Source organism: Brevibacillus reuszeri (assembly GCF_002897295.1).
Lineage (GTDB): Bacteria > Bacillota > Bacilli > Brevibacillales > Brevibacillaceae > Brevibacillus > Brevibacillus reuszeri_A.
On the sequence record NZ_BEXF01000021.1, the window covers coordinates 1 to 57,671 of the forward strand.

50 protein-coding genes, 10 tRNA genes, 1 rRNA gene and 3 pseudogenes (1 of these 64 running past the window's edge) are annotated in these 57,671 nt (G+C 46.9%); 59 read left to right on the plus strand and 5 right to left on the minus strand.

The annotated features are described in order from the left end of the window. The 12 genes from C3B52_RS25765 to rocF all read left to right on the plus strand — a co-directional run. Positions 1-103 (plus strand): 23S ribosomal RNA (locus C3B52_RS25765); the annotation flags it as partial. Between the two features lie 51 nt (positions 104-154). Continuing rightward, positions 155-230 (plus strand) — tRNA-Asn (locus tag C3B52_RS25770). A 5-nt stretch (positions 231-235) separates the two neighbouring features. Beyond that, a tRNA-Thr gene (locus C3B52_RS25775) sits at positions 236-311 on the plus strand. Between the two features lie 77 nt (positions 312-388). Beyond that, positions 389-465: transfer RNA gene (locus C3B52_RS25780), tRNA-Glu, on the plus strand. A gap of 82 nt (positions 466-547) precedes the next feature. After that, positions 548-623: transfer RNA gene (locus C3B52_RS25785), tRNA-Val, on the plus strand. 16 nt (positions 624-639) lie between these two features. Next, positions 640-724 (plus strand) — tRNA-Tyr (locus C3B52_RS25790). Positions 725-743: 19 nt separating this feature from the next. Next, positions 744-818: transfer RNA gene (locus tag C3B52_RS25795), tRNA-Gln, on the plus strand. Positions 819-825: 7 nt separating this feature from the next. Next, a tRNA-Lys gene (locus C3B52_RS25800) sits at positions 826-901 on the plus strand. A gap of 18 nt (positions 902-919) precedes the next feature. Beyond that, positions 920-996: transfer RNA gene (locus tag C3B52_RS25805), tRNA-Arg, on the plus strand. A 77-nt stretch (positions 997-1,073) separates the two neighbouring features. After that, positions 1,074-1,150, plus strand: a tRNA-Pro gene (locus tag C3B52_RS25810). A 40-nt stretch (positions 1,151-1,190) separates the two neighbouring features. Beyond that, positions 1,191-1,264, plus strand: a tRNA-Gly gene (locus C3B52_RS25815). 195 nt (positions 1,265-1,459) lie between these two features. Continuing rightward, on the plus strand, positions 1,460-2,356 hold the full coding sequence (gene rocF, locus C3B52_RS25820) for an arginase (RefSeq protein ID WP_103109253.1): 897 nt from the start codon (positions 1,460-1,462) through the stop codon (positions 2,354-2,356). A 97-nt stretch (positions 2,357-2,453) separates the two neighbouring features. Here rocF and C3B52_RS25825 read toward each other — a convergent pair whose 3' ends face one another. Continuing rightward, positions 2,454-2,603, minus strand: coding sequence for an aspartyl-phosphate phosphatase Spo0E family protein (locus C3B52_RS25825; RefSeq protein WP_103109254.1), 150 nt, complete (start codon positions 2,601-2,603; stop codon positions 2,454-2,456). A 176-nt stretch (positions 2,604-2,779) separates the two neighbouring features. Between C3B52_RS25825 and sigW the strand changes: the two genes are divergently transcribed. The 8 genes from sigW (at position 2,780) to C3B52_RS25860 (ending at position 11,817) form a co-directional block, all read left to right on the plus strand. Continuing rightward, positions 2,780-3,343 carry an RNA polymerase sigma factor SigW gene (gene sigW / locus C3B52_RS25830; RefSeq protein WP_103109255.1) on the plus strand — a complete coding sequence of 188 codons (564 nt, stop codon included), beginning with the start codon at positions 2,780-2,782 and terminating at the stop codon, positions 3,341-3,343. 16 nt (positions 3,344-3,359) lie between these two features. Then, entirely contained in the window at positions 3,360-3,983 is a 624-nt protein-coding gene (locus C3B52_RS25835) for a zf-HC2 domain-containing protein (RefSeq protein WP_103109256.1), read from the plus strand. Positions 3,984-4,089: 106 nt separating this feature from the next. Beyond that, complete coding sequence (cdaA, locus tag C3B52_RS25840) at positions 4,090-4,908, plus strand: diadenylate cyclase CdaA (RefSeq protein ID WP_103109257.1); 819 nt, start codon at positions 4,090-4,092, stop codon at positions 4,906-4,908. Next, positions 4,901-6,151, plus strand: coding sequence for a CdaR family protein (locus C3B52_RS25845; RefSeq protein ID WP_103109258.1), 1,251 nt, complete (start codon positions 4,901-4,903; stop codon positions 6,149-6,151). Before cdaA ends, C3B52_RS25845 begins: the two co-directional genes overlap by 8 nt. 43 nt (positions 6,152-6,194) lie before the next feature. Further along, positions 6,195-7,541: a phosphoglucosamine mutase gene (gene glmM / locus C3B52_RS25850; RefSeq protein ID WP_103109259.1), complete on the plus strand. Its 1,347-nt coding sequence runs from the start codon at positions 6,195-6,197 to the stop codon at positions 7,539-7,541. 189 nt (positions 7,542-7,730) lie between these two features. Next, positions 7,731-7,913 (plus strand): hypothetical protein, encoded by a 183-nt coding sequence (locus C3B52_RS36790; protein ID WP_164684928.1) that lies wholly within the window; start codon positions 7,731-7,733, stop codon positions 7,911-7,913. Positions 7,914-8,023: 110 nt separating this feature from the next. Continuing rightward, on the plus strand, positions 8,024-9,856 hold the full coding sequence (gene glmS, locus C3B52_RS25855) for a glutamine--fructose-6-phosphate transaminase (isomerizing) (protein ID WP_103109260.1): 1,833 nt from the start codon (positions 8,024-8,026) through the stop codon (positions 9,854-9,856). Between the two features lie 503 nt (positions 9,857-10,359). Continuing rightward, positions 10,360-11,817 (plus strand): alpha/beta hydrolase family protein, encoded by a 1,458-nt coding sequence (locus tag C3B52_RS25860; protein ID WP_164684929.1) that lies wholly within the window; start codon positions 10,360-10,362, stop codon positions 11,815-11,817. 246 nt (positions 11,818-12,063) lie between these two features. On the opposite strand, the gene C3B52_RS25865 is transcribed toward C3B52_RS25860, so the two are convergent. Then, on the minus strand, positions 12,064-13,263 hold the full coding sequence (locus C3B52_RS25865; protein ID WP_103109262.1) for an MFS transporter: 1,200 nt from the start codon (positions 13,261-13,263) through the stop codon (positions 12,064-12,066). Between the two features lie 211 nt (positions 13,264-13,474). Here C3B52_RS25865 and C3B52_RS25870 point away from each other — a divergent pair, with 211 nt between their 5' ends. The 11 genes and pseudogenes from C3B52_RS25870 (at position 13,475) to C3B52_RS25920 (ending at position 24,002) form a co-directional block, all read left to right on the plus strand. Next, positions 13,475-14,062, plus strand: a complete 588-nt coding sequence (locus C3B52_RS25870) for a TetR/AcrR family transcriptional regulator (RefSeq protein ID WP_103109263.1) — start codon at positions 13,475-13,477, stop codon at positions 14,060-14,062. Between the two features lie 491 nt (positions 14,063-14,553). After that, positions 14,554-16,422, plus strand: coding sequence for a leucine-rich repeat domain-containing protein (locus tag C3B52_RS25875; RefSeq protein WP_103109264.1), 1,869 nt, complete (start codon positions 14,554-14,556; stop codon positions 16,420-16,422). Between the two features lie 194 nt (positions 16,423-16,616). Next, positions 16,617-17,453 carry a hypothetical protein gene (locus tag C3B52_RS25880; protein WP_103109265.1) on the plus strand — a complete coding sequence of 279 codons (837 nt, stop codon included), beginning with the start codon at positions 16,617-16,619 and terminating at the stop codon, positions 17,451-17,453. 128 nt (positions 17,454-17,581) lie between these two features. Continuing rightward, the gene (locus C3B52_RS25885) at positions 17,582-18,073 is read left to right on the plus strand and encodes an RrF2 family transcriptional regulator (RefSeq protein ID WP_103109266.1); all 492 of its coding nucleotides are present in this window, start codon (positions 17,582-17,584) and stop codon (positions 18,071-18,073) included. A gap of 57 nt (positions 18,074-18,130) precedes the next feature. After that, positions 18,131-19,048 carry an NAD(P)/FAD-dependent oxidoreductase gene (locus C3B52_RS25890; RefSeq protein WP_103109267.1) on the plus strand — a complete coding sequence of 306 codons (918 nt, stop codon included), beginning with the start codon at positions 18,131-18,133 and terminating at the stop codon, positions 19,046-19,048. Positions 19,049-19,077: 29 nt separating this feature from the next. After that, complete coding sequence (locus tag C3B52_RS25895) at positions 19,078-19,680, plus strand: class I SAM-dependent methyltransferase (protein WP_103109268.1); 603 nt, start codon at positions 19,078-19,080, stop codon at positions 19,678-19,680. Positions 19,681-19,691: 11 nt separating this feature from the next. Beyond that, a pseudogene (locus C3B52_RS37485) lies at positions 19,692-19,835 on the plus strand (polyketide cyclase); the annotation flags it as partial. A gap of 280 nt (positions 19,836-20,115) precedes the next feature. Beyond that, positions 20,116-21,348: a peptidase T gene (gene pepT, locus C3B52_RS25905; protein ID WP_103109269.1), complete on the plus strand. Its 1,233-nt coding sequence runs from the start codon at positions 20,116-20,118 to the stop codon at positions 21,346-21,348. A gap of 192 nt (positions 21,349-21,540) precedes the next feature. Beyond that, a complete protein-coding gene (locus C3B52_RS25910; RefSeq protein WP_103109270.1) occupies positions 21,541-22,077 on the plus strand; it encodes a pyridoxamine 5'-phosphate oxidase family protein in 537 nt (178 codons plus the stop codon). A gap of 14 nt (positions 22,078-22,091) precedes the next feature. Further along, positions 22,092-22,755 (plus strand): annotated as a pseudogene (locus C3B52_RS25915) (YggS family pyridoxal phosphate-dependent enzyme). Between the two features lie 21 nt (positions 22,756-22,776). Next, a pseudogene (locus C3B52_RS25920) lies at positions 22,777-24,002 on the plus strand (benzoate/H(+) symporter BenE family transporter). Positions 24,003-24,033: 31 nt separating this feature from the next. Here C3B52_RS25920 and pdxR read toward each other — a convergent pair. Further along, the gene (gene pdxR / locus C3B52_RS25925; RefSeq protein ID WP_103109272.1) at positions 24,034-25,464 is read right to left on the minus strand and encodes a MocR-like pyridoxine biosynthesis transcription factor PdxR; all 1,431 of its coding nucleotides are present in this window, start codon (positions 25,462-25,464) and stop codon (positions 24,034-24,036) included. 294 nt (positions 25,465-25,758) lie between these two features. On the opposite strand from pdxR, the gene C3B52_RS25930 reads away from it, so the two are divergent. The 11 genes from C3B52_RS25930 (at position 25,759) to C3B52_RS25980 (ending at position 38,112) form a co-directional block, all read left to right on the plus strand. Continuing rightward, complete coding sequence (locus C3B52_RS25930) at positions 25,759-26,901, plus strand: serine hydrolase (RefSeq protein WP_103109273.1); 1,143 nt, start codon at positions 25,759-25,761, stop codon at positions 26,899-26,901. 49 nt (positions 26,902-26,950) lie between these two features. Further along, positions 26,951-28,030: a M42 family metallopeptidase gene (locus tag C3B52_RS25935; protein WP_103109274.1), complete on the plus strand. Its 1,080-nt coding sequence runs from the start codon at positions 26,951-26,953 to the stop codon at positions 28,028-28,030. A 114-nt stretch (positions 28,031-28,144) separates the two neighbouring features. Then, complete coding sequence (locus tag C3B52_RS25940; protein ID WP_103109275.1) at positions 28,145-29,629, plus strand: aminotransferase-like domain-containing protein; 1,485 nt, start codon at positions 28,145-28,147, stop codon at positions 29,627-29,629. A 26-nt stretch (positions 29,630-29,655) separates the two neighbouring features. Next, the gene (locus C3B52_RS25945) at positions 29,656-30,597 is read left to right on the plus strand and encodes a D-alanine--D-alanine ligase (protein WP_103109276.1); all 942 of its coding nucleotides are present in this window, start codon (positions 29,656-29,658) and stop codon (positions 30,595-30,597) included. 153 nt (positions 30,598-30,750) lie between these two features. Continuing rightward, a complete protein-coding gene (locus C3B52_RS25950) occupies positions 30,751-31,662 on the plus strand; it encodes an SDR family oxidoreductase (protein WP_103109277.1) in 912 nt (303 codons plus the stop codon). A gap of 220 nt (positions 31,663-31,882) precedes the next feature. After that, positions 31,883-32,860, plus strand: a complete 978-nt coding sequence (locus C3B52_RS25955) for a LacI family DNA-binding transcriptional regulator (RefSeq protein ID WP_103109278.1) — start codon at positions 31,883-31,885, stop codon at positions 32,858-32,860. Between the two features lie 245 nt (positions 32,861-33,105). Beyond that, complete coding sequence (locus tag C3B52_RS25960; RefSeq protein ID WP_103109279.1) at positions 33,106-34,833, plus strand: amidohydrolase family protein; 1,728 nt, start codon at positions 33,106-33,108, stop codon at positions 34,831-34,833. Positions 34,834-35,030: 197 nt separating this feature from the next. Continuing rightward, complete coding sequence (locus C3B52_RS25965; RefSeq protein ID WP_103109280.1) at positions 35,031-35,732, plus strand: YczE/YyaS/YitT family protein; 702 nt, start codon at positions 35,031-35,033, stop codon at positions 35,730-35,732. Between the two features lie 233 nt (positions 35,733-35,965). Beyond that, positions 35,966-36,448 carry a PTS sugar transporter subunit IIA gene (locus C3B52_RS25970; RefSeq protein ID WP_164684930.1) on the plus strand — a complete coding sequence of 161 codons (483 nt, stop codon included), beginning with the start codon at positions 35,966-35,968 and terminating at the stop codon, positions 36,446-36,448. Next, positions 36,445-36,729, plus strand: a complete 285-nt coding sequence (locus tag C3B52_RS25975) for a PTS sugar transporter subunit IIB (RefSeq protein WP_103109282.1) — start codon at positions 36,445-36,447, stop codon at positions 36,727-36,729. Before C3B52_RS25970 ends, C3B52_RS25975 begins: the two co-directional genes overlap by 4 nt. Positions 36,730-36,762: 33 nt before the next feature. After that, positions 36,763-38,112: a PTS galactitol transporter subunit IIC gene (locus C3B52_RS25980; protein ID WP_103109283.1), complete on the plus strand. Its 1,350-nt coding sequence runs from the start codon at positions 36,763-36,765 to the stop codon at positions 38,110-38,112. Between the two features lie 138 nt (positions 38,113-38,250). Here C3B52_RS25980 and ptsP read toward each other — a convergent pair whose 3' ends face one another. Then, positions 38,251-39,888: a phosphoenolpyruvate--protein phosphotransferase gene (ptsP, locus tag C3B52_RS25985; RefSeq protein WP_103109284.1), complete on the minus strand. Its 1,638-nt coding sequence runs from the start codon at positions 39,886-39,888 to the stop codon at positions 38,251-38,253. Between the two features lie 288 nt (positions 39,889-40,176). Between ptsP and C3B52_RS25990 the strand changes: the two genes are divergently transcribed. The 14 genes from C3B52_RS25990 to C3B52_RS26050 all read left to right on the plus strand — a co-directional run bounded on the left by C3B52_RS25990 (position 40,177) and on the right by C3B52_RS26050 (position 53,620). After that, on the plus strand, positions 40,177-43,056 hold the full coding sequence (locus C3B52_RS25990; protein WP_164684931.1) for a sigma 54-interacting transcriptional regulator: 2,880 nt from the start codon (positions 40,177-40,179) through the stop codon (positions 43,054-43,056). 15 nt (positions 43,057-43,071) lie between these two features. Beyond that, positions 43,072-43,335 (plus strand): HPr family phosphocarrier protein, encoded by a 264-nt coding sequence (locus C3B52_RS25995; RefSeq protein WP_103109286.1) that lies wholly within the window; start codon positions 43,072-43,074, stop codon positions 43,333-43,335. Positions 43,336-43,429: 94 nt separating this feature from the next. After that, positions 43,430-43,594, plus strand: a complete 165-nt coding sequence (locus C3B52_RS36795) for a hypothetical protein (protein WP_164684932.1) — start codon at positions 43,430-43,432, stop codon at positions 43,592-43,594. Positions 43,595-43,714: 120 nt separating this feature from the next. Beyond that, entirely contained in the window at positions 43,715-44,701 is a 987-nt protein-coding gene (locus C3B52_RS26000) for a thiamine pyrophosphate-dependent dehydrogenase E1 component subunit alpha (protein ID WP_373419746.1), read from the plus strand. A 27-nt stretch (positions 44,702-44,728) separates the two neighbouring features. Then, on the plus strand, positions 44,729-45,712 hold the full coding sequence (locus C3B52_RS26005; protein WP_103109341.1) for an alpha-ketoacid dehydrogenase subunit beta: 984 nt from the start codon (positions 44,729-44,731) through the stop codon (positions 45,710-45,712). Positions 45,713-45,732: 20 nt separating this feature from the next. After that, positions 45,733-46,953 carry a dihydrolipoamide acetyltransferase family protein gene (locus C3B52_RS26010; RefSeq protein WP_103109287.1) on the plus strand — a complete coding sequence of 407 codons (1,221 nt, stop codon included), beginning with the start codon at positions 45,733-45,735 and terminating at the stop codon, positions 46,951-46,953. Between the two features lie 18 nt (positions 46,954-46,971). Then, the gene (gene lpdA, locus C3B52_RS26015) at positions 46,972-48,354 is read left to right on the plus strand and encodes a dihydrolipoyl dehydrogenase (RefSeq protein WP_103109288.1); all 1,383 of its coding nucleotides are present in this window, start codon (positions 46,972-46,974) and stop codon (positions 48,352-48,354) included. A 79-nt stretch (positions 48,355-48,433) separates the two neighbouring features. Beyond that, on the plus strand, positions 48,434-48,847 hold the full coding sequence (locus tag C3B52_RS26020) for a transcriptional regulator GutM (RefSeq protein ID WP_103109289.1): 414 nt from the start codon (positions 48,434-48,436) through the stop codon (positions 48,845-48,847). Positions 48,848-48,920: 73 nt separating this feature from the next. Then, entirely contained in the window at positions 48,921-49,454 is a 534-nt protein-coding gene (gene srlA, locus C3B52_RS26025; RefSeq protein WP_103109290.1) for a PTS glucitol/sorbitol transporter subunit IIC, read from the plus strand. A 22-nt stretch (positions 49,455-49,476) separates the two neighbouring features. Further along, positions 49,477-50,499 (plus strand): PTS glucitol/sorbitol transporter subunit IIB, encoded by a 1,023-nt coding sequence (gene srlE, locus C3B52_RS26030; protein ID WP_103109291.1) that lies wholly within the window; start codon positions 49,477-49,479, stop codon positions 50,497-50,499. A 21-nt stretch (positions 50,500-50,520) separates the two neighbouring features. Beyond that, positions 50,521-50,886, plus strand: a complete 366-nt coding sequence (locus tag C3B52_RS26035) for a PTS glucitol/sorbitol transporter subunit IIA (RefSeq protein ID WP_103109292.1) — start codon at positions 50,521-50,523, stop codon at positions 50,884-50,886. Positions 50,887-50,925: 39 nt separating this feature from the next. Then, complete coding sequence (locus C3B52_RS26040) at positions 50,926-52,215, plus strand: NAD(P)H-dependent oxidoreductase (RefSeq protein ID WP_103109293.1); 1,290 nt, start codon at positions 50,926-50,928, stop codon at positions 52,213-52,215. 120 nt (positions 52,216-52,335) lie between these two features. After that, a complete protein-coding gene (locus C3B52_RS26045; protein WP_103109294.1) occupies positions 52,336-53,310 on the plus strand; it encodes a sugar-binding transcriptional regulator in 975 nt (324 codons plus the stop codon). Beyond that, complete coding sequence (locus tag C3B52_RS26050; RefSeq protein ID WP_103109295.1) at positions 53,297-53,620, plus strand: hypothetical protein; 324 nt, start codon at positions 53,297-53,299, stop codon at positions 53,618-53,620. The genes C3B52_RS26045 and C3B52_RS26050 overlap by 14 nt, the downstream gene beginning before the upstream one ends. 203 nt (positions 53,621-53,823) lie before the next feature. Here C3B52_RS26050 and C3B52_RS26055 read toward each other — a convergent pair whose 3' ends face one another. After that, on the minus strand, positions 53,824-54,405 hold the full coding sequence (locus C3B52_RS26055) for a TetR/AcrR family transcriptional regulator (RefSeq protein ID WP_103109296.1): 582 nt from the start codon (positions 54,403-54,405) through the stop codon (positions 53,824-53,826). Between the two features lie 271 nt (positions 54,406-54,676). On the opposite strand from C3B52_RS26055, the gene C3B52_RS26060 reads away from it, so the two are divergent. The 3 genes from C3B52_RS26060 to C3B52_RS26070 all read left to right on the plus strand — a co-directional run. Then, a complete protein-coding gene (locus C3B52_RS26060) occupies positions 54,677-55,969 on the plus strand; it encodes an MFS transporter (protein WP_103109297.1) in 1,293 nt (430 codons plus the stop codon). 131 nt (positions 55,970-56,100) lie between these two features. After that, entirely contained in the window at positions 56,101-57,159 is a 1,059-nt protein-coding gene (locus C3B52_RS26065) for an LLM class flavin-dependent oxidoreductase (protein ID WP_103109298.1), read from the plus strand. A gap of 21 nt (positions 57,160-57,180) precedes the next feature. Continuing rightward, on the plus strand, positions 57,181-57,671 hold the 5' portion of the coding sequence (locus C3B52_RS26070) for an alpha/beta hydrolase (RefSeq protein ID WP_103109299.1). 448 nt of this gene lie beyond the right edge of the window; only the first 491 of its 939 coding nucleotides appear in the window; the start codon lies at positions 57,181-57,183; its stop codon lies off the right edge, out of view.

Below are 57,671 nucleotides of genomic sequence, written 5' to 3' on the forward strand. Positions count from 1 at the left end.
AAGCTGGTAAGACCCCTCATAGACGATGAGGTTGATAGGTTCGGTGTGGAAGCGTGGTAACACGTGGAGCTGACGAATACTAATCGGTCGAGGACTTATCCACACACTCTTAGCAAGCATGCGTATTCAGTTTTGAAGGAATGACCTTCAACGTTCCTCGGTAGCTCAGTTGGTAGAGCAATCGGCTGTTAACCGATCGGTCGGCGGTTCGAGTCCGTCCCGAGGAGCCATTGATGCTCCTGTAGCTCAGTCGGTAGAGCGTTTCCATGGTAAGGAAGAGGTCGCAGGTTCGATTCCTGTCGGGAGCACCAGAAAAATCCCCAAGAAGTGAAGTGAATCTTCGCAGATTAGTCCTAGTACTTTTCGGGGGACCCGTATTAATTAAAATGGCCCGTTGGTGAAGCGGTTTAACACAGCAGCCTTTCACGCTGTCATACAGGGGTTCGAATCCCCTACGGGTCACCATACTTTACCCCAAAAAGTGAAGTGAAGCTTCGTAGCAACACCGAGTACTTTTCGGGGGCCCCAACAACTGTTTGGGGATCGTGGAGGCTTAGCTCAGCTGGGAGAGCATCTGCCTTACAAGCAGAGGGTCGGCGGTTCGATCCCGTCAGCCTCCACCACTTTTAAGTGAAAAATGGGGAGATAGTGAAGTGGCTAAACACGGCAGACTGTAAATCTGCTCCCTCCGGGTTCGGCGGTTCGAATCCGTCTCTCCCCACCATTTTTTATTTTTGGCACATTGGGGTATAGCCAAGCGGTAAGGCAACGGACTTTGACTCCGTCATTCCTAGGTTCAAATCCTAGTACCCCAGCCATTTATGAGAGCCATTAGCTCAGTTGGTAGAGCATCTGACTTTTAATCAGAGGGTCGAAGGTTCGAGTCCTTCATGGCTCACCAGTTTTTACCCCAAAACATGTGCCCTTAGCTCAGCTGGATAGAGCGTTTGACTACGAATCAAAAGGTCGGGAGTTCGAATCTCTCAGGGCACGCCACTTTACCCCAAAAAGTGAAGTGAAGCGTGGTAGTGTACTCCGAGTACTTTTCGGGGGCCCCACAACAAAAATAATGTCGGGAAGTAGCTCAGCTTGGTAGAGTACTTGGCTTGGGACCAAGGGGTCGCAGGTTCGAATCCTGTCTTCCCGACCAGTTTTAATCCTACACTTGTTGCCTTTTTTTGAGTTTCTTTGCGGGTGTAGTTCAATGGTAGAACTCCAGCCTTCCAAGCTGGTCGCGTGGGTTCGATTCCCATCACCCGCTCCATAATTAAACGATAAGCGAGTGACCACTATGGTCGCTCGTTTTTTTATGCTCACGAAAATAACCTCCAGGAAGGGCTCCGCATCCCTTTTTGGAGGTTATTTATGCAAATTCCTGTCGAGTTGAGTCATATCCCTTTTCGAGGCTACAATAAAAGCGTAGAAGCAAGAATGAGCGAAGGGAAGTGCGGCACTTATTATGAACAAAAACATTAGTATTGTGGGCGTACCAATGGATCTTGGGGCAGATCGTCGCGGCGTAGATATGGGGCCAAGCGCGATTCGCTATGCTGGCGTAGTAGCTCGTTTAGAAAAAATGGGATTGAATATTGAAGATCGTGGAGACATTTTTGTAACACGTCCTCACCATTTTACAGAAACCGATAATCATAAATATCTGGATGAAGTAGTCGAAGCCAATGAGAAGCTGGCTGAAGTTGTAAGCGACATCATGCAAGGGGGACGTTTTCCTCTCGTATTGGGCGGGGACCACAGTATCGCTCTCGGTACAGTTGCTGGCGTAGCGAAGCACGTGAAAAATCTGGGGCTCATCTGGTTTGACGCTCATGGAGATTTGAATACAGGTGCCACCTCTCCGTCTGGCAATATCCACGGAATGCCACTCGCTGCGAGCCTGGGATATGGTAATGAGCGTCTAACAAACATCGGTGGTTACACAGGGAAAGTAAAGCCTGAAAACGTAGTAGTGATCGGTGCACGCGATTTGGATGCAGGCGAGCGTGAATTGATCAAACGTATCGGCATGAAAGTATTTACAATGCACGAAATCGACAAGCTCGGCATGGCACGTGTCATGGATGAAGCGATTGCTCATGTATCCAAAAATACCGATGGCGTGCATTTGAGTCTTGACCTCGATGGTCTTGATCCACATGATGCACCAGGCGTGGGTACACCGGTAATCGGGGGCATTTCGTACCGTGAAGGTCATGTATCCCTGGAAATGCTCGCTGATGCAGACATTCTCTGTTCAGCTGAGTTTGTAGAAGTAAATCCGATCCTCGATCGCGAAAACATGACAGCTCGTGTGGCGGTTGCACTCATGAGCTCCGTATTTGGAGATAAACTCCTGTAAGGAACAAAATACTTTTGCGAAACAAAAGAGAGGCATAAAATGGCCTCTCTTTTTTACGTTTCCGCATCTTTACATTGGTGGGAGAAAGCAGTACATTCTAAGGATGGAGATGCAGTTTGTTCAATAGATGGTCAAGCTGTACACTTAGTTCCACTAGTTCTGGGGTAATGGACCGCTGTTCCTTGTACTGATCGTTCAGTTTTTTTCGTAACTGTTCAATCTGGAGGAGAACATCCTTTTTTGACATTGCGCTCTCTCCTTTACAGCGTCATGATAAAAAGAGCAGCCATCACTAATATATTGAGGAAACAAGTGTTCATATTCCTCTATTTCCCAACAAATTATCTTCACAAACACATTTTGATACGAAACCATTTGCAGTATCATCCGTATATAGGATTACGGTATTGTGGGGAGGATCGCATGGATTTTGTAGAGAAACGGTTAACTCAGCGTGCAAAGCGTGGAGACCGCGAAGCTTTTGCCGAGTTAATCGAGATTTATAAAGACAAGATATTCCAGCTAGCGTATCGTATGGTCGGAAATCGCCAGGATGCAGAAGATATCGCGCAAGAGACTTTTCTGCGTGTCTATGCGAATTTGCATTCATACGATGACAGCTACAAGTTCTCCACATGGATATACCGGATTGCGACCAATTTATGTATCGACCGTGGCCGAAAGAAACGACCCGACTTTTCATTGGATGAAGAAACCGAACCAGGTCAAGGCATGGACTGGTATTCGCGTTTATCCTCTAGCGAACGAACGCCAGAGGAAAAAGTCGTGACCCAGGAACTGCAGGAGACAGTACAGGATGCTCTGTCCCATCTGCAGCCCAAGTATCGCTCGATTATGATCTTACGCTATATTGAAGATCTATCGTTACAAGAAATCAGCGATATCGTAAAGCTTCCCATTACTACAATCAAGACGAGGATACATCGCGGGCGTGAGGCTTTACGTAGCAAGTTGCGATTGATGTGAGAAAGGAGAAATCACGATGGAATGCCGGGATATGATTAGCCTTATCCATGAATATCTGGATGGGGACACTGATGAACTTGCCAATCAGCATTTGCAAACACATATGAAGACTTGTGTGAGCTGCCGCCAACATATGCATGAGTTGCAGCGGGCCATCGCTTTTGTACAAAGTGCTTCACATATTCATGTTTCTTCTGATTTTACGGCACGTGTTCTTGCGCAATTGCCTGCTCCGACAAAGAAAAACCTGTTTTCGAGCTGGTTGCGGAACCATCCGTTCCTAACGGCTGCAGCGGTCTTTTTCTTTTTAATGACCGGCAGTTTATGCGCTAATTGGTTTGACCGAGATAACATTTTGCAGGTATCCTCATCGAATATGGATAAGCTAAAAATAGATCGTGAGCGTAATGTCGTTGTAGTCCCAGCTGGAATCAGCATTGATGGGGATTTGGTCGTACGAAACGGCAACGTTGAAGTCCAAGGTGAGGTACATGGTAATGTAGTCGCTATAGAGGGGAAAGTATTTGTGGCATCTACGGCGCAGGTCGTTGGAAATACCGAATCCATTGAAGCCATCTTCGATTGGATCTGGTATGAGGTGAAAAATATTGGAAATGACTTGCTTCCAGCTTTGCCATAGGAGAAAATAGAGAGTACAGCTATCGACAGCACGGCAGTGGAGCCGTGCTTTTTCCACAGGAGATAGACTGATTTATTGCGATGGAGCGAGATATGGGGGCTTCGTTATGATATCCATGGACTATGGCGACCTATTACGGTATGGAACGGATATTTTACTCGTTACATACGTGATTTATAAAATTATCATGCTCATTCGTGGTACGCGCGCAGTACAATTGCTAAAGGGAATTATGGTGATCGTAATCACCTGGCTTCTCAGCAAATACTTCCAGCTGAAAACCTTGCACTGGTTGATGTCACAAGCTTTTACCTTCGGGGTATTGGCGGTCGTCATCATTTTTCAGCCTGAATTGCGTCGTGCCTTGGAGCAATTGGGACGCGGCAAGCTTTTTTCCCGTTCCAGCAGTATTCAGGATGACGATGTAGTTAACCGTCTCGTCCAGGAGGTATGTAAATCCGTTACATACATGGCCAAGCGCCGCATCGGGGCTCTGATCGTTATCGAACGAGAAACAGGCCTAAATGACTACGTTGAGACGGGTATCGCCATCAATGGACGCGTGAGCTCGGAGCTATTGATCAATATTTTCATTCCGAACACGCCACTACATGATGGTGCGGTCATCATGCGCAAGGATGTGATCCTGGCAGCCGCCTGTTATTTGCCATTGTCCGAAAACAACTCTATCTCCAAGGAACTGGGGACTCGCCACCGTGCTGCGATTGGTGTGAGTGAGGTTTCTGATGGCATTTCGATTATCGTTTCGGAGGAGACGGGACAGGTGTCTTTTGCCACGCATGGCTCGATGAATCGCAATCTGACGGAGGCGCAATTGGCAGAGATGCTGACGGAACAGCTCCAGCCTTTGTCGAAGAGCAAATCCATGGGAAGTCGTTGGCAATGGAGGCGAAAACATGGATAAGTGGTTGAACAGTCATTGGTTTGCACGTGCAGTAGCGCTGCTTCTGGCTGTCATGATGTGGATGGTTGTCAATCTGGAAACGGAACAGACAACCCTCCCGGAAGCAGCTAGTCAACCTGTTTTGATCGATAGTGTCAATTTGCATGTCAAATACGATACGGATCGCTTCCAGGTTGTGAAGCAGCAGCGAACGGTGAAGGTAGCATTGGAGAGCAATAACCCTTTTTACAAGCATAATTTATTCCCGGCCGATTCCTATGAAGTGTATGTCGATGCTACCAATTTAGGCAAAGGAACACACCGGGTACCCGTGCAGTATAAAGGATTTCCGGATGAGGTAAAGGTCGGAATTATCCCGAACATCGTGGAAATTACGCTGGAAGAGAAAAAGACTGTGGAGCGGGAAGTCGCTGTAGAAATGCTGGGACAGGTGGCACCTGGCTATACAGCAGGTGAGCCGATTGTAAAGCCATTCCGTGCTCTGGTACGGGTTCCTGAAAGTCAGGTAGACAAGGTCGCCGCAGTAAAGGCTTCAGTCGATCTGGAAGGGGCTACATCAGCAATTAAGACTACAGTACCACTCAAAGTAGTGGACAAGTCGGGGAATGTGATACAAGGAGCCGATGTGGTGCCACTCACCGTGGAAGTGAACATCCCAGTAACAAGTCCGTTCGTCAAGGTGCCGATCAAATTAAACTTGACGAATGAAATGCCAAATGGCTATAGTTTGGCTAGTGTGGATATGAATGTGGATGAAGTGACTGTGTTCGGGCCAAAGGAAGTGATTGACGCTTTGAAAGCGACCACTTACCCCGGACCAGAGATTGATCTTAGTAACATTACATCAGATCGTCTATTAGAGCTAAAGATACCGATAATGGATAACATCGTAAAGGTGGAACCGGAGTATTTAAAGGTATCGCTCAAGGTTGTTCCATCTACAGTCAAGCGCTTGGAAAAAATCCCGATCCGCATTAGCGGACTCTCAGAGGACATGCAGGCCAAAGTGCTATCCACAGATGGTCAAGAAATGTCTACAATCGATTTTGACGTCATAGGCGCCGAGCAGGTACTCGGCAATTTGAGACAGGAAGACTTGCAGGTAGTTGCAGATGTGAGCAATATGCCAGCGGGTGTTTATGAAGTAGCTTTAAACTACATTTTTAATCAGTCTGATTACATCATGACCTCAGCAAGCGCACCGAAGAAGGTCACAATTGAAATCACGAACAAGCAAAGGTAGACATAAGCTGTTGTGTGCACAAGGAAGGAAATGAGGGACAAACATGGGGAAGTATTTCGGAACAGACGGTGTACGTGGAGTGGCAAATACGCAGCTGACACCCGAGATGGCATTTAAAATTGGACGCGTTGGCGGCTACGTTCTCACCAGACACAAGCAAGAAGGGAAACCAAAAGTAGTCATCGGCCGCGACACGCGTATTTCTGGTCAAATGCTGGAAAGTGCTCTTTTGGCCGGCTTGCTATCGGTTGGAGCAGAAGTGGTCAGATTGGGTGTTATCTCCACCTCAGGTGTTGCGTATCTTACACGCGCACTCGGTGCAGATGCGGGTGTCATGATCTCAGCCTCGCACAATCCGTTTCCGGATAACGGAATCAAGTTCTTCGGCAGCAACGGTTTTAAACTGTCCGACGAAGTGGAAGCAGAAGTGGAACAATACTTAGACGCGGCAGAAGACACATTGCCTAGACCGACAGGCGAGCTCATTGGTACGGTTCTGGAATTTTTGGAGGGAGGACAAAAGTATCTCTCTCACTTGAAAAGTACAGTTTCCGAACGATTTGACGGCTTGAAGGTCGTGCTTGATTGCGCGAATGGGGCAGTTTCTTCGCTAGCAGCTCGTCTGTTTGCTGATGTGGATGCAGAAGTGATTACGATTGGGGCTAACCCAAATGGCGTCAACATCAATGAACAGTGTGGCTCTACCCATCCTGAGCGTTTGCAGGAAGAGGTACTGAAGCATAAAGCAGACCTGGGTCTTTCCTTTGACGGGGATGCGGATCGCTGTATCGCGGTAGATGAGAATGGGGAAATCATCGACGGCGACTACATTATGGCGATTTGTGCACGTGCGCTCAAGGCAAAAGGGAAGCTGAACAACAACACCATCGTAACGACTGTAATGGCCAATATGGGCTTTTTCAAAGGGATGGAGGAATGCTCCATCAATACAACGAAAACGGCTGTAGGGGATCGCTATGTGGTCGAGGAGATGCTGCGTGGTGGCTACAACCTCGGCGGCGAGCAATCCGGACACATCGTTTTCCTCGATTACAACACGACAGGAGACGGCCTGTTGACTGGCCTGCAGCTCTTGAACATCATCAAGGAGTCGGGCAAGCCTTTGTCTGAGCTGAAACAAGTGATGGTCAAGTATCCGCAGCTGCTGATCAACGTACGCGTTGAGGACAAGTCCAAGCTCAATGGAAACGTGGCGATCGAGCAAGCGATCCGCGAAGTAGAAGAAGAGCTGGCTGGAAATGGACGTGTACTGGTACGCCCATCCGGAACAGAGCCTATCGTTCGCGTCATGGCAGAAGGTCCAGACGCTTCTCAATTGGAAGGTCTGGTTCACCGGATCGTGGATGTAGTGAAACAAGAACTCGTGTAAAAAAATAATGGAGAGGGAGTGGTGCGATGCCACTCCCTTTTGCATACATGTAAATGACGAAGAATATTGTCGCTTACAGAGATCTGTGGTACAGTGTTCATGTGCATATGCATATGCACAATTCGTTTCTAAGAAGACAAAGGGGGAGGAGCGGGGAAGAGGACGATTGCCAGTAAGCTTTAAGGACTGTTGACAAGCGCCAGCACTGTGGCTGCCCGACATGGAGCCCAGTGGACGAGGTGGAGGTTTATCGAAGAATTCGGCGGATACCTCCCGGCAGCAGTATCACTGCCGCAGAGTGCACGGACAAAACATCTGGGTGACCGGATGGACAAAATCGTGCGTGTGATACGTAAGAATAGCCACGGATGAAATAACAAGAACGAATCATAAATAGATAAAACGTGGAATGGCGGGGGCACACCCCCGTACCATTGGCATTGGGTTGTGTCCCCCGTCATATGGAAGGGGACCATTCAATTATGTGCGGAATCGTTGGATATATTGGAACTAAACAAGCGCAAGATATCGTTATCGGAGGACTTCGCAAGCTGGAGTATCGCGGGTATGATTCGGCTGGGCTCGCTGTTGTGAACGAGAGAGGATTGGAGCTGGATAAAGCACAGGGACGTCTAGCTGTGCTGGAAGAGCGTCTGGAGTCGCATCCATTGACCGGAAATATGGGGATTGGGCATACCCGTTGGGCAACGCACGGAAAACCGTCTGATGAGAACTCCCACCCTCACACGGATGCAAAATCGTCCTTTGCTGTTGTTCACAACGGAATCATCGAAAACTTCCTGCCACTCAAAGAGGAGCTTTTGGCAAAAGGCTATACGTTTACCTCTGAGACGGATACAGAAGTCATCGCTCACTTGCTTGCTGACATGTACGATGGAGATATCGTCTCGACAGCACGCAGAGCTGTACAGCGCATGCGTGGTGCTTATGCACTCGGAATCATGACCGAGCATGAGCCAGATAAGCTCGTAGCCATCCGTTTGGCTAGCCCGCTGGTTGTTGGGGTAGGTAATGGTGAAAGCTTTATCGGTTCTGACATTCCGGCCATTTTGGAGCATACGCGTGACGTGTACATTTTGAACGAAGGCGAAATGGCTGTGCTGACTCGCGACGGTGTGGAACTGATGCACGCAGAGACCGGGGAAAAAATTGAGCGTGAGCTGTTCCATGTCGAGTGGGATCTGGTACAAGCGGAGAAGGGCGGATACGATTCCTTCATGCTCAAGGAAATTCACGAACAGCCGCAAGCCGTTCGTGATACGATGGGTGCTCGCATTGATCCAGAACAGAAGCGCGTGATTTTGCCTGAGCTGAAAATGAGCGATGCCGAGCTGGCGATGTACGATCGCATCTACATCGTGGCATGCGGTACTTCTATGCACGCAGGTCTCGTAGGTAAGGATGTCATCGAAAAATGGACCCGTGTACCGGTTGAAGTCGCAGTCGCTTCCGAGTTCCGCTATCGCGACCCGATCTACACGGACAAGACGCTGATGATCGTAATCAGCCAATCTGGTGAAACAGCCGATACGCTGGCTGCGCTGCGCGAGGCGAAAAAGAGCAACGTGAAAGTCATGGCTATCACCAACGTGGTAGGCAGCTCCGTAGCTCGTGAGTCCGACGAAGTGATCTTCACTTGGGCAGGTCCAGAGGTAGCAGTAGCCTCTACCAAAGCATACACCTCGCAAGTTGTAGCCCTCTATCTGTTCAGCCTGTACTTGGCGCAGGTAAAAGGCACAATGACAGCGGCTGAGGTTGCTGAGGTTGTAGATCATCTCGAGGAGATCCCGGCAAAAATCGCTTCTATGCTAGAGGATGCAGATCAGGTTCGTCATTTTGCAGAGAGCACAAAAGGGGTAAGCAGCCTGTTCTTCATCGGCCGCAGCCTCGACTATGCTGTATCGCTGGAAGGCTCTCTGAAGCTGAAGGAAATCTCCTACATCCACTCCGAGGCGTATCCGGCTGGTGAACTGAAGCACGGTACTCTTGCGCTGATTGAAGATAATGTACCTGTAGTCGCTCTGGCAACACAACCAGACATCTACGAAAAAATGGTGAGCAACATCGTAGAAGTCAAAGCGCGTGGCGCACACGTGCTGGGCTTTGCTACAGAAGGCAACTACGATTTGATCAAGAGTGTGGATGAGGTTATTTACATGCCGACTACACTCCCGATGCTCACACCGATTCTGACCGTCATTCCATTGCAATTGCTTGCTTACTACGCGTCTGTCGCTCGTGGCCTGGATGTGGATAAACCACGGAATTTGGCTAAGAGTGTTACGGTGGAGTAAGGGTAAGAGAGTAGTTTAATGTTGTTGACCGTTTACAATAAAGTATTGGTCTGAACAATATAGCCTTGTTCTACGTCCAATAATGCAATAAAGTGTTGTTTTATGACTATAGAGGTTACAAGTATGAAGCGCCCTGAGGAATTAATCAGGGCTTTTCTTTATGGAGAGAATTGTATTTGCAAAATAAAGTCGGTAGAGTGATTAAAAATGTCTAAAGAAAAAAAGTATTAGACTGCCGCCACTTCATTATGCAAACGGATAGAATAGTTCAATTAAAACTGGGGTTCGCCGGGTTCCCACAAACGCTTATTCAATTTGTAGCCTCCCGGAGTTGTTATGTTTTATGTAAAGGACGGATGTCCTATGCAAACTTTTAACTTATGTGGTATTTAATTTAAGGATACTACATGACGGGTGTCTATTTACATCACAGTAGTCAGGTTGCTTGCAGGCCAGTACATTCCAAAAGACTGTTTAATAGCAAAATACATAGGGGGAAAGACATGGTCTTTTTAAAAAAACTAGGACATCAGGTGTTTTTAGTACTTCTAGCTCTAATGCTTATTTTTACCGCAGACTCATCAATGGTGAATGCAAATTCTAACGAACAGAAAGTTGATTTTCATGAAGAGACCATTACTTTTGTAAGCGGGACCGGGGAATACAGGGAAACATTACATGGAACGGTACTCATTCCTAATCAAGTTGGACGAAAGGCTGGAATTGTTCTTGCGCATGGTTCTGGAGTTGGCGATCCTGGGAAGGGTGGAAATCAAACAGATATTCGTAAAGAAGCAGAGGTTTTTGCCCGAGCTGGCATCATAACATTGATTTATAACAAGAGGAGTAAAGGATATTCTAAGACAAATCGTTCCTATGAATTGTTAGCCCAAGATCTTATTGCAGGGGTGAAATTTCTCCAAACCCGATCAGATATTGATAATAAGAAAGTAGGAGTTTGGGGCTTAAGTGAAGGCGGTTGGGTTGCACCACTAGCAGCTTCACAAACAGATGATATTGCATTTGTTATCACAAGTGGTGCGCCGGGCATTTCTCCAGCCCAACAACAAACTTGGAATATGGAAAATCGGTTGCGTCATCAAGGCGTCCAATCGACATCTGCTATTCATTCTCTTGTATACAATGGAGCAGGCGTCGTGTTTTCACTATCTGGGTCAGAAGCGACCTATAATCCTGTTCCCCCATTACAAAAAATTCATCAACCATTCTTAGCTATCTGGGGTAGCAAAGACCGACAAGTGCCACCTGCAGAGAGTGCAGAGATTTTCAAAAATGCTTTAGACAAAGCCGGTAATCGAAACTATGTGTTACAGTTTATTGAGGGTGCAGATCATTCCATTTACAACAACACAGATGACGGCTTTGTCTCCCTGAAGACACTTTATCCAGGTTATGCGGAAGCGATGACCTCATGGTTATTTCATGTAATTAATGACCAACCGCCGGTAGCCCAAACGGTTGGACAAACACCTTTACAAATGAGTAATAGTCTGACAGATCTTACAACCGTCCATTGGTATGATTACTATTGGTTTCAACTAGGTATATCAGTACTTTTTCTGTTGATTTTTATAGGATGTTATTTCGTTTCCATAAAGGATCGATTAAAAAAGATAACAAAGGCTCCTTCTTCCATTCAAAGATTGGCTGGCTGGACTGCTTTAACTGGGATGATCTCCATTCTTAGTTTCTGGATGTATCTTATTTCCCTGTGGATGAATGGAGGGAGAGATATAGGATGGGTTATTGCCGGCATTCCATTTTTATGGATTGTTATTCAGCTATTGGCTACTATTACGGCAGTATTAATCATCCTGCTCATCATTTCTTGTTTGAAAAATCAAAGGAAGCAACAAACGAGTGCGCGTGTAAAATGGATACTTTATGTAGGGATTCCTTTTATTCCTTGGTCAATTTACTGGCACTTATTATTTTTTTGAATAGCATTATGGTCAAAATAGCGTCGCCTTTGCGCAATTAGATCGGACATAAAATAAAAAAGTTAAGCTATCGGGAACGCTAGCTTAATAAAACAGCAGCGAGTCAAAGACTTTTTTTCAGGTCTTAGGTCGCTGCTGTTTCAATTAGCTGTGTTTACAAGCACGGAGAAGCCGGCTACATAAATACAAAAATATTAGTAGGACTGATCGATTTAATGGCCACAGACGTTGACTGTATTCGATTTCTTAAGACCGTTTCTTTTCTGATGCAAAATATAGCAGGGCAAGGACAGGAAAAACAACTCCAATCCATAAAGCTGCATTCCATCCCCCTACGGCGTAAGACCAACCACCAATAGCAGATCCAATAGCACCCCCGAAAAAGAATATCGCCATAAAGAGTCCGTTCAATCGACTGCGAATCTCTGGTCCCAACGAGAATATCTCACGTTGTCCAAGCACAAGGTTCGCGGAAACACCGGCATCCAAAATAATGGCTGATACGACTAGCGCAGTGATCCCAACTATAGAACTGGACTGAAATAGGAGAGGCAACAAAACAGAAACGATAACGGCAATGATAGCAACCCCAGTTGCGGGTTTTGTCCAGCCACGATCCGCAATCCGTCCAGCTACTGGTGCAGCAAGGGATCCAGCTACTCCTACAAGCGCGAACAGCGCGATGGCTTTCTGCGAAAAATGAAAGGCAGGACTAGACAAGAGCAAAGGAATTGTTGTCCAAAAAAGGCTGAAGGTAGCAAATAAACAGGCATGGTAAGCGGCTCGACGTCGTAGGATCGGTGTAGTGACCAGGAGCTGCCACATGGAACCAAGCAAGGCTGTATAGGTTATGTCTGAATTCGGATTTCGAGTAGGTAGCACCTTCCACAGAACGATCGCTAAGATAAACACTGCTGTTGCAGACAAGGCAAAAATGGCATGCCAGCCAAAAGCGTCCGCTACAAGGCTCGATAATGGGCGCGAGAGCATAATGCCCAACAACAGACCGCTCATGACATTACCAACTACGCGGCCACGTGTAGCATCTGTTGAGAGATAGGAGGCAAAAGGTACCAGAACTTGGGCAGCGACTGAGCCCAACCCGATAAAAAGGGAAACGATAAGAAATAGTGTAGCTTCTTTTGTCACAGCCGCAGCACCGAGAGATCCAGCTGTAAAAAGCAACGCTGTGAAAACCAGCTTTCGGTTTTCAAGTATATCCCCCAAGGGAACGATAAACAGCAATCCGACAACGTATCCGATTTGCGTTAGTGTCACTATGAAACCAGCGCTGCCAGCAGACAGCCCAATAGAAGAACGAATCAATCCAACTAAAGGCTGAGCATAATAAAGATTGGCTACAATAATGCCACATGCTGTTGCTAGAAGTAAGGTCAGCCAAGTAGGGATACCCTTTTCAATAGCATTATTTCTCGTAGGATTCATACTCTCACTCTTTTCTTTAAATAGTGGTGGGATTGTAGGGGATATCAAGCCTCCAATCCCATGAGAAGATACCACCAAAATAGAAACTAAACGTTTAGTTTTGTTATTACAAACAAATAATATACTGAACGTTTAGTTTTGTAAATAACAAATAACGATTCCTTTTTCAACCGCAGTAAGTATACTAGACGTATAGTATATTTTTAGAGGAATGATGAATGTGCAAGGAAAAAGAGGGCGTCCGCGCAATGTAGAAACGCATAAGTCAATCCTTTCCGCATCCTACGAGCTCTTGCTGGAAGATGGCTTTAAAGCGGTCACCGTAGATAAAATTGCGGAGCGAGCGAAAGTTAGCAAGGCAACGATATACAAATGGTGGCCAAACAAAGCTGCTGTCATCATGGAAGGGTTTCTTTATGCTGCAACTGTGAGATTACCTGTTCCTGATACGGGCTCAACATTTCAAGATATTCTCATTCACGCGACCAGTTTAACGAGGTTTTTGACAAGTAGAGAGGGAAACATAATCAAAGAGTTAATAGGAGAAGGGCAGCTGGATTCCAATTTGGCGCTGGAATATCGAGAACGGTTTTTCCAGCCGAGACGCATGCAGGCAAAAGAGCTTTTTGAGAAAGGAATACAGCGAGGAGATTTGAAAGAGAATCTGGATGTTGAATTATGTATCGATCTTGTTTATGGTCCGATTTTTTATCGTCTGCTTATAACCGGGGATGAGTTGAATGATTCCTATATGCATGATCTGGTAACAAACGCATTTGAAGGAATCCGATCGAAATGAGCGATACAAAGACTAAATGACGTGTTTTTGTTTCAAAGGACAGTGGTATCTAGGACTTAATTATTGAATCCTAGATTGCCACTGTTTATTTATTAGATGGAGAGGGGGTGAACAGCTTTAGCGTCGGGATGACACCTCCCCTAAGTTTCGGTCGTTCTACCCCGACTATCGTAATGGTAAGCACCATTAAATGAAAGAGGTCACCAGGATAGTGTCCCTACAATGTTGAATAACGGAGAAAACAATACCCCACTGGAGAGACAATGGATAGTTGGTTTCTTCGTTGCAAGCAAGAAAGCTAGCGGAACACAATTTAGCAGTACATTCCGGGCATTGGCTTGAGGTTTCGCATAGCGGCCCAGTTCTGCTGGATCTTAATGATTCTCATAGCTAACACCTTCCGCAGTTCACCCAATATTACCCAATCCGTGATATGATTTTAAAGACAAGCGAATAAGCTTTAATAGAAAGGGATATTAGGAGGGCGGCCAGTGGAATTCATTAAATTAAATTGTCCCAATTGTCAGGGGGACATTGAATATAAAGAAGGGAAGAAGTTCAAATGCCTGTATTGTGGAACTGAATTATTGTTGAAGGAGAATAACGTCTATTACGTTGACCAGACGATTAATAATTATTATGGAACCGCCCCTGCACCGGCACGACCAAAATCGAACGCAAAGATCCTTCTTTTGCCGCTCATCATCATTTGTGTGGTAGTTGGATATTTCTTTTTGACCAACAATCAAACAGAGTACAGCATCCAAAAAGAGGTACCTGTTCGAACGATGCCTGAAAGCGAAGTTCTCCTATTTTTCCTAAAGGACATTTTTGATAAAGGGGCAGCGATGCCAACAGAAGAGGAAATCGCAACGATCCGCTATTTGTCTGCTTATCGTGATAACGATCAGTGGCACATCGGCTACAGCTTTGATGATCCGTTTACGAATGAGCAAACGGAAATCTCCAACTATGTCATTACGGATAAGCTATTGAATACACAAAGGATCGAACAAAAAGACTTTGAGGCATTTAGCGGGCTAACAGTGTTAAAACTGATGAATGAATACGAAATTTCAAAAAGTGACCGAGTTAGCTTTCGACATTTAAAAGGGTTGAAAAGCTATACAGGCGGCTTTAACGAATCATTTAGTTCGTTTGCACATTATTTTGGCGATAAAGCAAAAATCGTAGAACTTTCCACACAAATTCGAAGTAATGAGGAAATGGCTTTATTATTACAGTTCCCGAATCTGCACTCACTTGAAATTTCGTATGTCGATGAGTCTGTTACCGACTTCCATATCCTGAATCAGCTGTCATCATTAAAATCATTGTCTTTAACAGGCATTAAAGATTTGAAGTGGCTGTCATCATTAACTGGTTTAACGTCATTAACACTCGATAATAGTGATGCGACAGATTTCAGTTCGTTTTATGCGCTAAGTCAATTGCAAAAATTAAAGCTTACGCTGGTGAGAAATTTAAAAACACTTGATTTTGTACAAAATATGCCAAACCTGCAGTCGCTTGATCTTGAAAATCTTGACATTACGAACTTAGAACTCCTGAGAAATAAGCCATCATTGACGAAGCTGCGGTTAGCTTCTCTCTATCAAGTGGATTCCTTTGAGGTTGTGAATAGTCTGCCTTCACTGACCGAATTGTCAATAACGGGTTACAGTGGTACTGCATCACCGATCACAACGCCAAATTTAAAGAAAGCGGAACTAAAAGACTCATTCTTGCCAAAGTTAGAGGCGCCCGCTTTAAAATCTTTAACGGTTTACATAAGCGGGGCGAGTGATAATCTGAATGGGACAGATTTAGTGAAGTTTCCCCAGCTGGAACAGCTTTCAGTGATGGAGCGTGGAGAATTTGTAGGCATTCGTTCTTTAAACCGTCTGCCGAATTTGCAAACATTAAATTTGGATGAGACGGCCTTCTACAGTGAAACGAGTGCATTATTCAATTTGCAGCATGTAAAAACGTTAAATTGCAATAAATGTTCGTTTCAATTAAATAGTGACAAGCCTTTTACGAATCATACGCTGGAACATTTAACGTTGAATAACCCATCTTTTCGCATAGGCAATGGAGATTGGCTGCATGAAACAGATAAGATGATGCCTTACTTTGCTGATTTTACGGCTCTGCGTTCATTTACGATGCAAGACACCTCGCTTGGATATTTAAGTTTTATGAAAAATTGGCAGCAAATTGAGGAGCTTCATTTGGAAAATAACGCGATTTCCAATATAGAGCCTTTATTGAAGCTGCCTAATTTAAAGAAGCTATATATCTTGGGGAATCAAGTGCAAAACAAATCTGTACTTGGCAAGGGAGTTTTGATTTATTGAGGTAACGGTCTTAATAAAAACAAGACGCTAATGATTGCGCCATAGTTGCCCTGGCAAAAAGCGCAAGTTCAATATGGAGGCAGGGGAACTCAATCAGGTGGAGAATACCCTAATCACTAGATTCGGAACGTTGTCTGCCCGTGACCAGAGGTAAGAGGCCTCGGCCTTATTATGAACGGAGGTAGATTTGCTTAATGCTTAAATGGGATAGCGATATATGGGGAAAGCTTACAGGACCGTACAGTTCTGCAGAAAATGTGCCTGTGTTATTGCAGCAACTAATGCGGCAATATAGCCAGGAAATTTTTGACGACCTTTTTCAGGAGCACTTGTTCCATCAAAACACGATATATACGGCTACATATGCCGCTATGCCTTTTTTGGCACAAATAGCGTGTTCTACATCTGATGCAGAAGTGCGCAAAGAGCTGTTTATAAATTGCGGGGTAATCGAGGCAAGCCGTGACGAGCGCGATGGGGACCCATTTCCAGAATCTTGGGCTGAGCTGGTTGAAGAGGCAGGCAGCTCTGTCTGTACTGAATTGTATCGTGAATATTTAGAGGCGATCGGGAAGCTCAAGACGCTTACAAAGGAAGTATTCTCCTATGCAGCTGATGCTTCTATCGATGAGATGGAGAAACGTTATATTCTTGTCGCGGATGCCGCTTATCGAGGCTCGCATAGTGTTGCCAATATGCTGATGACTTTCATGAACGGTGATGAGTATGTGGCCGTCTGTCCGGCTTGCGCAGAAGATGTATTCATCTGGCCTCATGAAGATAATTCTGCAGAAATTCTTCAAGCCTTTGAAGATGATCCCGTCTTTCACACTGACCAGGAAGCCCATGTAATCGTTCCGGTCACGTCATTTGAAGATGAAGAAGTACGAGCATTAGCGGAGCGGGCGGAAGCGATCGGGGAGCAAACATTGGTTAGGCATCTGCATTATTTAGCGGGGGAAACAGTATGTCCATCCTGCCGCGAGAAAATTTCTGTTTGGCCGTCTTTGCTTAGCTCATTTACAATGTAGAGCGCAAGTTAAGGGGGAACGGCGAAAAAGCTCGGATTAAGAATGCCATTGCAACTTGGAGTTGAATCATTTATTATGGACACTACAGGTCTATAATAATGATGATGTTGAGAAGGGAGGAGGGGAGCTTGCAGTTCTCCAAAAGTACAGATTATGCCCTACACGCCTTACTTCATCTGGGAAATTCGGAGCGTTGCAACAATGTAGGGATCAAGGAATTAGCTTCCACACTTGGTGTTTCCGAAAGCTATTTATCCAAAATCATGTCCAAGCTGAGGCAGGATGGAATCGTACGTGCTGTGCCAGGGGTGAACGGCGGTTACGAGCTGGCCAGACCGGCTGAACAGATTACGTTTCTTGATGTGATTCAAGTGATTGAGGGAAGACAGAAGCTGTTCGAATGCTCCAATACAAATTCTCAGCAGCATCGGTTGTTAGCAGAAGAGGAGACTGTCGGGCGAGATCAGGAACAGGAGCGTTCAGGAAAGTGCGAATGCTTGGTCCAGAAAGTGATGGAGGGTGCGGAACAGCATCTGCACCAATACTTGCGGGAACACACGATCCAGTCGGTACTGGATGAGGCTTTCAAGCATGGGAACCATGAGACAAACAAGAAGTAATACACTTCTTGCACTTTAATTATGGATATCATAGATCTATGGAAGGGTGTGCTGTTGATGGAAAAACAACTTTTCGATGTAGCGATTATTGGAGGCGGACCGGCTGGGTTGAACGCCGCCCTGGTGCTTGGGAGGGCAAGGAAAAAGGTGGCGGTGATCGACGAGGGCCATCCCCGCAACGCTGTGACTCGCGAGGTCCACGGGTTTCTTACCCGCGACGGGATTAGTCCGAGCGAGTTTCGGCGAATTGCAAAGGAAGAGATCAGCGCTTATCCCTCTGTATCATTCGTGGGGGATACGGCGGTGTCGATTGTGGGAACTGACGGCCAATTTCAAATTGAGACTGAGCAAGGACAAACCTTTGCAAGCAAAAAAGTATTGTTTACTGTTGGCATGAAGGATCGGCCGTTGGACATTCCGGGATTGGCTGAGGTATACGGAAAAAGCGCTTTCGTCTGCCCTTATTGCGATGGCTGGGAGTTGAGGGATCAGCCGCTTGTCATTATTACGAAGGGGGCTGAGCTTATGCATTTCGCTCCGATCATATCTGGATGGACGAACCGTTTTACCGTCTGCACGAATGGCCCAGATGACCTGACGGATGCAGATCGCGAGGAGCTTCAACGGAAACATGTGCTTCTGTTTGACTCGCCGATCCGACACATCGACTCCAGCCATGGAATCGTTCAGCAAGTCGTTCTTGAAGACGGGACGATTGTTCCATGCAGGGGGATCTTTTTCAAACCGGAGCTGGTTACGGGATCGGATTTGCCGCGAACTATCGGATGCCAGATCACGGAAGCGGGGGAGATCGTCGTCGATGACTTCGGAAAAACGAACATTCCGGGCGTCTATAGCGCAGGGGATGCAACATCACGAATGCATCAGGCCATAGCTGCGGCTTCGAGGGGCGCATTTGTCGCGGCGATGATCAACAATGAATTAAATACAGAGGCTTGGCGGAGAAACGGATAGATTTTATTAAGGCAGAATGGGAGGTACTAGTGGGAAATACGGATAAGTTTGAAATGATAGCAAATATATACGACACTCCTGAAAGAATTCATATTGCAAAGGAATCAGCGGATGCCATTCGTGAATATATAGGTGACGCTACGAGTAAGAACGCGATTGATTTTGGGTGTGGAACGGGGCTTGTCGGAATGAACTTGCTAAAAGATTTTCATTCTGTGCTTTTTCTAGATACTTCAGAAAACATGATTAATCAAGTAAGGGAAAAAATTTCCGATTTTGATATTCAGAATGTAGATACATTATGCTTTGATTTTGAAAAGGAAGCTCTACCAGATTTACATGTAGACTATATTTTTATGGCTCAGGTTCTACTCCACATTCATGATGTTGAATTCGTTTTATCAAGATTATTTGATGTGCTAAATGAAGGTGGACGTTTACTAATCGTAGATTTTGATAAGAATGACAAAGTAGTTTCAGATATCGTTCATAACGGGTTTGATCAAGTAGAGCTAACGGACATAATGACGAAAATAGGGTACAGGAATATTCAATCTAAAACTTTTTATAACGGAAGTAAAATATTCATGGGACAGGATGCATCTATGTTTATACTCGATTCTCACAAATAAACGCAGCATAGGATTTGGATGGTAAGACCAAACTCACTTATAGCACCGTTTTTGAAGAAAATGAGGCTACATTCGATAAGGTGAAAGCATATGCCGTCCCAGGTGCCGAACAGACCATGGAGCTTCTGGGGGAGCATCTGGCAAGTATGTCATAGATCTGCTTTTCCAGCGAACAGTAGAATAGAGAAAAGCCTACTCTCTTCCAACGAGAAAGTAGGCTATTTTCGTTGAACTGATCCAATATCAATCATTCGTCCCTTAGCCTGTAGTCGAGGTAAGGTTCTCTTCTTCCTCCGACCTATCAGTATTCAATTTGAAGCGTCGACAGGGAACGTGGTAGAATTTTTCATGGGATCGTATACCGGTTTTGGGTTTAATCAACAAGTGTGCTTAGCTACATAACGAATTGCATTGTATTGGAGTTGAGATAAGACTATGAAACACGAGATCATGGATAGATTCATCTCTTACGCACAAGTGAATACACAGTCCGATGAGGACAGCGAAACCTGCCCTTCAACACCAGGGCAGCTAGTGCTTGCCCAAATGCTCGTAGATGAGCTGAATGCCATAGGTATGCAGGAAGTTACGATGGATCCGAACGGTTATGTAATGGCAACCCTTCCGGCCAATACAGACAAAGAGATTCCAACGATCGGTTTTCTTGCCCATATGGATACGGCTACTGATTTTACCGGCGCTGGCGTGAACCCGCAAATTGTAGAAAATTATAACGGACAAGACATTGTCTTGAACGAGTCACGGAATATTGTACTTTCTCCTATCGATTTCCCAGAGCTGACAGGCTACAAATGCCACACACTCATAACGACAGACGGTACCACATTACTTGGCGCTGACGATAAAGCCGGTATTGCCGAAATCATGACCGCTATGGCTTATCTCATTCGACACCCAGAACTGAAACACGGTAGAGTACGAGTAGCTTTCACCCCGGATGAAGAAATCGGACGAGGCCCCGAAAAGTTTGATGTGTCTGCCTTCGACGCAGTGTATGCCTATACAATGGATGGCGGTCCTCTTGGTGGGATCGAGTACGAGAGCTTTAATGCTGCATCAGCCATTATTACGTGCAAAGGGACGAATGTCCACCCCGGCACAGCCAAAGGTAAAATGGTCAACGCTGCTAAAATAGCCATGGAGCTGCATGGCATGCTGCCGGCTGATGAGACTCCTGAGAAGACGGAAGGCTATGAAGGCTTCTATCATCTATCGTCTATTCATGGTGACGTCGAGCAAACACAGCTTCGTTATTTGATCCGGGAGCACGATCGGAATCGGTTTATGGAGAGAAAGTCGGAGTTGGCTCGTATCGTAGAAGAATTACAGAAAAAATACGGTGATAAGCGAATTGTGCTCGAAATCAAAGACGAATATTTCAACATGAGGGAAAAAATTGAGCCTGTTATGGAAGTAGTGGACATCGCTAAAAAAGCGCTAGAAAATCTCGGAATCGTGCCGATTATTGAGCCGATTCGCGGCGGTACGGATGGCTCCCAGCTATCTTACATGGGGTTGCCAACACCGAATATATTTACGGGCGGGGAAAATTACCACGGCCCGTTCGAGTATGTTTCGGTTGATAACATGGTGCAGGCTGTAAACACCATCATCGAAATTGTTAAGCTGTATGAACAAAGATCGTAAGAGTGAGCAGTGGAGAAATTACAAAGCAGTTTTGAATAGGTTAAGAACCCTTGGGCTTTTTTGGACCAAGGGTTTTTTCTCTTAACTCAAATTAATATGGATTGCTCAAAACATGCATTTTTGGACGTTTCTATTCACTCCAATGGTTGATAAACTTACCAAATACTTTATATACACATAGGAGTGAAAACCATGGTTGGGGTACGTTACAAGATACGAGAAGTGTTGGACGAGAGCAAGATTGAGACGTTTTTGCAGCAAGCCCGCATTGGACATCTTGGGATCGTCGACGGTCATCTACCGTATGTTGTTCCGCTCAATTTTGTTTGGACAAATGGGAAGCTATATTTTCATGGCGCCACCGGCGGGAGACGAAATCAGATTATGGACACGAATCCAGAGGTCTGTTTTACGGTTTGTGAAGAATATGGAACGATTACCGATCCGGTGCCAGCCAAGACTGACACTGCGTATATGAGTGTAATGATTTTTGGAAAGGCGCAGCCCATCGCCGATCTGGACGAAGCTACACACATGCTGCAGGAAATGATCAATAAGTATGTACCTGGTTACTATAATCGGCCATTACCCAAGCAGCATGTAGACAAATACCGATCAGCAGTATTTGGCGGTCCAGTTCAGGTCTACCGTATTGATCCATACCATATCACCGCGAAAGAAAACCCGATTGAAGAAGAAAAAATGTTCGAACCAGGAAAACACGTGTAAGAGGGGTGGGGCTCATGAGCCATCTAGTCAAAGAGAACCTCAATACGGTGAGGCAGCAGATGGAATTGGCTTGCCAAGCCTCAGGACGCAACATAGAGGACGTAAAATTGTTGTTGGCGACCAAAACGGTACCGCTTGAAAAATTGCAAATGGCTATACAAGCGGGTGAGACTCTGTTTGGGGAAAACAAGGCGCAAGAGCTTCGGGACAAATTTCCACTTATGCAGCAGTATCATCAGGTGAAATGGCATTTTATCGGACATCTGCAAACGAATAAAGTGAAGGACGTAGTCAAATATGTTTCACTCATTCATTCTGTGGATCGTCTGAAGCTGGGGCAGGCCCTGCATAATCAGCTCGTCAAAGAGAACAAGACGATGGATATTCTGGTGCAAATCAACACGTCCTATGAAGAAAGCAAGTTTGGAGCTCCTCCAGAAACGGCACTGGAGCTGGTGGAACAATTGACTCAGTTCGAAACGTTAAACATAAAGGGCCTCATGACGATTGGGAAACTGAATGCTACAAACGAAGAGACCCGGCACTGCTTTCGATTGTTAAAATCGATTCAAGCACAAATCAGGGAGAAAAGGCTACCGCGTGGGGACAAGTGTATTCGGCCAACGTTACTTGCCTGACACCTATTACTGGAATGAAACCGCACGCCAGGACGATTAGGAGAGAGGCAGGAGAACAATGATGAACACACCATCCCCTTCGCTGCGCGGTCGCGACTTGATATCACCGACCATAGCTGCATTAATATCTGTCATCGTCAACTACGGGGGCACCTTTATTCTCGTGTTTCAGGCAGCAAAAGCAGCTGGTTAAGTCCCGAAATGACCGCTTCATGGATTTGGTCAATCTCCATTGGGGTGGGTGTCACCGGGATATGGCTCAGCTATCGCTACCGAGAACCGATTATTACGGCTTGGTCAACACCAGGCGTGGCTTTTCTCGTTTCCGTATTAGCGGTAACCCCTTATGCAGAAGCAATCGGAGCTTATATGATCTCTGCAGCAGGATTTATTGTTCTAGGGTTATCGGGAATGTTTGAACGTTTCGTCCGGATGATTCCTTCTGGCATCGCTTCCGGTCTGTTAGCAGGCATTTTACTGCAGTTTGGCATTTCAGCTTTTGGTGGTGCAAAAGTTGACCCATTGCTTGTCGTTATTCTGTTTGCTGCGTATGTTGTGCTCAGACGATTTACATCACGGTATGCGATTGTAGGCATACTGGCAGTTGGACTGATGTATTTGATTTTTATGGGGAAAGCCGATTTCAGTACGATCCAATTGGCTATCGCATCACCCGTATTTGTCGTTCCAGAGTTTTCGCTGCATGCTATTTTGGGGGTCGCATTGCCGCTGTTTATTATTACGTTGACGGGACAATACATGCCCGGAATGCTCGTATTGCGAAATGATGGCTTCAAGACCAGCGCGAATCCGATTTTGACCGTAACGGGTTTGGGTTCGCTTCTAACAGCGCCATTCGGGTCGCATGCTTTTAATGTAGCAGCCATTACAGCAGCGATTTGCACAGGGAAAGACGCACATGAGGATTCAACAAAACGATATATTGCAGGCATTGCCTGCGGTATTTTCTACATTGTTGTCGGCATATTTGGGGTGACGTTGGCTGCTCTGTTTCTAATTCTTCCTGCTACTTTCATTGCGACATTAGCGGGTTTGGCATTGCTTGGCACAATTGGCGGCAGTCTAGCCAACGCTTTAACGGAACCCAAGGGGCGAGAGACAGCATTGATTACTTTTTTAGCAACAGCTGCGAATGTGACATTGCTTGGCGTGGGCGGAGCATTCTGGGGACTTGTCGCAGGCTTGGCGGCACATCTTTTGATTCATGCGAAATTTCATAGAAAGCCATACAGGCCGACAGAAGTGCAACAAGCAGAACAGAAATAATAGGAGGCGAGTAATGGCGGAGATGCTTGTATTAGATAAGCATCTCCGCAAGACGATAAATGCCTTCTTCAATGGCAGCTTCATCTACTTTCGCAAAACCTAGTACCCATCCCCTTCGATTACTTTCCAAGCAATACTTGCTAAGCGGATAAACACGGATTCCTTTTTCAAGCGCGAGGTTCGTCACGGCTTCTTCGTCGAACGATTTATCAGCTTCAAGGAGCATGTGCAGCCCTGTTTCGACGCCGCTTAATGTGAAGTGTTCACTTAGACCTGTCGAGATGATAGCTTTGGTCATAGCTTCGTGCCTGCGTCGGTATACATTTCGGACTCGTCTCATATGGCGCATGAAATGTCCATGCTCGATAAAATGAGTGAGTGTTAGTTGTTCCATAATCGGCAGATGGCGATAGGTCAATGCATGAACCCCAGCAAGCTGACGGATGGCCTCTTTGGGACCGATGATTGCTGATATCCGAATACCAGGAGCAATCATTTTGGAAAAGCTCATCATATACAAAGTGTTCTGAGGTCGCTGACTGAACAAGGTCGGAAGTGGGTCACCGCGATAGCGGAATTCGCTGTCGTAATCATCCTCAACAATCCAAACACGATGCTTGGCAGCCATATGTAACAATTGTTGTCTGCGAGGCTCCGACATTATCACTCCAACAGCACACTGATGTGATGGTGTGACATAAACAAGCTTGGAATCAGGGTGAATACGGTCTACACATAGCCCGTGCTCGTCGACCGGAACGGAGACAACTTGCATACGCTGATACTTCATCGCCATCCAGGCAGCAGGAAAGCCAGGGTCTTCAACAGAAACGGTATCACCCTCATGTAAAAGGGCCTGGGCGATCAAATCGATGCTATGCTGTGCACCTGAGGTTAAAAGGATCTGATCGGTACCTACATGAACGCCCCGTTCAAGTGACAAATAACGTTGGATCTGTTCACGTAGCGGCAAGAATCCATACGCATCACCGTAAGCCCAACTGTCCAAATCTGTTTCTGTGGACGCCCGTAAAAACGAGTGTCTCCAATTTTTTTGAAATTGTTCGTCCAAATAGGGCTCATGTGGACTGAAATCGATCTCAACTTTTCGATTTTCTTTGTCCCCAAACCAACTGTGCAAATGACCGATTGAAGCGTTTAATAGAGGCAATTCGGGGAGGGTAGGTCCCTCCTGCGCAGAATCTTCTGAAGGGCGAGTTGCATAAGTCCATTCACTAACTCTTGTCCCGCCGCGACGAGAGGTTACGGTATACCCGCGGCTGAATAACTCCTCGTAAACAATCTGTATAGTTGAACGGGAAACGCCAATTAATAGAGCGAGTTCGCGGGATGGGAGCAGCAATTCGCCGGGTGGCCACTTTCCAGTTGTAATATTATGGATCGCCTGGTCTAGCAGCTGCTGCCAAATGGGACGATCGTCATCGCGGTTTACTTTTAGCATGCATTCACCTTCATTGTTTTACTGATATTATGGATTGCTATAAATATTGAATTATGGTTGCCTATCAACAATCCATTGGTTGGTATCCTATCATGACAAACATAGCTTTTACAACACGACATTTCTAGCGATGTGGGGATAGAGCATACTAGATCGTATTCGTTGTAACTGCCTTATGTTAGTATGTGGAAGGAAAGATTCACTCTTCATCCTCGCAACATAATAAGAAGAGATACAAGGAGGATGTAGTAGAGGAACTTTCTACACTTTTGGATTAGATAGGAGGAATGGAGAATGAGGAAGAGATTTTGGATGGCAGCGTTGGTGTTTGTTTTTATTTTTACACTTCATTTTGGAAGCGCTTACGCGGCGGAAGAGCAGGGCAACTTTTCGGTTGAGGACGATCCGATTGCTCAATTCTTAAAGGAGAATCCTGACAGAGCTTCCCTGCATGTCATTCGCAATGGGGATAAGGTGATCGATTATAACTCCAACCGAGCGATGACTCTGGCCAGCACCTCAAAATTGATCATTGCGCTTGAGTTCGCCAAGCAGGCAGCTAAAGGGAAGATCAATCCTTCGAAAAAGGTGTCGTTGGATGATTTGGCGCTGTTCTACGTGCCAGGGAGTGATGGCAATGCCCATGAAAATTGGCTGCAGGATATCGAGACGCGTCAAGTGGTTCAGAACGGCAAAGTCAGCTTGCAGGAAGTTGCAAAAGGAATGATCAAGTTTAGCTCCAATGCCAACTCAGAGTATTTGTTAATGCTTCTTGGTATCAATAAAGTCAACGATAACCTGGACGATTTGAACTTTAACAAGCATGAGAAGTTTTTCCCCTCCTATGCATCCATTATCTTTGTCCCCTACTCCATAATGTCTACTCTGGACCCTGACTTACCATTCGATGAGAGGGTCGATCTTGTCAAAACTCAGCTCAGTAATATGTCGCAGAAAAAATTCATTGCCGAGGCGGACAAAATATTCAAAATCTTACAAAAGGACAAAACTGGTCGTTATAAAGATCAGGTAGTTGAAGAGCTGTATCCTTGGTACGATTCGGAAATTAACGACTTGATTGTGGCACGTCTACCCAAGGGAACAACGAAAGAGTATGCGACCTTGATGAACAAAATCAACAGCAGAAGCTACCTCTCGAATAAGGTTCAGGAGGAATTAGATGCGGTCATTGAGAACCCGCTGAAACCCGATAGTCCATTTACTCACGTCGGCTTAAAAGGTGGAAGTACAGCAAAAGTACTTACTATGTCTTTTTACTCCACAGATAAAAACAGGAACAAGATAGAGCTGGCTCTTTTTACAAATGAGCTAACGAAAGCAGAGTTTCAGCAAATTGCCCAACATTTAAGCGTATTTTTGTTGGAACGGGTTCAGGATGAGGAGTTTTTAACTGATCTAAAGCAATATTTGCAGTAGAACAATTAGTGAGCCAGCAACCCTACACATAGATAAAGGGGAGATCGAGTTGCGTGAGTGGGTACAGATTTTAAAGGAGCTGTCAGAGGCGTCAGGAGTTCCTGGACAAGAACAGGAAGTACGGGAGCTGATGCGCACCTATTTGGAGCCTTACACAGAAGAGCTATCCACCGATAATCTGGGAAGCATCGTCGGTCGAAAAACGGGGATAGCGGGCGGACCGAAAATCATGCTGATGGGACATATGGATGAGGTAGGGTTCATGGTATCTCGTGTGACCAAGACCGGCTTTATCCTTTTCCAAACGCTTGGAGGCTGGTCGCCTCATGTACTGTTGGCACAGCGTGTGATGATTAAAACGAGCAAGGGTGACATTGTCGGAGTCATCGGTTCCAAGCCGCCACATATTTCATCCGCCAGTGAAAAGGCAAAAGTGGTCGAAATCACGGAAATGTATATTGATATCGGAGCGACCAGTGCAGAACATGTCAAAGAATTGGGCATTCGGCCAGGCAATCCGATCGTCCCTATTTGTCCCTTTACTGTGATGGCCAACGACCAGATGTATATGGGCAAAGCTTTTGACAATCGCGGAGGTTGTCTGGCGGCGATTGAACTGGTAAAAAGTCTACAAGCTGTCGATCATCCAAACACTGTTTTTGCGGGGGCAACTGTACAAGAGGAAGTGGGACTTCGCGGGGCAGGGACAAGCACGACCATGATTGGACCGGATCTGTTTATTGCCTTGGAGACAGGCATGGCATTAGATACCCCTGGTCTTGCTGATTCACCGTATTTACCCGAGATTAAATGCGGTGGGGGACCAATTATTGCACTGTACGACAAAACCCTTGTACCGAATACGAAATTGCGCAACTTGTTGTTTGATACGGCGGAAGAAGAAGGAATCCCCTATCAGTTTGGAGCCGCTCCTGGTGTGGGGACAGATGCTGGAGCCGCTAATCTGATCGGGATAGGAGTACCATCGATTGTGATTGCGATCCCGGCGCGTTATATTCACAGCCATGCTTCGATTCTTCATCATGATGATGTCGAGAATACGGTAAAATTACTCGCTGCGCTCATCAAAAGGCTAGATCAAAAAACAGTCGATTGGATCAAATCGTAACCACCGTACCTCTTTAAGGAAGTGGAGGAACCACCGAAGGATGAAAAATCCAGTGCGGTGGTTCTTTTTTTCTCTCTTTTTCCATGCCATCATTATGGAGGGGGGCGATGAAGGATGTTCCAGGATTTCAAGCTCGTCGGTGACCGGCCGGTCGCGATACAAGTAAAAGAATACGTCAAACGTTTAATTATAAAAGGGGCGCTTCAGGCAGATCAGAAGCTGCCCTCCACACGAGAAATGAGCGGACTATTAAAGGTCAGCCGCAATACGGTCATCGCAGCCTATGAAGGGTTGGAGGATGACGGATTTACGTATGCGATTCCCGGTAAAGGCAGTTATGTGGCAGCCATGGTGGGCCAGCTGGCTGCCAATCACGGAGGAGCTGATGGCTCCGCCACTTGGCAGATCGACTGGAAGGCAAGACTGAATGATTATGCTGTAGCAGCTGTAGAGCTGGATATGATGAAGCAGGGCATTCGCGCCAAAAAGGGAACCATCTCGTTCACGAGCATCGCTCCGGATGAACAGCTGTTTGATCTGGGAGATGTCAGGCGAGCCTTTTTGGACCGGATGGCAATCGAAGGGCAGATGCTGCTTAACTACGGCTATGCCAAGGGCTACAAGCCGCTGATCGATTACTTGATGCGTTATATGGAAAATAAGGGCGTCGATATCAGCGGCAAGGATATGCTGATTACAAGTGGGTTTACAGAAGGCTTTGACATAGTGCTTTCGGCATTGCGTCCTTCTGCGCGCCGCGGGGCAGCCATTTGTGAAAATCCGACCCATCATACTGCGATCAAAAATTTGAAGCTGCAAGGATTTGAGCTTACTGGCATTCCGATGGCGCGTGATGGTATTGATGTGGAGCAGCTTGAGGCGGTATTGAAGAAGCAGACTACTCACTTCGATCTGGCCTATTTGACACCTTCCTATCACAACCCGACTGGTATTGTCATGTCGCCAGAGAAGCGCAGCGCTGTCATGAAACTAATGATGCGCTATCAAATTCCGGTGATTGAGGATGGATTTAATGAGGAGCTGCGCTACTCGGGAGCGCATGTTGCCCCTTTAATAGCGACAGCAGGACAGGGGAACGGTGTCATTTATATTGGCAGCTTCTCCAAAGTGCTTTTCCCTGGCTTGCGAGTAGGCTGGGTGCTTGGAGACCGAGCGCTGATCAACACGCTGGAAAGCTTGAAACGTGCCCGTACCATTCACACCTCAACAATTGATCAATCGATTTTGTACCAATACTTGCTTAACGGAAATTTTGATAAGTATGTAAAAAAAGCACGCACAGAGTATAAGCGCAAATATGAGCTGACAAAGGTATGCTGCGAGGCGCATCTTCCAGAGGCGCAGCTGTCTGGTGACGGAGGCTTGCACTTGTTCCTCACCTTTCCACCAGGCGTAAATACCCGCCAGCTGCTGGAAGCTTGCACCAAACAGGGTGTTATTTTTACACCGGGAGACAAGTTTTTTATTCAGGATGGCGAAGGGACGAATACGTTGCGGCTCGGGTTTTCACGCGTCACTGATGAAAATATCGAGCGGGGTATTCAAATCATCGGCAAACAGGCGCGTAACTTTCTTTAGATATAAAAGAAAAATGAGGTGTCATGATGAGAGTTGGCGTGATTATGGGCGGTATTTCCTCTGAACGGGAGGTTTCTCTGTGGACAGGTCAAGAGATGGTCAAACATCTGGATCGCAATCGCTATGAGGTGGTTCCGATCGTGATCGAGCAGCGAGCGGATTTAATCACACAGGTTCAGCAGGCAGGCATCGACTTCGCACTACTTGCACTGCATGGCCAATACGGCGAGGACGGCACAGTGCAGGGAGTGCTGGATACACTGGGCATTCCCTATTCAGGAAGCGGAGTCCTGGCAAGCAGCCTTTGCATGAATAAGCAGCTGTCAAAGATTCTGCTAAAGGCAGTAGGCGTGCATACACCAGCAGGTTTTTGCTGGCAGGGGATGGACGACTATGAGCCGCAGGTGGTAGAACAGCTGGGCTACCCGGTTATTGTGAAGCCGAATACGGGGGGATCGAGTATCGGTGTTCAGCTCGTACAAAATGAAAAGGAGCTGCTGCCCGCTGTTCAGGAAGCTTTTGGCTTGGGTCAGACGATCTTGATTGAGCCCTATATAAGAGGGACGGAGCTGACTTGCCCGATCATGGATGGCGAGGTTCTCCCGATTATCGGTATTCGCTCCGCACACTCGGAGTGGTTTGATTTCAAAGCGAAATACGAGGTGGGTGGGGCTGAGGAGAAAGTCATCCAGCTTCCTCCCGTTATAGAGCAGCGTGTGCGTGAGGCAGCGCTAGTCAGCTACCAGCAGCTGCAGTGCAAGGTCTATGCCAGGGTCGATATTATTTTGTATCAGGATACGCCTTATGTGCTGGAGGTAAATACCTTGCCGGGAATGACCGAGGGCAGCCTTTTTCCAAAGAGCGCAGCTGCAGCAGGGATGACGTATACGCAGTTGTTGGACCGTATTATTGCTAGCTCGCTTCATGAGCGGAACCAGGAATGGGGGACAGATCGTCATGTATCGTGAAGAGGGTACAGGACAATCAAATGCCGGCTTGATGGAACTGTGAGATGGGCACTATTCCTAAGTTTTTCCGACTGACCCATGATAAATATGACATAAGCTGACATGTTTTAAACCGTACAATAAGGGGGAGATCAGCGAAAGGAGCGACAAATCATGAAACCTTTAGAGGGAAAAGTAGCTTTGGTAGCAGGTGCAACACGAGGAGCGGGTAGAGGAATCGCAATTGAATTAGGAGAGGCTGGGGCAACGGTATATGTGACGGGACGCACGACAAGGGCACAACGCTCCGAGTACAATCGTCCTGAAACGATTGAAGAAACCGCCGAGCTAGTAACGAGTGCGGGGGGACGAGGGATAGCTGTTCAAGTAGATCATCTGCAGCCTGAGCAGGTAAAGGCGCTCATAGCTCGGATTGAGGAAGAACAGGGCAGATTGGACATCCTGGTCAACGATGTGTGGGGTGGCGAATATTTGACACAGTGGAACGTACCCGTGTGGAAGCACTCTCTTGAACGGGGATTTCGCCAGCTTCGGTTAGCGATTGACACGCATATTATTACAAGCCATTATGCACTGCCGTTGTTAATACGCAACGAGAACGGTCTGGTTGTGGAGATAACAGATGGAACGGTAGAATACAACGACAACCACTATCGTTTATCGCTGTTCTACGATCTGGCAAAGTCGTCTGTCATTCGCATGGCGAAGTCTTTAGCCCATGAGCTTTCACCCTATAAAGGCACAGCTGTAGCATTGACTCCGGGATGGATGCGGTCGGAAATCATGCTTGAGCATTTTGGTGTTAAGGAAGAAAACTGGCGAGACGCTACTGCTCAGGAGCCTCATTTTGTCATTTCGGAATCGACGCGTTTTGTTGGACGCGCTGTCGCTGCGCTGGCAAAAGATCCGGAGGTCGGGCGATGGAACGGACACTCTGTTTCCAGCGGTCAGCTCGCGCAAGTGTATGGTTTTTATGACCTTGACGGCTCACAGCCTGATAGCTGGCGGTATATTGTTGAAGTACAGGACGCAGGAAAGCCGGCGGATGCTTCTGGATATCGTTAAGCGCAAATAAAAATAACCCAAATTCAAATGACTTGTAGAGCTTACAATGTGGTAGCGTCAGTCTAGACTGTATTTTTCGGTCTGTGGCTGCCGCTACCTGGCTACGAGGGAAATAGTATGTAGAATTTTCTTGCAATTAAGTTTTTGGCATGATATATTCTACAACAACGATTAAACGTTTAACTTATACGTTTAACCTACTAGTGGCAAGGAGGGGCAAATGGCTACATTAAAAGACATTGCAAAGCATGCTAACGTAAGCGTTTGTACCGTTTCCAGATATTTAAGCTCCGATATGACCGTGAAAAAAGAAACCGAGGAAAGAATACAGCTTGCCATCAAAGAGCTTGGATATGTACGAAATGTGGTGGCAAAAGCACTGAAACGGAAAGAAACCTTTAATATAGCGGTAATCCTACCAAAGATTAACAACCTCTATTATTCCGAGATCACGTCTGGCATCAGTCAAACGCTAGGAAAGCACCATTATAATCTCTACATATACGAAGTCGATAATCTGAATTTGAGTGAAGACGAAATCCTTCAGCTGATGCGTGAAAATATGATCGCAGGCATTATTTTTATTGGCCTATTTTCTGATACGTCTTTTCAGGAAAGCATTCACGACGCTTTGGAATGGGAAATTCCCGTTGTATATGCCAACAGATGCATTCCGTATGACGGATATCCACTGCTGTACCCCGATTTAATTCAAGCAAGCAAGCTGGGAGTCGAGTATTTACTCGCAAAAGGCAAGAAGCGAATCGCTCTCGTTCATAAGCAATTGCCTGACCATCTGCTTGCCTACTTTTTAGATGGTTTCGATTCGGCGAGTAAGGGCGAGCAGAAACCGCTGCTGATGGAAATCGCAGAAGGGATGGACTTGCCAAAAGACTTGGTTCCAGTGCTTCAAGAAAACCAGATTGATGGTGTATTTGTCCTGAATGAATTGAGTGCCGTCTATTTGACCAAGGCATTGGTGGAAGCAAATATTCGCATACCTGAGGATATGGCTGTAATGAGCTTGGGGAATTCACTCATCTCGCAAATTTCTACTCCGGAGCTTACTTGTGTAGATTTGCAAAACCGAGAACTAGGGATCAGAAGTGCGGAGATTATCCTAAGCCAGATTCGAAAACAAGAGTTTGAACCGATCACTGTATTGGAACCGTTTATTGTAGAGCGGAGATCGGCATAAATAACATGGGACTCCCCACTTAAAAAAGAAGAAAAGGAAAAGCAAGTTTTCTTATGCTCGTTTAGTTAAACGTTTAACTTTGGTCATTTTAAATACTTGCGATATAAGTTAAACGTTTAACAAAAATCATTTCTTCCTTTTGATGTTTTAGTTAAACGTTTAACTCGCTAAATATCTTCCTGCGATAAGTCCAGAGCCTAGCTCTACTTATATATCAAAACTGCTAAAAGAAAGGGCGAAAAATCATGACGCAAGAGAAAACCAATCACCTTGAAAAAGTCCGTGCCATTTTTGATATTTTAAATGGCGAAAAAGAAGCGGATCTGCTGCTGAAAAACCTGAACATCCTGGATGTCCATGGCGAAACTGTTTATCAGGGGTCTCTACTCATCTACGACAAGCGGATCGTTGCGCTTAATCCAGACGAATCTATCATCAAAGTAAAGGACGTTTTTGATGGACAAGGTCTTTACGCTATTCCCGGCTTGATTGATGCACATTTGCATTTTGAATCCCAATTAGCTCATCCAACAGCGCTTGCTGAAGCGATGGTTCCATGCGGGACGACAACGATCTTTGCAGAATGCCTGGACCTGCTCAGTGCCGCTGGTGAGGATGGTGTACGAGCTGCGCAAAACCTGTTCCGCGATTATGAAAAGCTGCCGTATCGTTTATATGCATTTGCACCTGGCAAAAAAACAGCCGCTTGGGTAACAAAAGAAGTGTTAGAGATGGAGCCTGTGATTGGGTTGGGGGAATTTGAGCATTTCACTTATAGCAAAGGGGATGAGGATGACTTCCAAAAGGCAGCGTGGGTGAGAGAAAAGGGCGGCTTTATGAATGGACATTGGGGTTTGACTGCTCTTTCCGACATGCTGCTAAACTATCTCCCAGCCATAGGGGTATCCAATAACCATGACGTATGGAATGGCGACGATATCGAAAAAAGCATTCGCTACGGTTTCCCAACCCAAATCAAGTTTGGCGTAGGCAGTAGTGAAGTGATCAAGACATTGCTTCGCTCAATTGTAGACCGTAAGTTCCCTACAGAAAACTTTATGCTTTGCACGGATAACATTTCGATTGAGCGTTTGCTGAAAATGGGGCATATGGATTGGATTATTTCGCTTTGTGCTGAGATGGGGATCAATCCGATTAAAGCGATTAAAATGGCTACCTACAATACCGCGAAGTCCTACAATATGGACCATCTGATAGGTTCGTTGACTCCGGGACGTTTCGCAGACATCGTTTTGACGGACAGTCTATCTACCATCAATCCTCTTTATGTATTCAAAGATGGTGAACTGATTGCCAAAGACAAAAGGATGCTAAAGAATGTGGAAATTGACTACTCAGCGATGTGCACGAGTGGCATCACCGGGTTGGATGATTTAACGGCTGAGCAATTAGATATTGTACCGCTGGAAGTTTCCGAGGATGGGACAAAGGCAAGAGTGTATCTGTTTGATGTATATGGACGGGGGCACTCGAAGTTTTATCAGGAAGTCTGGGTGCCAATCGAGGATGGCAAGATTGTTCCTGAATACGCTGGTGAAAAATTAAGCCGTTTATCGGTTATTCGCCGCTATGCAGAGGGAAAACGACATATTGTAAACGGTTTGTTTAAAGGCGTGTATGTGGAACAGGGGGCCGTAGCAACCTCTTGGCCAGCTCCTATTCCTTATTTTGTAGTAGTCGGTCAAGAAAGTGACGAGATGTGCTACTGTGCAAAAGAGGTAGATCAATATTCAGGGGCGTGCATCGTAACGGAAAACCAAACGAAGAAAAGCGTGATGCCTATTGAAATCTATGGCATGATGACGAATATGACCGTAAGTGAATTGACATCCAGTGCTAGTGCGATTGATTCCGCCTTGGAGGAACTAGGGAATCATAACGAAGGTGAGCCTGTAGTGAATAAGCTGTTAAGCCTGTTTATTTCACTGCACCGTTTCCGCTTCATGGCCTAATAGGGGGATGGATCAAGCTCTGAACAAATATCGGAATCATCATAAATTTCAAAATGAAAACGCTTCAAATATTAGACGAGTGCTCCCTCTCTTTGCTGGAGTGGAGCACCCTTCCTGCACTCATCATTCCCTGCTTTGCGAAAAAATTTGATTCGCCTGTAAGGATAAAGAACTTTCTTTAGAAAGAGGGATGGTATATGCAAAATCATACAGATATAGCCGAACTGCAAAATGGCGGAAGTCTGACCAAGCGGTGGATCATTTATTTAGTGGGTATTTATATTTTGACTCTTGGCATTAGCTTGGCGATCCGTGCAGGTATTGGTATCTCTCCTCAGAGCAGTTTGACGAGGACGATGACGGTGATTTTCCCTGAATTATCGCAAGGAACGTACTCTTTTCTCCTGGAGCTTCTCATGCTGTTTCTGGCGTATGTAGTAATGCCCAAGGACTTCAAATTAAAGTACTTTGCTGGGTTAATTCCGGCCCTGGCGCTCAGCATGTTTTTGGACCTGAACCTGCTTATCACCAGCTTCATCAAGCTGGATGTATATGCTGCAAAGGTTATGCTTCTCGTCGTAGCTGATGCAGCGTTAGCCTTCGGATTATTCCTGATGATTCAGGCGAACCTCGTTCTGATCCCTGTTGATTTGTTTGTGAACACGCTGTTTAAGAAGACGAAGAAAAAATGGGGTAATATTAAAACGGCTTTCGATTGTTCCTTGCTAGTCGTATCAGCATGTATCGGACTGATTTTCTTGAGTGAGATTATGTTCATTCGCGAAGGTACCATTATTAATGCTATTTTGGTTGGACAATATATCAAATTGTATACCTATCTCTCTAAGAAGGCTAAGACTGGCAAAACGTTTGACGATGTAAACATTATAAAGAAGTAGTAGGAGCAGAGCTAACCAAACTAACCGACCTGATGGGTCGGTCTTTTTCATGTACCCAGTATAATAGAGCGGGTAAGAACAAAATCACCCACAAACCCTGCTGGATATAATGTGTAAGAACCGTCAGAAATTGTGTAAAATGACGTGAACGCTTGCTACAAGTGGCGTTTCACGTTTTTTTAGGTTGGCATAGCATTTGCAAAAGGTAAGGATAGAGGAGGTGCAATAAAATAGTGAGTTTGTCAGAATATATTGGTAAGGACCATATCCGCATATTTGAAGAATCAGTGGACCAAGCGGAAGTGTTGCATCAATTGGGAGACATGTTGATTCAGACGGGTGCAATTAGTATCGAGTATATGGAAGCAGTGCGTAAACGCGAGCAAGCATTTCCCACCGGATTGTATACGGGAGAAGTTAATGTCGCTATCCCGCATGCGGATCCTGAGAACTACGTCAAGCAACCCGCTATTGCACTCGGTGTGGTACGAAAAGGAGTAGCGTTTCGTAACATGGCTGACCCAACAGACGATATTTCGGTTCAATTAGTGTTTTTACTTGCACCGGAACGAGGAGAAACACAGCTGGTCATTCTGGAACAGATCATGAATCTGATACAAGATCAGGCAAATATGCGACAAATTATGGATGCACAGGGAACAGAAGACGTCTGTAACGTACTGGGCCAACTGGTGCAAGTGGAGGAGAAATTATGAACAAGAAAAAAGTACTTGTGATTTGTGGGACAGGAGTAGCAACATCGACGATAGTGATGCAAAAATTGAAAGCGTTTTTACGGGACAAAAGCATCGAAGCAACGTTGGAACAATCCAAGGTCAGTGACGTTTTGAACAAAGCGGGTCAATATGATCTGATTATTTCCACAACAGCAGTACCCCCTTCCATGGTAGATAAAGTTATCAATGCTGTGCCTTTGTTAACGGGGATCGGGAAAGAGCAAGTATATGATGAAATAGAAGCAAGACTAAAAATGTAATGTGACTATCTGCCTTATCTAAGGAGGTTCACTATGGACGTTATCAAATACCTCGTTGACCTTGGCCCTTCGGTTGTTTTGCCGGTTCTCATCTTCTTGTTTGGGATTATCCTGAAAACGAAGCCGGGCGAAGCCTTCCGTGCTGGCCTTACAGTAGGGATTGGCTTCATTGGGATCAACCTTGTGATCGGCTTGCTAATGGGTAGTTTGGGACCTGCCGCACAGGACATGGTAAAAAATTTGGGAATCCAGCTTACGATTATTGATGTGGGCTGGCCAGCTACATCGGCGATTGCATTCGGCTCGGCAGTAGGCGCGCTTGCGATTCCGATCGGACTTGCTGTCAATCTCGGGATGCTTGTATTAGGCTTGACCCGAACGCTCAATATCGATTTGTGGAATCTGTGGCATATCGCTTTTACGGGTTCTTTGGTTGCTGTCATGTCCAACAACATTACGCTTGGCATCCTGACTTCAATCGCTCACGCAATCATCCTGCTCGTCCTGGCGGATCTGACGTCCAAGCATGTCTCCAGCTACTATGGATATGCAAACATTTCGTTTACACACGGAACTGCGACGCCATACTACTTGATCGCATTGCCACTGGAAAAATTGTTTGACCGTATTCCGGGCTTCCGCAACCTGAAAGCTGACCCTGAGTCCATTCAAAAACGCCTTGGGCTTCTAGGGGAATCGACCGTTCTTGGACTCATTTTAGGCTTTATTATCGCCCTTTTGGCAGGTTGGGACTTGCCCAAGGTTCTTGACTTAGGTGTAAAAACAGCAGCGGTTATGCTCATTCTCCCGCGAATGGTAAGTATTTTGATGGAAGGTCTGATGCCGATCTCGGAGGCTGCTGGCGATTTTGTTCGTAAGCGCTTTCCTGGACGAGAAGTCCACATCGGAATGGATGCAGCATTGGCGGTTGGGCATCCGGCTACTATTGCCGCTTCGCTAGTAATGATTCCGATTGTGCTTGGGTTGGCCGTTTTGATGCCAGGCAACAAAGTGCTTCCTTTCGGTGACCTGGCGACCATTCCATTCATCGTTTGCCTCATGGTCCCGATTTTCAAAGGGAATGTGATTCGGACAGTAATTGGTGCGACCATCTCACTTGCATTCGGCTTGCTGTTAGCGACTTACATTTCACCGTTGTTCACAAAAGCAGCACAGAACGCAGGCTTCCAATTCCCGGATGGCGCCAGTGCGATTTCATCACTCGTGGACGGTGCTGTTCCGACTACAGCGATCTTCCTTTTTGGCGCAAAGCTAGGCTATGTGGGCATTATTGGAATAGCCATTATCGGTTTGGTCGTTGCTTACCTGGTACAGCGCAAGCATCGTTTGGCTGCCGCCAATACGGTTAATAAAGCATTATAACGCGGACTTCATCAATAACACCCTGCACGTCGCCCGAGCGGCATGTGTAGGGTGTTTCACTTGGTTATGGGAAGTTGACAAAAAACAGCAGCAGCGATGGACTTTCTTACAAGCCCACGGCTACTGCTGTCTATCCCGTTATTTACTATGAACAACCATTTGTTTGATCTCTTGCTTCATTTTAGGAATAGACGAAGGAGTCATGCTTAATTCGTCAACACCGAGTGCGACCAGCTCTTTTGCATAGTTAGGATCACCGGCCATTTCGCCGCAGACTCCGACCCATTTGCCTTGTGCGTGCGCATCCTGTACCACTTTGCCAATCAAGCGAAGGATCGCGGGATGACCAGGATTGTACAAATAGCCTACCTTTTGATTCATACGGTCAGCCGCAAAGGTATACTGGATCAAATCATTGGAGCCGATGCTGAAAAAGTCAACATGTGGCGCCAGTTGATCGACAATCAGCGCAGCAGATGGGATTTCAATCATAATCCCTGTCTCGATTTGTTCAGCGAAAGAAGCTTGTCTGGCTGCTAGCTGCTCTTTGGCCTGCTCCCATAACGCTTTTGCCTCCAAAAGCTCCTCGACAGTCGCGATCATCGGGAACATGACTTTTACATTCCCGAAAAGGGAGGCGCGAAGAATCGCTCGCAGCTGCGTCAAAAACATCTCTTTTTCAGCAAGACACAAGCGGATGGCTCGAAACCCGAGAAACGGATTCTCTTCAGGCTCCATCTTCAGGTACGGTAATTGTTTGTCTCCTCCGATATCCATGGTGCGAATAATGACTGGGCGTCCCGCCATTTCACGGGCAACTGCGGCGTATGCCTCAAATTGCTCGTCCTCACTGGGCATTTGTTCCCGCTCCAGAAATAAAAACTCCGATCGAAATAAGCCAATCCCGTCTCCGCCATTTGCAAGTACGGCTTTGCAATCCTCTGGAGTTCCGATGTTGCCTGCCACTTCAATCAACTTGCCGTCTGACGTGTGAGCAGGTGCGTGGGCAGCATCTCGCAGGACTGCTAGTTCTTCTACATATTCCCGCTGCAAGCGCTGGTACCTATTGATTCGCTCGGCATCTGGATTGAGTTGCAGCTCTCCCGTATTTCCATCCAGGGCAAGCGTCGTATCATTTGTGATGTTATCTAAAATGCTGCCACACCCCACAACAGCGGGGATTTGCAGCGTGCGTGCCAAAATGGCGGAGTGACTGGTGGTGCCGCCAATCTCTGTAACAATCCCTTTGATCCATTCCGGTTTCAAACGAGCTGTTTGAGAAGGGGTCAAGTCGTGTGTAACCAGGATGATGGGGCGCTCGATCTGATCTAGCGATGAATCTGCGATGCCTAGCATTTTTCGTGCAATTTTATCTCGCAGATCTTTGAAGTCAGCTGCCCGTTCCCGCAAATATTCATCATCCAGTTGTTCAAAAAATGCGATATGTCCTGAAAAGACGTGATAAGCTGCCCAGACTGCATTCTTGTTTTCGCCTTTGATTTCCTTGTCCATTTCTTCTACAAGGGTTGGGTCATCCAAAATCATGAGATGGGAGTCGAAGATCGCGCACTCATGCTCACCTATACGCTGCCGTACAGTCTCCCGCGTGACAGCGATTTCAATTTTCACTTGTTCAAGAACCTCACGAAGCTTTTGTTGTTCTGAATCTGCCTGGGCGGCAGCAATCGTCTCGCGAGGAATGACCAGCTCCGCCTCTTTCAGTACAAAAACACGTTCTGCTGCATAACCGGGTGAGGCTGCAATTCCTTTTATCATCGTATCCCTCCAGTGCAGTATGGCAAAAAGCATGCAAAAAAGGCCAGGGAAATACCTCCCTGACCCGTGATCCAAAGGATTTGAATACATGTATCATATATTTTCTGACAATGGTCGTCAATGGAAAGGAATAAATTGTGGGAAAAATCTCACAAAACCTACCACAGAATATTCTGGTTTGCTTTCGTATTTGTGGTACGGTAGAAAATGTAGACAGGATTAAAAGGTAGTTTACGGCTTAAATGGACTGGTATGATACTTGCTTGTAATAGATTGTGGGGGGATGTTATGGAGGAACGCATCAAGCAGATTATTGATCAAGAGGATAAAAAAGTTCCGTATACCGATGAGCAGATTGCGCGTCAGATGGGAATTCGTCGAGATGAGGTAACGCTGCTTCGCCATAAACTCCAGGTTCCCGACTCACGCAAAAGAAGGCAGCCTCTCCTGCTCAAGGAAATGGAGAAGCTTTTGCATTCTTCACCGAACATGACGAGCCGAGAGCTAACGAGTCGCTTGAACGAACAAGGCTTTGACGTATCTCGTTTCATGGTTCATCAATTACGAAGCAAAATGGAAGCGTTCTCAGGTGAAACGCCAAACATAGATGACCATGCTCGCCAAAAAACGCGGAAGGCCAGCCAGGCGGTTACCTTCGCCAGTCTGATAGGAGCAAAGAGTACACTGAAAGCGGCTATTCAACAAGCGCAGGCAGCAGTGCTCTATCCACCACACGGACTTCATACTCTCTTTTTTGGAGCTACAGGTGTGGGCAAGAGCAGAATGGCGGAAGCGATGTACCAGTTTGCAATCGAGCAGCAGGTGATGAAGAAAAACGCACCGTTTGTTATTTTTAACTGCGCCGATTATGCCAAAAATCCGCAGCTGTTGCTTTCCCAGCTATTCGGGTATGTAAAGGGAGCGTTTACTGGTGCGCAGCAAGATAAGCCCGGGTTAGTGGACCAGGCAGACGGTGGAATTCTGTTTTTGGATGAAATTCATCGATTGCCGCCGGAAGGGCAGGAAAATCTCTTTTATCTGATCGATAAAGGCGTATATCGACGTTTGGGTGAGGTCCAGTTCCAGCAAAAGGCGACCATACTGATCGTCGGTGCGACGACAGAGGCCCCCGAATCAAGCCTGTTGTTGACGTTGCGTAGACGAATTCCCATGACGATAGAGCTACCCTCTCTCTCCGAATGGACAAAACAGGAGCGTCTATCTTTGATTTTTCATTATTTGAATGAAGAGACAGACCGTATTGGCAGAGAGGTTGTCGTCCAAAAGGATGTGATCGCCTCCCTTTTGACCTATGATTGTCCTGCAAATATGGGGCAGCTGCACAGTGATATTCGCGTCCTGTTGGCGAAAGCCTTTTTGAAAACGATTCATCAGGTAGAAAAGACGGCTGTTCAGGTCGATCGATATGATTTGCCTATGCACGTCGCCAGTCACCAGCAATCAGCCGAGCTGGCACCAGAGCTGCCAATGCTAAAGAAAGACCAGTTCCTATTTGTCCCGGGCCAACGCTCCGATCTGGTGGGAGCAGAGATAGTCGAGGATTCTCCCCAGCATCTCTATGATTGGGTGGTAGAGCGCTATCAAAATCTCAAAAATCAAGGTCAAAGCGAAGAATTGATCGAGCTAATCGTAAACAAGGAACTGGATACACGGATGGAGCCGTTCACAGGCGAAGAAGAAAAACGCTCGCTGCGCTTGCAGCAGCTGGTCAAATTGGTCGGGGATCAGGTTGTTCAAGCTGTGGAACAAATGCTCTGGATCGCAGAGCGCCACATTACCCTGGATTACCAACGGATCTCCTATGCTCTCGCTATTCATTTGCATGGACTGTTGGAGAGATGGCCAGATACGAAAGAAATGGATAGCTGGATCGAGACTGATCAGGAGTCGATGGAGTTCAAAGTGGCGCTGGAAATGGCAAAGGTGATCCAAACCAGCTATGGAATATCATTGCCGGAAAAAGAAGTGTCTGTTCTCGCCATGTACGTCAAGCAGTGCTCGATCTATACAGAGCCGAAGCCAATGATTGGCGTAGTCGTCACTTCGTATGGGCTGGTAGCCAAAAGCATGGCCGACGTCGCTTCCCGCCTGTTTGAACGAAAGCATGCGCAGGCAGTTGAGCTGTATTGGAACGATGATCTGGCTGTGTCAATCGAGCGAATCAGCACAATGATCCAGCAAGCGGATCAAGGAGAAGGGGTCATTTTGCTAGCAGATATGGGGAGCAATCTGTTGAGTGAAGAGGAATGGAATAGGCGAAACGGTGTACGTGTAAAGGTCCTGCCCAATGTGACGACAACTCTCGTCATCGAAGTCATCAGAAAATGTCTCTACTCCAGTGAATCGCTCGAGCAAATCGTGGACCAGATGCAACACGTGCCTGTCAAATCTCTTCATTCGATCCAGTCACTTACTCCCAAGCCAGTAGCCATTGTCACCATTTGCATCACGGGTAATGGTGCCGCCAAACGACTGGATCAGCTTTTACAAGAAAAGCTGGAGACTGCTGCAACGCAGGTCACCATTTTACAGGCAAGCTCGCTTTCGATTCGGAAGCAGTATAAGGAATGGCTGGAGAAGTACCACATCTTTGCTGTTGTCGGTACGGTCAATCCCATGCTGGATGGCATTCCGTTTATTTCGATAAAAGAGATTGTGGACGAGTCCGGCATCAGCTTTATCAAACGATTGTTGCTCGTGGCCAATCGGACACTCCAGCCAGCTTTGGTCCCTCACTCACATGGATTGCGCGATCTACTCTACCCGGAATTGGTCTGTGACGATTTGGAGCTGTCTACGAAGCAGCAGGTGATCACTGTCCTTGCGCAACGACTAAGAGAGCACGGTTTCGTTGAGGCAGGCTTCGAGGGCAAAGTGTGGGAACGCGAAAAAATAGGGAACACATGCCTGTTTGGAACAGCGATCCCACATGCCGATACGACGCAAACGATCAGACCGGGTATCGCGATTGCCAATCTTGCACAGCCAATTGAATGGGAAGCGGGATACTTTGTACGTCAAGTGTTCATGCTTGCCATCACGGAGACATGCCAACTGGCGGTAGAGGAGCTGTACCAATTTTTACAGGAGCACGAAGAAGCGAATGTACCACCTGATTTACAGACATTCATGAAGTTTGAACAGTAATCGAGGAGGATTTCCATGGAAAAACAAGTGACGATTCTAAATAAAACAGGACTTCACGCTCGTCCTGCAGCTGAGTTTGTCAAACTGGCAGCCCGTTTCGAGTCAGAGATCACGATCCTGGTGGGGACAAAAGTCGCGAATGCGAAGAGTATCATCAACGTTTTATCTCTGGCGGCAACGATGGGTACCGTTTTTACTCTGAGAGCGGTAGGTCCAGATGAAGCGGAAGCAATCGATGCCCTGTCCTCTTTGATTGAGAGAAAGTTTGGGGAAGAATAAACATTTGACCCTTGACTACGTAATCAGAATATTTATAATGAATTACAAATGTAACACCAAGGAACAAATGTAAAAACATCCGGAGGTGACGTGCATGAAGCCGATTGAAAAGATAACTCCCGGAGCAAAGGTATACAAACTGTTTGAACACGAAAAGCTGGTTTGCGAAGGAAAAGACGAGGTTTTCATTATCTCGATCACCAAGATGTCGCGCGAGGAATACGAGCGGGACCTGAAGCAGGCAGCTGTTAACCAATAAACTTGATACGCACTACGACGCTTGGACCACGGGTCAGGTGGGGGAATCAAACCTCCATCTGGTCCGTTTTTTTCTTCATACAAGCCTGTTGATACTGGCATATCCGAGGAGGAGAGGACTTTGATTACTAACATAAACGTTCCACCGATGATTACCGAGAAAAAGCTGGTGGAGCTGTATCATCAAATGTGGCTGATTCGCTTTTTTGACGAGAAGGTAGATGAATTTTTTGCCAAGGGACTGATCCATGGAACGACCCACCTGTGTGTGGGCCAGGAGGCTTCAGCAGCAGGTGCTATTGCGGTTCTGGAAGATCGGGACAAAATCACCAGCACTCACCGTGGACATGGTCATTGCATCGCCAAAGGTGCAGAGGCGAACCGGATGATGGCTGAGCTGTTTGGTCGGGAAACGGGATATTGCCGCGGTAAAGGCGGATCGATGCACATTGCGGATGTAGATAAAGGCAACCTGGGAGCAAACGGAATTGTTGGCGGCGGAATTCCAATCGCTGTCGGATCAGCTCTCACTTCACAGATGAAAAAGCTAGGCTATGTGACCATGTGCTTTTTCGGAGATGGCGCCTCCAATGAAGGCAGCTTTCACGAAGCGGTCAATATGGCGGCAATCTGGAACCTCCCAGTCGTCTTCATTTGCGAAAATAATCAATACGGGATGTCAGGCCCGGTCAAGGACATGGTGAAAGTCGCGAACATCGCGGATCGTGCAGCAGCGTATGGCATTCCTGGCAAAGTGGTAGATGGCAATGACATTTTTGCCATGATGAACGTGACTCATGAAGCAGTAGAGCGAGCACGCCGTGGAGAAGGTCCAACACTCATCGAAGCCAAGACCTATCGCTGGAAAGGCCACTCCAAGAGCGATGCGAAAAAATATCGTACGCGTGATGAGGAAATGGATTGGCGCAATAATCGTGATCCGATTGAGCGGATGAAACGCATCCTGATCAGTGAAGGGATCGTAAGCGAGCAGGAAGCAGCACAGCTGGAAGCAGATGCAAGACAAGAAATTGAAAACGCGGTCAAGTTTGCTGAGGAAAGCCCGATGCCGCCGCTCGAAATTCTAGAAGAAGACGTCTACGCATAGGCGAGGGAGGGATATAAAGTGTCAACGATGAGAGAGCTTACTTATTTGGAAGCGGTACGCGAATGTATGAGTCAGGAAATGCGCGTAAATGACGACGTATTTATCATGGGTGAAGATATTGGTTTGTATGGAGGGGCGTTTGGGGTAACCCGGGGAATGCTTGAGGAATTTGGCAAAGAACGCGTGCGAAATACGCCGATCTCGGAAGCAGCAATCGCTGGTGCTGCGGTTGGAGCAGCCATGACAGGTATGCGGCCTATCGTGGAGCTGCAGTTTTCCGATTTCATCACGATTGCGACCGATCAGATCGTAAACCAGGCTGCGAAGAACCGCTATATGTTTGGTGGCAAAGGAAAAGTGCCGCTCGTACTGCGGACACCATCCGGTTCAGGTACAGGAGCTGCTGCCCAGCACTCGCAGAGCCTGGAAGCCTGGATGGCACATATTCCGGGGTTAAAAGTGATCCAGCCGTCTACCGCCTATGATGCAAAAGGGCTGCTGAAAGCCGCGATCGACGACGACAATCCTGTAATCTTTTACGAGCACAAGCTCCTTTATCGGACAAAAGGTCATGTGCCTGAGGAGTCGTACAGCTTGCCAATCGGAAAAGCAGATATCAAGCGTTCTGGTACGGATGTGACCATCGTGGCTACCGCGATTATGGTTCATAAGGCATTGCAGGCTGCAGTCGAATTGGAAAAGGACGGGATCAGCGTCGAAATCATCGATCCTCGTACGCTCGTTCCTCTGGACATTGAGACAATCGTGGAATCGGTGAAAAAGACCGGGAGACTTGTTGTCGTTCATGAAGCGGTAAAGCGTGGCGGGTTCGGCGGGGAAATCGCAAGCTTGATCGCAGAGAGCGAAGCCTTTGATTATTTGGATGCACCTATCAAGCGCTTAGGTGGCAAATCGGTGCCAATACCGTATAATCCTGTCCTCGAAAAAGCAGCCATACCACAAGAACTTGATATCATCCAAGCGGTAAAAGAGACAGTTTTTCGCCGCTGACATAGGAGGGGTCGAACATCATGGCAACTGCCGTATTTATGCCAAAACTGAGTATGACAATGGAAACAGGAACAGTCATCCAATGGTTCAAGCAAGAAGGGGACCAGGTTCGTGAAGGTGACGTCCTGCTGGAAGTCCTGACGGATAAGATCAACATCGAAGTAGAATCGTACACGACCGGAACACTCCTGAAAATTTACTATGGCGCGGATCAAGTCGTTCCTGTGAATCAAGTGATCGGATACGTAGGAGAAGCAAACGAAAATGTACCGGATACACCTCCTCCGTTAGAATCTAGTGCGAGTCAGGAAGAGGCAGCAGCCCCGGACGCTCAACCATCCAAGGAAGAAACACAAGGCAGTGAAGCCCTTGACCAGAAAATCAGGGCAACTCCTGTCGCTCGTCGAATGGCACGGGAAAACGGAATCGATCTGGGACAAGTGAGTGGTTCCGGTCCCAACGGCCGCGTCCAAAAGGTAGATATCGAACACGCTCTTTCTGCGAACTCTGCCAAAGCAGCTTCCACCCGCTCGGTATCAGTGACAAGCCTGCCAGGTCAACAAGTGAAAGTGGAAGGAATGCGCAAGGTTATTGCAGAGCGTATGGTAGCGAGTGCGTACACAGCTCCTCACGTAACCCTATCAACGGAAGCAGACATGAGTCAGGTAATAGAAGTACGATCTACGCTGCTGCCTACGATCGAGAAGCTGACCGGACATCGCTTGTCCTACACAGAAATTATTATTAAAGCAGTGGCAACGGCATTATCTCGTCATCCAAAAGTAAATGCGTCACTCAAAGATGATGTGATCCAGCTCCACGAGACCATCAATATCGGTGTGGCTGTCGCGGTGACAGACGGATTGCTCGTACCCGTAATCAAACAGGCGGATCAAAAAGGACTCGCACATTTGACTACAGAGACAAAAAGGCTCGCTGGATTGGCTCGTGATGGCCGTCTGCTTCCGGACGATATGCGCGGCGGCACGTTTACGATCAGCAACCTTGGGATGTATGCGATTGATGTGTTTACACCTATCATCAATCAGCCAGAGAGTGCCATTCTTGGAGTGGGACGAATCCATGAGAAACCAGTAGGTGTAAATGGACAGATCGTACTACGACCGATGATGTCTCTTTCCTTGTCATTTGACCATCGGGTTATGGACGGGGCACCTGCGGCTGCATTCTTGCAAGAGATCAAAGAATTGCTGGAATCACCCTATCATCTGCTGGCGTAAAAGGAGGAGCAAACAACCATGCAAACATACGATATCGCAGTTATAGGTGGAGGGCCAGCAGGGTATGTGGCTGCCATCCGGGCTTCCAAGGAAGGGAAGCGGGTCGCGCTGATTGAAGCAGACTTCGTGGGAGGGACTTGCCTGAACCGGGGCTGCATTCCGTCGAAGACGCTGCTGCATAGTGCAGGTGTCATCGATCAAATTCGCAAGGCTTCCAGCTGGGGGATCGAGACAGGTGAAGTCACGGTTTCCCTGGAGAAAATGATGGCCCGCAAAAATCAGGTCATCACACGGCTAAGAACAGGGATCACGTCCTTGCTGAAGGCAGGAAAAATCGATTTGTTCCAGGGCTTTGGCGAGGTGAACGCAGATAAAAGCATCCGCGTTCAGATCGGAGAAGAAGTCCAAACGATCCAGGCTGGCTCTATCATTCTCGCTACGGGATCGACACCAGCAGTTCCGCCCATTCCGGGATTAGCGGATGTGCCTTTCCATACAAGCGATACCATATTTGATATCGAGCAGGTGCCAGAGTCCATTGCCATTCTGGGCGGAGGATTCATTGGGGTGGAATTTGCCTGCATTTTTGCCAGCTTGGGTGCGAAAGTGACAATTGTCGAAATGGCAGATCGTCTTATCCCTCTGGAGGATGTAGATGCATCAGGTGTATTGTCCAAATCTCTGCGCAGTAAAGGCGTCACCTTGGGGACAGGATTAAAAGTCACCTCGGTAACCAAAACGAGTGGGGGCATTCAAGTAAATGCCGAGAATACAAAAGGTGACACACAAAGGGTTTCGTGTGAAGCATTGCTCGTAGCAGTGGGACGTAAACCGAATCTATCTGCCTTTAGTCAGTTGAAGCTGGAGCTTAGTGGTCCATTTGTCAAAGTAGATGAATTTCTGGAAACAAGCGTACCGGGAATTTTCGCTGCAGGTGATTTGATCGGTGGATGGCAGCTCGCCCATGCTGCGAGTGCAGAAGGACAGACGGCAGCCATCAATGCAGCCGGTGGTAGAGAAAAAGTGAATGACAGAGCGGTCCCTCGCTGCATTTATACCCATCCTGAGATTTCGAGCGTAGGCTTGAGTGAGGAAGAGGCAAAAGCGCGTGGCTATGCTGTGAAAACCAGTGTCTATCAGCACAGCGGAAACGGCAAGGCATTGGCTTCTGATGAAAGCGGCGGCTTTACCAAGCTCATTGCGGAAGAGACTTATGGTGAAGTACTGGGAATCGTGATGGTTGGCCCTCATGTCACGGAAATGATTGCGGCTGGCACGGCGTTCTTGAGCTTGGAAGCAACCGTTGACGATGTAGCAGAAATGATTTACCCACATCCAACCGTCTCCGAGAGTCTCATGGAGGTTGCAGAGAAATGGTTAGGAAAAGGAATTCACTCCTAGAAAAGATTATATTTGACATGAAAACGGTTTCAATTTACAATTGTAACTAGTAAGAACATTTGTAAAGAGAGGTGGTCACTTGGCTTCTTGGGGATACGTTGTTCTGCTGTTTGCGGGGCTTTGGATATTACAGGTCGTCTTCACTCAGCTGCAATCCCGCCACTACTACCGGGAGTTACGGGAGATGCAACGGCAACCGAGCGGGTACCTGGGAGTCGGGGTGAACAAACGCCGTTTTGGAGTAGGTGCCGTCATCATTCTGGTAACCGATGTACAGGGAAACGTAACGAATTGCAAGCGAATGTCTGGGATTAGCGTATTTTCCCGCTTTCGTCCGTACAATGACCCGATTGGAAAACCGATCGACAGCTTGTATGAAAGTGCGTCACAGCATCAGAAGCATTCTGTACAAACGGCACTTCGAATGGCGATTGACCAAATCTGGTCCGCGCAGGCCAAACAGCAGCAAGACAATCAACAACAAATTGGATAAAAATGTTGGGCCGCGGGCCAGATGGATGACCATCTGGTTTTTTTGCATCATTTTCTAGGGGAGGTATGGGTAAATGGACTTTTTTGTTCATCTTGCAGAGGGATTCATCGGCATGTTTCAAGAGGGGGGCAAGACCTTCATAGGGCTGGTGACAGGCATTATCCCTACGTTGATTTGCTTGATCACAGCTGTAAACGCCTTCATCAAATTTGTGGGAGAAGAACGCATCGAACGGTTTGCTTCTAAATGCACCGGCAACATTATTTTGCGCTATACTCTCTTCCCGGTCTTATCCATGTTTTTCCTGACTAATCCAATGGCTTATACATTCGGCAAGTTCTTGCCTGAACACCAGAAGCCAGCCTTCTACGATTCGGCTGTATCGTTCTGCCATCCGATCACGGGATTGTTCCCACATGCGAATGCGTCTGAGCTGTTCGTGTATATGGGCATCGCCACCGGAATCACTCAGCTTGGTCTGTCTCTTGGACCACTCGCTATTCGCTACTTCTTGGTCGCGATCGTCATCATCTTGATTCGCGGTATCGTAACGGAATATATCACCAAAATGATGATGAAGCGCCGCGAGATGCAGGCAGCGGCATAGAAGCGGAAAGGGGAGACACAGGATGAGCAATTATCGTGCGGTGCAAGTAACAAAAGGGTCCAGCGGTTGGGGAGGACCACTCACGATCCTGCCTACGGATGACAAACCATATATTGCTTCGATTACAGGTGGTGGCATTCACCCTGTAGCGGCGCAAATTGCTGAGCTGACAGGCGGTATTGCAGTAGATGGCTTTACCAACAAAGTAGAGCCTGGTGAAATGGCATGCGTCATCATTGACTGCGGCGGAACGGCTCGAATTGGTGTTTATCCTAAGCTGGGAGTCTTGACAGTCGACGTAATGGCATCGTCACCATCCGGACCTTTGATCAACTTTATTAAGGAAACCAACTTTGTTTCTGGCGTAAAAGTGAACAACGTCGAACTGACAAATGAAGTAGCTTCAGCTGCCGTCAGCACAGCTGGCGATCAACAAAAGAAATCGGCACAGGAGCTGAAAGCCGAAGCGCGTGCCAAAGTAGCGAGCATGCAAAGCAATCAGCCCCCCAGAAAAACCGGCTTCATCGAAAAAATCGGTCGTTTGATGGGTGGGGTAGTCAGCACCTTTTATCAAGCTGGACGCGACACTGTCGATCAAGTATTGCGCAATATTTTGCCGTTCATGGCTTTTGTCAGCACGCTGATCGGGATTATCCTGTTCACCGGAATTGGCGATGTCATGGCAAATATTATTAAGCCACTGGCTGGGAATTTGATCGGTCTTTTGATCATCTCCATCGTTTGCGCTCTTCCTTTCTTGTCTCCGTTACTGGGGCCGGGTGCGGTTATTGCCCAAGTCGTAGGCGTGCTGGTAGGGGTGGAAATCGGGCGTGGTACAATCCCGCCGCAACTGGCGCTGCCGGCTCTGTTCGCCATCAATCCTCAGGTTGGATGCGACTTTGTTCCGGTGGGATTGACACTGGGAGAAGCAAAACCAGAGACGATCGAAGTGGGAGTGCCTGCCGTCCTCATGTCTCGCCAAATCACAGGACCAATCGCAGTAGTCATCGCTTACGTGGCAAGCTTTGGGCTTTATACCGAGTAATTCACAATCAGGAGGGTACAAATGAACACCTTGTTTACCAGCACGATCGTTTCCATCGGAGATTTGGTTCCAGATTTCCTCAAAGAGAACACAGTGATTCTTTTCAATGAAGATGCTCCAGATGAGCTGCGCGATATTGCTCTGCTGCACACCAAATCCGAGCAATTCGTAAGCATCGAGCCGGGAGACATTTTCCAGATCGGTGACCTGCAGCTGCGGGTTACATCAGTCGGAGAAAAAGCAAACGAAACCCTACAAACCATTGGTCATTGCACTGTGAAAGCGGATGGAAGTGCTGCCCCGCAGCTGCCTGGGATGATTCATGTCGAAGACGCTACCCTTCCTTCTATAGAGATTGGGGTCAAAATTGCCTTTTTCCGTCCGTAAATCACAACATCTACTATACAAAAGAGAGGGAGAGACACCATGTTGGGATTCAATAGACGACTGGCAGCATTAGAGAAAGAGGGAGGCTGCATTCGCGTGGGGCTGGTCGGGGCTGGCCAAATGGGTCGCGGACTGATCTCACAAATCGAAGGAATGAAAGGGATGTCCGTGGTGATCACGGCGGATTTGTTCCCTGAGAATGTAAAAGCCGCCTATCGCAAGGCAGGAGTACCTGAAAGCCGAATTACGGAGACGCAAGACCTCGACAAAGCGGATAAGGCGATCGCTTCCGGACATTCGGTTGTAACGAAGGATGCCGAGCTGATTCCTCAACTAACGAATGTCGATGTGATCGTCGATGCGACTGGGATGCCGGAGATTGGTGCCAAGGTCGCTTGGGAAGCGATCCGACATAAGAAGCATATCGTTATGCTGAACGTCGAAGCAGATATCACTATCGGACCACTCCTGAAGCAGCAGGCAGATGAAGCAGGTGTCATCTATACAGGCTCGGCAGGGGATGAGCCTGGCGCGATTATGGAGCTCCATGACTTCGCAGACGCATTGGGCTTCGAGATTGTCGCGCTGGGAAAAGGAAAAAACAATGCCTTGAACGTCCACGCCAATCCAGACACAGCTCGTGCAGAAGCTGCTCTAAAAGGATCGAGTCCCAAAATGCTCGCATCGTTTCAGGACGGAACCAAAACAATGGTGGAAATGACAGCAGTAGCCAATGCCACTGGATTTGTTCCTGACATTCCCGGTATGCATGGACGAAAAGCTCGATTGGAAGAGCTGCCAGGTCTTTTCTCACTTGCTGAACAGGGCGGTATGCTTGGCCGCACACGGATTGTCGATTATGTGGACGGTGTTGCCCCAGGCGTGTTTGCGATTATTTCCTCCGCGATGCAAGAAGTGCACGACACCATGAAATATTTGAAAATGGGCGCGGGTCCGAATTACGTCCTGTATCGCCCGTATCATTTGACTAGCCTGGAAACTCCTTTGTCTATCGCACGCGCGTATCTACAGAAGGAGGCGACAATCGCACCTTACTACGGCATGGTAGCCGAGACCGTAGCGGTAGCAAAGAAACAGCTGAAAGCCGGAGAAGCGATGGACGGAATCGGCGGATTCTCGGCTTATGGCAAGATTGTGACAGCAGCAGACAAGCGTGAGCAGAACGCACTGCCAATCGGCTTGATTGGGCCACACATTCGCTTGAAAAAAGATGTGGAGCAAGGAACCATTATTACTCTGGATGATATTGAATTTACTGAACAAACCACTATTCTGCGACTGCGTGAGCAAATGGATAATGGGAATTAAATAGGTAGAGGGGAAGGAAGGCATGAACATGTCTTCCTCTTTCCTTTCTATAAAGAGGAACAAATCTGTTATAATATGTAACGTAGAAGAGCATAGTAACGTTTTTAATGAGGGATACGTATGGATAACTGGACAGAAAAACGCGAAATGGTACGAGTCGCAAAATTATACTATTTGACTGGACTCACACAGGCGGAAATTGCTAAAAAGCTGGGCGTTTCCCGTCCGGTGATTTCCAAGATGCTGCAGCGAGCCAAAGACACAGGCATCGTGGAGATTTACATCCGTGATGAAACGGTGAGCATGGTGGAGCTGGAGCAGCAACTGGAAGCAGTACTACGTCTGGATGAGGTCATCGTTGTCCCGTCCTATGGGAACAAAAATGAAGAAATGATCAAACAACAAGTAGCCAAAGCAGCTGCCCAGTACCTGCCCAAGTGGATTCGCAACAAACGGAGGATTGGAATCTCTTGGGGGACAACACTGTACCACCTCGTTAATGAATACCCGTTTGAGAGACACCATAAGATGAAAGTATACCCTCTGGTAGGCGGGATCGGCCGTCATCGCATCGAAATTCACTCCAATCAGCTCGCCTACGAATTTTCGAAAAAACTCGGTGCAAGCTGTGAGTTTCTTTATGCTCCTGCTATTGCCGATTCCATGGAGCTAAAAAGACAGCTGATAGACTCACCGGACATTCGATCGATTTTGGAGGAAGCTCGTCAAGTAGAGCTTGCTATCGTCGGGATTGGCAATCCGTATGAATCGACCATGACAGAAATGGGATATCTTAAGGAAGAGGATCTTTGTCAATTGCAGGAAGGCAAAGCAGTTGGGGATATCAGTTCACGCTTTATTGATAAATCCGGTAAACCCATCCATAACGATTTGAATAATCGCGTCATCGGGATTGAGCTGGACGAACTGAAGCATATTCCAACCGTCGTGGGAGTCGTTTCTGGAAGCAATAAGCTGGACGCGGTTTGGGCCAGTTTGCAAGGCAATTATTTCGATAAGTTAATCATAGACGAATATTTGGCAGAAGTGCTGTTGGAAAAGGCGAAGGAGGTGAGCATAAGTGAAAGAGGATAAAATGAGAACAACTCTGTTTTGTGACACTTGTATGGATGATACTGAACATGAAGTAACCTATGTAGATAAAATCCTGTACCAGATTCGTTGTGTGGAATGTGAAAAATCACATTCGCGCGGATCAGAAATACAAAGAGAGCTTTACTTGAATTATATGGAACGAGTCTTTAGCAAGCCAAAACGCTTCAAAAACGAGGCTGGAGAAAACTTACCTCATTTCCTGTTTTCACTCCCTTATCGTGTGATGAGCAAGCCTTTTCGTACCTACAAGGAAATAAAAAACATGTTTAATTATAAACGAAAAATATAAAGAAAAACGCTAAGAGAGGCTGTCCAGAAAGTCGGATTATCTGACCTTCTGGAGCCTTTTTTTGTGGAATGCCCCCGGCTCGTTTTTTTGAGAAGAATAAAGCTATCATGCAAGGTTAACAAAACGAAAGCACAGTATTCGACGAGCTTTTCCCTCGTTTGGATGCTGTGCTTTTGCCTGTTTGCCGTGCAAATCATTCCGAACTACTCAAGTGACGCAAGCATCATTTTGACAGCATTATCGATAAAGGCTCGGTTTGGACGAGATTTTAAGAGTACCGTCAGTCCAATTAACGATACGATCAACGACTGCGATACAGCTTTTGCATCCATATCAGCCTTTAGCTCGCCTGATTTTATCCCGCGTTCAATCGCCTCTTGAAAGATGACGGAGAGGTACATTTGATGTTCCCTCGTCAGGATTTCAAATTTCTCATCATGAGGAGCAAGCTCGACCATGGTATTAATACAAAAGCATCCACGGCTGAGACTTCCGGCATATTCTTCATCTACTACCTCTTCAAAAAAAATGCGGAAGGCTTCTTTTACAGACGGATAGTCTTGAAGTCTGTTGCGTACCTCGGAAGCACGAGACATTGTATATTTGCGTAGTGCGGCTTCGAATAGTTCCTTTTTGTCGCCAAAGGTTGAATATATGCTGGGTCGCTGTATCCCCATGCGAGAAGTCAAATCGCTTAATGAGGTAGCTTCATACCCCTTCTCCCAAAAGAGCTGCATTGCTGCGTCTAATACTTTTTCTGCGTCAAACTCGCGCGTTCTTGCCATGATGAATACCTCTCTCAATTTTCTCAGATAACGAAACTAAATTCATTACTTATCAGTATGTTATATTCTATGATGATCCGCATGTATTGTCAATTGTATGATGTTATTGCCCCGCGTGTAGTAGGGCGTACTTTTACCGGGTGATCGTTTTTTCTAAATGATGATATTGACAGCGACAGAAAGTGTGGGATATATTTACTGAGCAAAATAACATACCGATCGATATGTTATTTTGTTGTGAATTAACATGTGGAGGTAAGGAGAGAACCAAATGGAGGAGGTCATAGAAAAAGTAGCTGTCAAAAAGGAGGTGCAGGTAGATTCGTCACAGGCGACGTTTGTCACGAGTGGCCCGGTTCCCAGTTCGTCTATGTCGCGCTCTGTGACACTATTGTTTTCGGTTGCCTGTGGAATGTCGGTTGCGAATATTTACTTTGCACAGCCACTGCTTGATCATTTGGCACGCGAGTTTGGCATCGACTATTCAGCCATCGGCAGCCTGATTACGATCACTCAAATCTTTTATGCCGTAGGACTGCTTATGCTTGTGCCGCTTGGAGATTTCCTGAACCAACGCAGACTGATTACGGGTCAGATGCTATTATCTGTGATCGCTTTGGTGATGGTCGGGACTGCGTCCAACAGCACGGTACTATTTGCAGGCATAGCTCTGGTGGGATTGCTGGCAGTTGTGACACAAACCCTTGTCGCATTTGCGGCGACTTTAGCATCCCCTGAGAAGCGAGGACAGGTAGTAGGAGTAGTAACTAGCGGAATCGTGATAGGCATCCTGCTTGCGCGAGCGTTTTCGGGAGTGCTGACAGATCTGTCGGGATGGCGGTCTGTTTATCTGGTTTCTGCTGCGCTCATGCTTCTGATGGTTTGCGTATTATTTCGGGTGCTGCCAAATATTGAGCGGGAGAAGCAGCTACAACGACTGTCCTATCCAAGGCTGCTCCGGTCAGTGTTTATGCTGCTCGCACAGGAACGCATTTTACGCATTCGCTCTGTTTTAGCTATGCTGATTTTTGCAGCTTTCAGCATCATGTGGACGCCATTGGTACTGCCGCTTAGTGCAGCGCCATTATCTCTTTCACACACGGCGATCGGTGCGTTTGGCCTGGCAGGAGTTGCCGGAGCCTTAGGAGCAGCAAGAGCGGGAAAGCTAGCCGATCGAGGATTAGGGCAGTGGACGACAGGCATAGGCTTGACTCTGTTGCTTTTGTCATGGCTTCCAATGAGTTACATAGAGCAGTCGCTGTTTGTATTGGTTATTGGTATTGTTCTTCTTGATTTGGCAGTGCAGGCTGTGCATGTTACGAATCAAAGCTTCATCTTCACGTTGCGTACAGAGGCACGTAGTCGTATCACGGGTGGATATATGGTGTTTTATTCGATCGGCGTGGCTAGCGGTTCCATTACCTCGACCTATGCATATGCTCATTATGGCTGGGACGGAGTGTGCTTGCTTGGTGCCTCGGTCAGTGCTCTAGCGCTTCTGTTTTGGGCCATGACCAGCCGAGTAAAAGCTGCCACTGAAAAAGGGTCAGTACCGAATAAATGACAGGAGTAGCATCCGTCATCTGTTTGATAGTCAGCTTGAAAGGAATAGCTCTAATTTAAGATATCACATATTGAGTTTTTTGCTGTCCAAGTGGTTGGCAGAAATAAATATTCAGATAGGAGAGTGAGCTCGTGGAGATAGGGATTACTTCGTTTGTGGAAACAACGCCGGATGTCCATACAGGTAAATTGATCAGTCATGCTCAGCGATTGCGTGAGGTGGTTGAGGAGATAGTTCTTGCCGATCAGGTGGGACTTGATGTATTTGGCATCGGTGAGCATCATCGCAAGGATTATGCAGCTTCTTCGCCAGCTATGGTGCTGTCTGCAGCTGCACCGTTGACGAAAAGGATTCGGTTGACCAGTGCGGTGACGGTGCTTTCTTCAGCAGATCCTGTACGTGTCTTTCAGGATTTTGCTACGCTCGATGGTCTTTCCAATGGACGCGCGGAGATCATGGCGGGTCGAGGCTCTTTTATCGAGTCTTTTCCGCTGTTTGGCTATAACCTGAATGACTATGAGGAACTATTTGAGGAACATCTTGAATTGCTTCTAAACATACAAAAATCTGAAAGAGTAACCTGGCGAGGCGGGCATCGACCAGCGATTAACGATTTAGGTGTGTATCCTCGGCCTGTGCAAAACCCTTTGCCGATCTGGATCGGAAGCGGAGGAAATCAAGACTCAGTAGTTCGTGCTGGCTTGCTCGGACTTCCACTGACGCTGGCGATCATAGGCGGTAGCCCGAGGCAGTTTGCGCCACTCGTGGAGCTTTACAAAAAGGCAGCCGAACATGCTGGTCATGACGCTTCACGGCTTACGGTTGGCTCGCATTCGCTAGGATTTGTTGCAGAAGATACGGAGCTTGCGGCAAACACATTCTTTCCATCTACCCAAGCAGGTATGAATAAAATCGGCAGGGAGCGGGGCTGGTCTCATTACAGTCGTGCCAGCTTCGATGCTGCGCGCGGTCTGGAAGGCGCAATGTATGTTGGTGATCCAGGCTATGTTGCCGAAAAGATCATCCATCTTCGCAAGCATGTTGGCATTACGCGCTTTATGATGTATGTTCCGATTTCTACGATGCCGCATGACCAGGTGATGCGTTCCATCGAGCTCCTCGGAACAGAAGTAGCGCCACGGGTACGCGAGGAAATAGCCAAGTGGGAAGCTCAGCAAGAAGAAGCATAATGATATTTTGGAGGGATCTACATGGATTTTCAGAATCGGGTATTGCCAGAATTAAGACAAGCATTGGAACAATTTCCGGGTTTTCAATTGGAGGAAAACCTGGAAGCAAGCAGGGCGATGCTTCGAAATCCCCCTATCGAAAAGTCAGAGCACGTAAACACAACCAGCCGAATGATTCAGGGTGCGGTGGGAGAGATGCTGGTCAAAATTTACGAGCCTAGCCAGCGTACGGGAAATAAGCTTCCGGCTATGCTGTGGATTCACGGGGGAGGCTATGTGCTCGGGCATCCTGATATGGATGACGCTTTGTGTGAGCGTTTTGTTCAAGCGGCTAATTGTGTCGTGGTATCGGTCGATTATCGACTGGCACCTGAACATCCTTATCCAGCGGCTATCAATGACTGTTATGCCGCATTGCTCTGGATGACAGATGAAGCGGAGGAGCTAGGCATCGATTTGGCACGGGTTGCCATCGCAGGAGCAAGTGGCGGAGGCGGTTTGACGGCAGCACT

Bases quoted from the DNA above. Each gene is read 5' to 3' on its own strand.
- C3B52_RS26060 (WP_103109297.1), top strand. From the start codon at position 54,677: ATGGAGGAGGTCATAGAAAAAGTAGCTGTCAAAAAGGAGGTGCAGGTA.
- C3B52_RS25980 (WP_103109283.1), top strand. From the start codon at position 36,763: ATGGACGTTATCAAATACCTCGTTGACCTTGGCCCTTCGGTTGTTTTG.
- C3B52_RS25845 (WP_103109258.1), top strand. From the start codon at position 4,901: ATGGATAAGTGGTTGAACAGTCATTGGTTTGCACGTGCAGTAGCGCTG.
- C3B52_RS26005 (WP_103109341.1), top strand. From the start codon at position 44,729: ATGAGAGAGCTTACTTATTTGGAAGCGGTACGCGAATGTATGAGTCAG.
- srlA (WP_103109290.1), top strand. From the start codon at position 48,921: ATGGACTTTTTTGTTCATCTTGCAGAGGGATTCATCGGCATGTTTCAA.
- cdaA (WP_103109257.1), top strand. From the start codon at position 4,090: ATGATATCCATGGACTATGGCGACCTATTACGGTATGGAACGGATATT.
- C3B52_RS25945 (WP_103109276.1), top strand. From the start codon at position 29,656: ATGAGAGTTGGCGTGATTATGGGCGGTATTTCCTCTGAACGGGAGGTT.
- C3B52_RS25870 (WP_103109263.1), top strand. From the start codon at position 13,475: ATGATGAATGTGCAAGGAAAAAGAGGGCGTCCGCGCAATGTAGAAACG.
- C3B52_RS25910 (WP_103109270.1), top strand. From the start codon at position 21,541: ATGGTTGGGGTACGTTACAAGATACGAGAAGTGTTGGACGAGAGCAAG.
- lpdA (WP_103109288.1), top strand. From the start codon at position 46,972: ATGCAAACATACGATATCGCAGTTATAGGTGGAGGGCCAGCAGGGTAT.
- C3B52_RS25995 (WP_103109286.1), top strand. From the start codon at position 43,072: ATGGAAAAACAAGTGACGATTCTAAATAAAACAGGACTTCACGCTCGT.
- srlE (WP_103109291.1), top strand. From the start codon at position 49,477: ATGAGCAATTATCGTGCGGTGCAAGTAACAAAAGGGTCCAGCGGTTGG.
- C3B52_RS26035 (WP_103109292.1), top strand. From the start codon at position 50,521: ATGAACACCTTGTTTACCAGCACGATCGTTTCCATCGGAGATTTGGTT.
- ptsP (WP_103109284.1), bottom strand. From the start codon at position 39,888: ATGATAAAAGGAATTGCAGCCTCACCCGGTTATGCAGCAGAACGTGTT.
- C3B52_RS25835 (WP_103109256.1), top strand. From the start codon at position 3,360: ATGGAATGCCGGGATATGATTAGCCTTATCCATGAATATCTGGATGGG.
- C3B52_RS25955 (WP_103109278.1), top strand. From the start codon at position 31,883: ATGGCTACATTAAAAGACATTGCAAAGCATGCTAACGTAAGCGTTTGT.
- C3B52_RS25950 (WP_103109277.1), top strand. From the start codon at position 30,751: ATGAAACCTTTAGAGGGAAAAGTAGCTTTGGTAGCAGGTGCAACACGA.
- C3B52_RS25960 (WP_103109279.1), top strand. From the start codon at position 33,106: ATGACGCAAGAGAAAACCAATCACCTTGAAAAAGTCCGTGCCATTTTT.
- sigW (WP_103109255.1), top strand. From the start codon at position 2,780: ATGGATTTTGTAGAGAAACGGTTAACTCAGCGTGCAAAGCGTGGAGAC.
- C3B52_RS25880 (WP_103109265.1), top strand. From the start codon at position 16,617: ATGCTTAAATGGGATAGCGATATATGGGGAAAGCTTACAGGACCGTAC.
- C3B52_RS25890 (WP_103109267.1), top strand. From the start codon at position 18,131: ATGGAAAAACAACTTTTCGATGTAGCGATTATTGGAGGCGGACCGGCT.
- C3B52_RS25975 (WP_103109282.1), top strand. From the start codon at position 36,445: ATGAACAAGAAAAAAGTACTTGTGATTTGTGGGACAGGAGTAGCAACA.
- C3B52_RS25940 (WP_103109275.1), top strand. From the start codon at position 28,145: ATGTTCCAGGATTTCAAGCTCGTCGGTGACCGGCCGGTCGCGATACAA.
- rocF (WP_103109253.1), top strand. From the start codon at position 1,460: ATGAACAAAAACATTAGTATTGTGGGCGTACCAATGGATCTTGGGGCA.
- C3B52_RS25930 (WP_103109273.1), top strand. From the start codon at position 25,759: ATGAGGAAGAGATTTTGGATGGCAGCGTTGGTGTTTGTTTTTATTTTT.
- C3B52_RS25990 (WP_164684931.1), top strand. From the start codon at position 40,177: ATGGAGGAACGCATCAAGCAGATTATTGATCAAGAGGATAAAAAAGTT.
- C3B52_RS26055 (WP_103109296.1), bottom strand. From the start codon at position 54,405: ATGGCAAGAACGCGCGAGTTTGACGCAGAAAAAGTATTAGACGCAGCA.
- C3B52_RS25860 (WP_164684929.1), top strand. From the start codon at position 10,360: ATGGTCTTTTTAAAAAAACTAGGACATCAGGTGTTTTTAGTACTTCTA.
- C3B52_RS25825 (WP_103109254.1), bottom strand. From the start codon at position 2,603: ATGTCAAAAAAGGATGTTCTCCTCCAGATTGAACAGTTACGAAAAAAA.
- glmM (WP_103109259.1), top strand. From the start codon at position 6,195: ATGGGGAAGTATTTCGGAACAGACGGTGTACGTGGAGTGGCAAATACG.
- pdxR (WP_103109272.1), bottom strand. From the start codon at position 25,464: ATGCTAAAAGTAAACCGCGATGACGATCGTCCCATTTGGCAGCAGCTG.
- C3B52_RS25865 (WP_103109262.1), bottom strand. From the start codon at position 13,263: ATGAATCCTACGAGAAATAATGCTATTGAAAAGGGTATCCCTACTTGG.
- C3B52_RS25965 (WP_103109280.1), top strand. From the start codon at position 35,031: ATGCAAAATCATACAGATATAGCCGAACTGCAAAATGGCGGAAGTCTG.
- C3B52_RS26010 (WP_103109287.1), top strand. From the start codon at position 45,733: ATGGCAACTGCCGTATTTATGCCAAAACTGAGTATGACAATGGAAACA.
- C3B52_RS36795 (WP_164684932.1), top strand. From the start codon at position 43,430: ATGAAGCCGATTGAAAAGATAACTCCCGGAGCAAAGGTATACAAACTG.
- C3B52_RS26040 (WP_103109293.1), top strand. From the start codon at position 50,926: ATGTTGGGATTCAATAGACGACTGGCAGCATTAGAGAAAGAGGGAGGC.
- C3B52_RS26045 (WP_103109294.1), top strand. From the start codon at position 52,336: ATGGATAACTGGACAGAAAAACGCGAAATGGTACGAGTCGCAAAATTA.
- pepT (WP_103109269.1), top strand. From the start codon at position 20,116: ATGAAACACGAGATCATGGATAGATTCATCTCTTACGCACAAGTGAAT.
- glmS (WP_103109260.1), top strand. From the start codon at position 8,024: ATGTGCGGAATCGTTGGATATATTGGAACTAAACAAGCGCAAGATATC.